Raw genomic sequence first — 56,627 nt, forward strand, 5'->3', positions numbered from 1 at the left:
TCGGGTAGCTGGACCAGATCACGTCCGGCCGGTGTTGGCGTATCAGCCGCAAGCCGGCCGGCACGGCGCTGAGCCACCACGAGATCCAGCGGTCGGGCTGCGCCAGCCAGCCGGGATAGCGGCCGCGCAAGGCCAGGTGGCGCTGAGTGTCGAGCGCAAAGCTGCGGTGCACCGGCACCCGGCCGTCGAGTTGGCCGGCGCCGACGTCCTCGTAGGCGCGCGGATGCACCGACAGCACCAGCGGCTGCCAGCCGAATTGCGGCAGATACTGGGTGAACGCCAGCGTGCGCTGGATGCCGCTGCCGCCGCACATCGGCGGGTAGTGATAGGCGATCATCAGCACGCGCTTCACCATGATGCGATCCAGTCTCTGCACAACGACGTGACATCGTCGCGCCAGGCCTTGCTGGCGAAGGTGTGGTTGGCCTGCGGGATGGTTTCCGTGCGGACGCGCGGCGCGGCAAGCAGCTTGCGCCAGTGCGCATGCCGCGCCGGCAATGCCGAAAATTCCCTGGCGCCCAGGTCGGCGCCGCTCAAGACGATCAGCAAGGGGCCGCGATAGCGCGACAAGGCCAGGTACAGGCGCTGGGGCACATTCATGTCCGACGCCGTTTGCGATTGGCGGGCGGCGGAGGCCAGCTGGACAAAGGAGCTGAACGTGCGCCCGACACCGACGGCGCCGCTGGCCAGCTTGCGCCAGAACTCCTTGTCCAGCAGCCGCTGCACATAATAGTGGCGCAGCGTGACGCGGGCGAGGCCTTGTTCGGTCCGCACCCAGGGGTTCAGCATGATCAGGCCTGCGACCCGGCGGTCGAGCGCGGCGTAGCCGGCGGCGGCGGTGGCGCCGTCGCACAATCCCCACAGCACGACGTCCTTCATCCCCGGCAGCAGGCTGAAGAAATGGCCGATGGCGGCCGAAAGGTCGTCGTCGACCGCCGTAAAGTCGCGCGGGTCGCCTTCGCTGTCGCCCATGCCGCGATAGTCGAAGCGCATGACGGGGATGCCGGCGGCGGCCAGCTGTTCCGCCAGCAGCACGAAATGGCGATGGCTGCCTACACGGTATTGCGGGCCGCCGGTGACGATCAACAGGCCGCGCGGCAGCGGCGCGTCCGGCAGGTGCAGCACGCCGACCAGCCAGCTATCGTGGCAGGTAAACTGCACCACGCGGCGCTGCCAGTTCATGAGCGTTCCGCCAGCACCGGCATGGCGTTCAGCGTGGCGGCCAGCAATCCGGGCACCTCGGTGATTTCCGGCGTGGCCCAGAACGGTTCGCCGTCCAGCGCAAATGCGTCGATGTACGCGCCGGCGCGCGACCAGCGCTCGATCAGCAGCGCCGAGGCCGGTTGCAGCGCGGGCGGGGCCGGCGGCGTCGCCAGTTCCAGCCACTGCACCGGGCAGGGCGGCGCAAAGGATGCGTCGGTTTGCTTGATCGCTTCGATCAATTCCGGCGCCAGCCGGTAGCCGGCGACTTCGGTGCCGACATCGCCGCCGTCGGCCGGCTGCGCAGGTGGGGCCGCGCCGAACATGCGCGCCGCGCTCTGCATGCGCATGAACTGGTTCAGGTGCGCGCGGCCGCTGATGACCGGCTGCCACAGCACCAGGCCGGCCGGCGCCGGTTGCGCGCGCGCGGCAAACTGCAGGGCCAGCAGCGCGCCCAGCCTCAGTCCCCACAAGTAGCGCGGCGCGCTGCCGCGCTGGGCCAGCCATTGCCAGCCCAAGGCCAGGTCGTCCAGCCAGCTGTGCCAGCGGGCGTCGGAAAAGTCGCCGCTGCTGTCGCCGCAACCGTACAAGTCCAGCTGCAGCACGCCGTAGCCGGCGCGGGCATAGGCACGGGCTTGCAGCGCCGCCATGCGACGGCTCTTGTTCAGTTCCTCGGCAAAAGGGTGGACGTACAGGATGGCGCCGCGCTCGGGGACATCCGGATCAGGCTGGTGATACAGGCAAAAGCGTTCCCCCACCGCCGCCGTCAGGAAAAACGGCAGGGCATGGGCGCGCTGCGCGTGGATCGTCATGCCAGCTTGCCTTCGACGAAAGCGGCCAGCGTGCCGACGGTGGCGAAATGGCTGGCGCTGATTTCATCGTCCTCGACGGCGATGCTGTATTGCATCTCCAGCGCCAGGATCAGGTTGGCGACCGCCATCGAATCAAGTTCCGGCAGGCTGCCGAGCAAAGGCGTGTCCGCCTTCAACGGCATGGCGCCGAGGCCGAGTGTGGTGCGCAGGATCTGGCTGACCTGGTCGATACGGGACATGGTGACTCCTATGGGGCGACGTCGGCCAGCGTGCTGGTGTCGAACATCAGTTGTGGAAAAGTGGAAGGGTGGCGGGAAAAATGAAAGCGCGGCTCCAGACTGGAGAACATCCATTGCCATTGCCCGCAGCGCAGGAAGACCGCGCCGCCGAGCCGGACCACGCCGATTTGCGCGTGGGCGCGCAGCGAAGCGGGATTGAAAGCTGAGATGCGGCTGCAACTCCAGCGCACGCCGCGCTGGCGCAGCCGCAGCCGCGCCGCTTCCCACAGACGTGGAAACACCCAGCCGAGGCGTTCTTCCGGCCGTACCCAGACGTCGAAATCCCAGGCCGCGCGCGAGGAGGCGAGCCGGTATTGCGCGCGGACCTCGTCTTCCTGATAGGCGTCGAACACCAGCCACAGGAAGCCGGCCAGCCGGCCCTTGCGCCAGGCGGCCAGGCTCTGCGCGCCTTGCGCATAGCGTTGCCACACCACGGAAGCGGGGCGCGGATAGTCGTCCGGCAAGGTTTCGCCGGCGCGCTGCTCGCGGATGTCGATATCGAGGCCGCGCTCCGCGCACAGCGGCGTGTCGCCGATGTACTGGGCGACGAAATGGTAGCGATACAGTCCGCAGCGGCCGGCGCTGACCGCCGCCAACGCGTGGCCGAGCCAGTACAGCATGGCATTCAGCCAGCCTAGTTGGGCGTAGGTATGACGCAAGCCATTAGTCATCGTGGAGATGTAAAAGTGAGCGGAAGTGAAATTAGACCCCGGCGGCGGCGACGCGGGTTTGAGCCAGCACAAGCAGCGGCCCTGCTTGACCAACATCAAGAACGGCCGGGCGATTTATCTCAATCATAGAGGGCAGTCTTTCCAAGGGATCCTCCATGACGCAGTTAATTCACCAATTTATTTTCCAGTCGGCGCAACGCGTGCCGGAGCGGCAGGCCCTGAGCTACCAGGGCGTCGGCCTGAACTACAACGCGCTGGCGCACATGATCGAAACGGCGGCGTGGGCCTGGCTCAACAACGGTCTGGGCCGCGGCGAGCGGCTGGCGGTGTTCACCGAGAAGCGCGAGGAGGCGGTGGCGGCGATGTTCGGCGCGGCCGCCGCGGGCGCGGTGTTCGTGCCGGTCAATCCGGTGCTGAAGCCGGCCCAGGTCGCCCACATCCTGGCCGATTGCGGCGTGCGTATCCTGGTCACCACGCGTGAGCGGCTGAACCTGCTGGCAGCCGACCTGGCGGGCTGCCCGGCGCTGCGCAAGGTGATCGTCATCGGATCGATGGAGACGCTGCCCGCGCTGGACGGCGTGCAGATGTTGTCCTGGCGCGAGTGCATGCGCTCGGCGCAGGCAGCGCCGCCGCATCCGTGCATCGACAGCGACGTGGCCGCCATCCTGTACACGTCCGGCAGCACCGGCAAGCCGAAGGGCGTGGTGCTGTCGCACCGCAACCTGGTGGCGGGAGCCCTGAGCGTTTCCAGCTATCTGGGCAACAATCCGGAAGACCGCATCCTGTGCGTGCTGCCGCTGAGTTTTGACTACGGCCTGAGTCAGCTGACCACCGCGTTTGCCGTCGGCGCCTGCGCCGTGCTGCTGAACCACCTGCTGCTGCGCGACGTGCTGGATGCGGTGCATCACGAGCGCATCACCGGGCTGGCGGCGGTGCCGCCGCTGTGGATGCAGCTGGCGGAACTGAACTGGCGCCACGCCCAGCGCCTGCGCTACATCACCAATTCCGGCGGCGCCATGCAGCGTCACACGCTGGCGGCGCTGCGCAAGGCGCTGCCGCACACGCAGGTCTACCTGATGTACGGCCTGACCGAGGCGTTTCGTTCGACCTATCTGGCGCCGGAGCAGCTGGACCTGCGTCCTGATTCGATCGGCAAGGCCATCCCCAACGCGGAAATACTGGTGCTGCGCCCGGACGGCACGCCCTGCGCGCCCAACGAGCCGGGCGAGCTGGTGCACCGCGGCGCGCTGGTGGCGATGGGCTACTGGAACGACGTCCAGCGCACCGCCGAACGCTTCCGCCCGCTGCCGGACCGGCTGGGAGGGCTGCCGGTCGCCGAGCTGGCGGTGTGGTCCGGCGACACGGTGCGCAGCGACGAGGAAGGCTATCTGTATTTCATCGGCCGCACCGACGAGATGATCAAGACTTCCGGCTACCGCGTCAGCCCGACCGAGGTGGAGGAGGTGGTGTATGCCACCGGCCTGGTGGCGGAGGCTGCCGCGATCGGCGTGGCGCATGCGACACTGGGACAATCGATCACGCTGATCGTCGCCCCGCCGCCCGATGGCGCGATCGATGGCGAGGCGCTGATGGCCGCTTGCCGCCTGGGTTTGCCGGCCTACATGATGCCGACGGCGATCGAAATCCGCGACTTGCCGCTGCCGCGCAATCCGAACGGCAAGATAGACCGCAAGCTGCTGGCCGATCAGATGGCTGAAGCACGGTGCGCGTCGTGATGGCGGCCGTCGCCGAATTGCCGCGCCACGCGGCGCAAACCCAGTTCCCGCTGCTGGAAGACTGCCTGCAGATCGGCGGCGTCGAGCTGACGCGGCTGGCGGAGCGGGTCGGATGCACGCCGTTCTACGCTTACGAACGCAGCCACATCGTGTCGCGCGTGGAACTGCTGCGGCGCACGCTGCCACCGGACGTGCATCTGCATTACGCGGTGAAAGCCAATCCGATGCCGGCGCTGGTGCAGATGATGGCGGCGCTGGTCGACGGCTTCGACGTGGCCTCCAGCGGCGAGATGAAGGTGGCGCTGGATGCCGGCATGGCGCCCGAGCGCATCAGCTTTGCCGGGCCGGGCAAGCGCGACGCCGAGCAGCGCTGCGCGGTGGCGGCCGGCGTGTTGCTGCACCTGGAATCCGAGATGGAAATGGAGCGGGCCGCGCGCATCGGCACCGAACTCGGCATGACGCCGCGCGTGGCGGTGCGCGTCAACCCGGACTTCGAGCTGAAACATGCGGGCATGAAAATGGGCGGCGGCGCCCGCCAGTTCGGCGTCGATGCCGCGCGCGTGCCGGCGATGCTGCGGCGGCTGGAGCAGCTTGGGCTGGATTTTCACGGCTTCCATCTGTTTTGCGGCGCGCAGAACTTGTCGGCGGCGGCGATCTGCGAGGCGCAGCGCTTGTCCGTGCAACTCGCCATCCGCCTGGCCGAACATGCGCATGCGCCGATGCGGATGCTGAATATAGGCGGTGGTTTCGGCGTGCCGTATTTCCCCGGCGAACGGGCGTTGGACTTGGCGGCGGTGGCGGACGGCCTCGACAGCGCGCTGCAGCTGCTGCGCCAGGCGTCGCCTCAAACCCAGCCGATACTGGAGCTGGGGCGCTATCTCGTGGCCGAGAGCGGCATCTATGTGTGCCGGGTGCTGGAACGCAAGCGCTCGCACGGCCAGACCTTCCTGATCACCGACGGCGGCCTGCATCACCATCTGGCCGCGTCCGGCAATTTTGGCCAGGTGATCCGCAAGAACTATCCGGTGGCGATCGGCAACCGCGTGCAGGGCGGCCCGCGCGAGACGGTCAGCATCGTCGGCCCGCTGTGCACGCCGCTGGACTTGCTGGCCGACCGCATGGAGCTGCCGAGTGCCGACGTCGGCGACCTGATCGTCATCTTCCAGTCCGGCGCCTACGGTTTGACGGCCAGCCCGACCGCGTTCCTCGGCCATCCGGCGCCGCTGGAGGTGCTGGTATGAGCGGCTTGTGCGGATATATATCGATATCGGAGGGCGCCGAGCCGGCCCGGCAACTGCTGGTGGGCATGGCGGATCCATTGTCGCGCTTTGATTCCAGCCCGCTGCGCATCGAGGCGGCCGAACGTTGCGGCGTGGCCGTCGCGGCCGCGGCCGACAGCGCCAGCCTGCACCGCGAGGGCAGCCTGCTGGTGGCGATCTGGGGCCGGCCCACGCTGAACGGCAACGCCGACAATCTGGCCGAGCGCTTCGGCGTGCTGTGGCGCCGGCAGGGCGCGCAGGCGTGCGCCGCGCTGTCCGGCGCGTTCGCGGTGTGCCTGATGGACGAGCAATCCGGGCAGGTATTGCTGGCCATCGACCGCAGCGGCGTGCACACCATGCATTACCAGCAGGTGACGCAGGGTTTGCTGTTTGCCTCGTCGGCTGCGGCGTTGCAGGCGCATCCGCTGGCGGTGAGCGCGCTGGATCCGCAGGCCATCTACAACTACCTGTACTTCCACACGATCCCGGCGCCGCGCAGCATCTATCGCGGCCAGCGGCGGCTACTGCCGGGCGAATACCTGGACTACCGGCAAGGCAAGCTGCACTGCGGCGAATACTGGAAGATGGCTTACCACGAGGACAGCCAGCTGCCATTTGCCGAACTGCGGCAGCAATTCCTGTCCACGCTGGAAAGTTCGGTGCGGCAGGCGGTCGGCACCGCCAGCACCGGCGCCTTCCTCAGCGGCGGCACCGACAGCTCGACGCTGGCGGGCATGCTGGCCAACGTCAGCGGCAGCGCGCCGCGCACCTACTCGATAGGCTTCGACGTCGCCGGCTATGACGAGATGGAATACGCCCGCATCGCCGCGCGCCACTTCGGCGCCGATCACCACGAGCTTTACGTGACGGCGAGCGACGTGACGGCCGCCATTCCGCGCATCGCGGCGGCGTCGGATCAGCCGTTCGGCAATTCCTCCGCCGTGCCCGCGTACTATTGCGCCAACATGGCGCGCATCGATGGTGTCAGCAGGCTGCTGGGCGGCGACGGCGGCGACGAGCTGTTCGGCGGCAACGAGCGCTACGCCCACCAGGCCGTGCTGTCTCGCTATGAACGGGTGCCGTCGGCGCTGCGGCAAGTCGCGCTGGAGCCCTTGCTGTTCGGACTGGCCGGCAAGGTCAACCTGGGCTTGCTGCGCAAGGCCCGCAGCTACGTCGAGCAGGCCGTGGTGCCGATGCCGGCGCGGCTGGAGACCTACAATCTGTTGCGGCGCTACGGCGCCGGCGACGTCCTCGATCCCGGCTTCCTGGCTTCGGTGGACCAGGACGGACCGATCGGCCAGTTGAACGACTGCTACTGGAAGGGCCGGGGACTGAGCCAGATCAACCGCATGCAGACGCTGGACCTGCGCTACACGCTGGCCGACAACGACCTGCGCAAGGTCAGCCTGGCGTGCGAGCTGGGCGGTGTCGATGTGGCGTTTCCATTCCTTAGCGACGACATGCTGGCGTTTTCGTCGCGCCTGTCGCCGCGCGACAAGCTGAACGGCACGCGGTTGCGGTATTTCTTCAAGCGCGCGCTGCGCGGCTATCTGCCGCCGGCCATCCTGCGCAAGAAGAAACACGGCTTCGGCCTGCCGTTCGGCCATTGGCTGCAGCAGGATGCCGGCCTGCGCGGCCTGGTGTTCGACAGCCTCAACGATTTGAAGCGGCGCCGCATCGTCCGCGCGGACTTCATCGACCGCCTGATGCGGACCCTGGTCAGCGAGCATCCCGCCTATCACGGCACCATGGTGTGGGTGCTGATGATGCTGGAGCAATGGCTGGCCCGCTCAGGCCCGCCGGTTCGCCCACAGCCGTAGCAGGAAGCGCGCGCGGTCCTGTTCCCACGGCGTGTAGCGCGGCAGTTGCAGCGGATCGCTGCCGGCATGGGCGGCGCCGGGCGCCGTGGTGACGGCGGCGGTGAAGCCCAGCCTGCCGATCATGGCGACGTGGCGCCGGTCGTAGTCGGCGTCGGGCTTGCCGTTCGGATAGGCGAACAGCGTGACGGGCGACTGGGTGATGGCCTCCAGTTTGTCTTTCCCTGCGGCGATATCGGCGGCGGCCTCGGCGTCCGGCAGGCGGCACAGGATGGGGTGGGAACTGGTGTGGGCGCCGATCTCCATGCCGGCCGCCAGCAACTGGCGGACCTGGTCGCTGCGCATCATCAACTGCCCGCCGCGCGGCGGCGCGATCTGCCTCGACAATGACAAGCGTTGCGCGTACGGCAGGTATTTCAGCGCCGCCAGCAGGCGCTCCATGGCCTGCTGCCTTTGCTGCATGGTGTGCACCGGCAGCAGGCCGCAGCCCAGGGCCGACATGTCCAGCATGCCCGGCGGCGCGTGGCGCACGCAGGCGATCACGTCGTCGTTCCACATCTGGCCGCCGTCGAGGTAGTCGCTGGCGATGAAGAAGGTGGCGCTCAGCTTGTGGCGCTGCAATACCGGCAGGGCGCATTCCGCGTTGTCGGCGTAACCGTCGTCGAAGGTGATGCAGGCCGCGCGCGGCGGCAGGTTCCCTTGCCGCAGCTGGCGCACAGCCGCGCTCAGCGGCAGCACGTTGAAGCAGCGCCTGACCAGCGCCATGTGGCGGTCGAACAGCCGCACGTCGGGCAGCTCGGGCAGCAGGGGATCGGGCTGCGCCAGCACGCGGTGGTAGATCAGGATCGACAACCTCCGGTTCATGACGCCTCCGCCGTGGCGCTCCGCGCCGCCAGGGCCGGCATGCGCGCGGGCGCGGCGGTCGCTTGCTGCTGCGCCACCAGCAGCCGGGTGGCGACGATGGCGGCCATCAAATAGTAGGGCACATCGAAATACAGCAGGCTGAGGAAGGCGCCGCCGACGGCGAAGCCGATAAAGCTGGCCTGTATCATCGTCGCCAGCTGCTCGGCCCACTCCAGGTCGGGCTGTTGGCGGGCGTGGCGGATGATCCACGACGCCGAACGCCAGGTCGCGGCCAGCAGCAGCAGGTACAGCCCGAGTCCGACAAAGCCGTGCTCGCCCAGCGCCTGGAAATAGATGCTGTGGGCGGCGTGGATATCGGCAGGATTCGGCGCGTACAGGAAGAAGGTCAGGGGCTCGGCGATCTCGAAGCCGCCGCCGAAGAAGCGGTCCTTGGCCAGGTTCCACGCCATATGCCAGGCATTGATACGGCCCAGCGCGGATTCGTCGGCCTGGTAGGTATTGATGCTGTCCATGCGCTCGCTCCAGCGATCCGGCATGAACAGGAAGGCCAGCGGCGTCAGCAGCGCGATCAGCAGTCCGCCCAGCATCTTGTGCCGGCCCTTCATCCACATGAACATCACCATGGCGCCGATGGCCAGCAGCGCGCCGCGCGAATACGAGCCCAGCGCGGCCAGCGCGCTGAGCAACATCATGGCGGTCATGCCGTGGCGCACCCAGCGCTGGGTGCTGCGCTGCTGCAGATAGCGCATCAGCGGTATGGTCATGATCAGCGCCAGTGCGATGGCGTTGTTGTCGGCGATGAAGGTGCTCTCCGGCCCCCACACGCGGTCGACGCCGCCGCTGCGGATGGTGAAGATGCCGCCCTTGACGCCGTAGTAGCCGAGCGACAGCGTCAGCACCCACATGAAGCGCTGGATGTCCTCGCGGCTGCGGATCACCATCATGGTCACCACGCTCATCAGCATGATCTTCATCACCTTGCCCCACTGCGGGTAGGCCGACACCGGGAACATGGCGAACAGCGTGGTCACATTCATCCACAAAATCAGCCCGATCAGGGCAAAGGTGATGCCCGACACCGGCAACGTCTTCGGCATGCGCGAGATGGCAAAACTGAACAGCGTTGCCACCGCGATGATGAAGGCGAACGGGAAGGTGGTGGCGAAACCCCAGCCTTGCGTGTGCGGATTCATCACGCTGATCCACACCCACATGAGGACGCCGTTGACGGGATTGCGCAAGATGAACGGGAGGCTGGAGAAAACAATCAGGGTAATCAGGATGTCGCGCATGGTTGAGGGCACTCGTTGATGTGGCTCAACGAACTATCTGAGCCTGTCATTACACTGGATTTTTGACCAGCTGCAATCATAGGACACAGGAGATGCGCCCTTGTTGACCGTTCTCATGGCCACCTGCAATGGCGCTTCGACATTGCCGAAAGTGTTGGATGCTTATTGCCGCCTGCAGGCACCCGCCGGCGGCTGGCGCGTGCTGGTGGTGGACAACGGCAGCAACGACGGCAGCGCCGCGCTGGTCAGCTCGTATGCGGAGTGCTTGCCGCTGCGCCTGCTGCACACGCCGATCGCCGGCAAGAATGCGGCACTGAACCTGGCGCTGGAATATCTGCTGCGCGAAGCCGGGCCGGCGGCCGACGAGCTGTTCGTGTTCAGCGACGACGACGCGACGCCGGCGTCCGATTGGCTGGTGCAGTGGCAGGATTGCGCCGACGCTCATCCGGAGTACGCGGTGTTCGGCGGTGCCATCGAGCCGGACTGGGCGGAACCGCCGCCGGAGTGGCTGCCGCGCCTGGTGCCGACCGGCCTGACCTATGGCTTGACATCGGCCGCGTTGCCCGACGGTCCGGTATTCCCCGGCCTCGTGTGGGGCGCCAATATGGCGATCCGGCGCTCGGTGTTCGAAGCCGGCTACCGCTACGACACGTCGATCGGCCCCAACGGCGGCGCCTATGCGATGGGCAGCGAAACCGAGCTGACCCGCAGGCTGGGCCAGGCCGGCTACCGTTCGTGGTTTTGCAAGTCGGCCCGCGTTGCCCATCATATCCGCGCGCATCAGCTGAGCATCGAGTATGTGCTGGAAAAGGCGTGGCGTTTCGGCCGCGGCAAGTATCGCCAGGACAGTCCGGGCACCTTCCCCGAATGGCTGGGCGTGCCGCGCTGGATGCAGCTGCGTTACCTGAAGGAGTGCGCCGGATACCTGCGCTCCCGTGTGCTGGGCGATGCCGACCGGCTGTTCCAGCACCGCTGGGAGCTGGCCTATCTGCGCGGCTACTTTTTCGAATCGCGGCTGGGCCGGCGCCGGCCCGGCAAGCACGTCCTGATGACCAGCTATTCCGGCGAGTTGGGCGGCATGGAGCTGCGCATGGCGCAGGAAGTGCGCTATCTGCGATCGGCCGGCGTGAGCGGCAGCCTGGCGCTGCGGCGTTTTGTCGGCTTCGACGCCTGGACCGCGCAACTGGCCGGCGAGCAGATCCCGCTGGCGGAATTCGACCCGCCCGCGTTCTTCGAGCAGTGGCAATGGCGTCGCTGGAACCTGCTGCGCTCACGGCTGTGGGCGGCGCACCGGTTGAAGGCGTTCCGGGCGGACCTGGTGCACGTGGCCCTGTGCTGGACCAATTACGGCGCGTCGGTGCTGTGGCTGGCCCGGCATTGCCGGCTGCCGGCGGTGCTCAGCGTGCACAACGCCTTCCCGCCGGCCGACATCAGCGCCTGGCACCAGCCGCTGCTGCGCCAGGCCTTTGCCGCCGTGCGCGGCGTGTACGCGGTGTCGCCGTCGGCGCTGGCGCATTTCATGGCGATCTATCGGCCCTACCTGCCGGAATCCGCGCGGCTGGCGGTGATACCGAACTCGGTCGACACCGAGCGGTTCCAGCCGTCGGCCGGGCTGCGCGACGCGGCCAGGCAGCGCCTGGGCCTGCCGCCGGACGCGCTGGTGATCGGCGCGGTCGGGCGCCTGTCGGTTCAAAAACGGCCGGCGCTGCTGCTGGAACTGTTCATCCTGCTGCGTCGCCAATATGCGCATCTATATCTGCTGATGGCCGGCAGCGGGCCGCTGGAAACGATGTTACGCGAACAGGCCAGGCTGGCGGGCGTGGCGCCTTACGTGGTGTTCACCGGCTTTGTGCCGGCGGTTGAAACCTTGCTGCCGGCGCTGGACCTGCATGTCCTGATGAGCCGCAACGAGGGTTTCGGCATCGCCACCATCGAGGCCATGGCCTGCGGCGTGCCGGTGGTTGCCACGGACGTGCCCGGCAGCGCAGACATCCTGCGCGACAGCGGCGGCGGCCTGCTGGTGCCGGCGGACGACGTGCCGGTGGCGGCGGCCATCATCGCCCGGCTGCTGGCCGACCCGGAGCGCCGCGCGAGGCTGGGGCGGCAGGGCAGGTCGGAGGCGGTGGAGCGCTACAGCACCGCCGTGGTCGGCAAGCTGGTGCACGCGTTTTACGATGGTCTGATCTGATGCGCGCCCGTCTATCCTTCGCCGTCTCGTTTGCAGAGAAATACACGCTGCTGCTGCTTAATACGGTCGGCACGATGATACTGGCGCGCCTGCTGACGCCGGCCGAGATCGGCGTCTACTCGGTCGGCGCCGTGCTGGCGGGCCTGGCGCAGGCGGTGCGCGATTTCGGCGTCGGCCCCTACGTGATCCAGGAGAAGAACCTGACCGAGGACAAGCTGCGCGCCGCGCTCGGCACCAGCATCTTCGTTGCCTGGCTGCTGGCCGCTGTGATCCTCGGCGGCAGCGGCGTGGCGGCGCGGTTCTACCACGACCCGCGCCTGAGCACGGTGTTGCAACTGCTGTCGATCAACTTCCTGCTGATACCGTTCAGTTCCGTGGCCTTGCCTTATCTGCGACGGCAGATGCGCTTCTCGTCGATTTTCACGATCAACACGTGCAGCACTTTGGCCCAGCTGGCGTGCTCGGTGGGCATGGCGCTGGCCGGCTACAGCTATCTGAGCCTGGTGTGGGGCGCGGTGGCGGGAACCGCGGCCTCGCTGCTGGCCAGCGTCTGCTGCCGGCCGCAGGGCTTGCCCTGGCTGCCGGCGCGGCGCGGCATGGGGCGCATCCTGTCGTTCGGCTCGATCACCACCGCCGGCAGCGTTGCCGACGAGCTGGGCGTGGCTGCGCCGGACCTGATCGTCGGCAAGATGATCGGCGTGGCGGAAGTCGGCATTTTCGGCAAGGCGCAGGGTGTGATCAATGTCTTCAACCAGTTGGTGACCAGCGCGATCTCGCCGGTGATCTTCCCGCTGTTTTCAGCGCAGGCGCGCTCCGGCCAGGACTTGCGGCAAGCCTACCTGACCACCATCAGCTACGTGACCGCGCTGGCCTGGCCGTTTTTCGGCTTCGTCGCGATCATGGCGCCGGCCGTGGTGCGTGTGCTGTACGGCGACCAGTGGGATGCCTGCGTGCCCTTGATACGCATCATCTGCGTCTCGAGCGCCTTGTATAGCATGTTCAGCATGTCGCGCTACCTGTTCGTGGCGATGGGCGAGGTCGGCGCGCAAGCCAGGCTGGACGCCTTGTCGGTGCCGGTGCGCGTGGTGGCTGTGCTGCTGGCGGCACCTTTCGGTTTGAAATGGGTGGCGTTCGCGGTGGTGGTCGGTGCCGTCTTCCGCAGCGGCTGGACCTGGCTGACGCTGCGCCGGCTGACCGGTCTGCAGTTGCCGGCATTGCTGGGCGCGGTGCGCCGCAGCGCGCTGGTCGCCGCCGTCAGCCTGGCGGGGCCGCTGGGCTTGATGGCCTGGCAGCCGTTTTCATTGACGCATCCGTTGCCGCAACTACTGGCCGCGGCGCTGTGCGCCTTGCTGCCGTGGCTGGCGGCGATCCTGTTCTTCCAACACGAGCTGGCCGCCGAATGCACATTGGCCGGGCGCAAGGCGCTGGCCTTGCTCGGCAAACTACCGTAAAGGATCATTTATGCGCGTGGGCATCCTCTCCTATCCGATGCTGTTCCAGCGCGAGGGCGGCTTGCAGATACAGGTAAGTTCGACCATCGCGGCGTTGCAGCGGCTGTCCGTGCCCGGCTTGCGGGTGGAACTGGTCGATCCGAACCGGCAGCGGCTGGATCAGTTCGATCTGATCCATGTGTTCTCCGCCATCAACGGCAACCACCGGCTGGTGGAGCTGGCGGCGGAGCTGGGCGTGCCGCTGGTCCTGTCGGCCGTGCTGTCTCCCGGCTGGAGCCGGCTGGACGGCATGCGTGCGCGCCTGGCCGATCGCCTGGCCGGCAGGATCACCGGCTGGAACGTGCAAACCAGCTACGCGCAGATCAAGCGCGCGCTGCAGCTGTCGCAGCTGGTGATCGCGCTGGGCGCGGCCGAGCGGGACGCCATCGTCCGCGCATTCCATACACCGAGGGAAAAGGTACGCGTGCTGCCAAATGGCATCAGCCCGCATTTCTTCGACGCCCAGCCGGACAAGTTTCGCCAGCATACCGGCCTGAGCGGCCCCTTCGTGCTGATGGTCGGGGCGATTTCCCCGTACAAGAATCAGCTGGGACTGCTGCAGGCCCTGGCCGGCACCGGCTTGCCGGTGGTGCTGATAGGGCGAGCCCAGCGCCAGCACCAGGGCTATCTGCAGCAGCTGCTGGCGACGCCGCGCGTGCGCTGGCTGGGACAGCTGGACCATGCCGATCCGCTGCTGGCCAGCGCCTATGCCGCCGCCTCGGCACTGGCGCTGCCCAGCCAGGGCGAGGTGTTTCCGCTGTCGGTGCTGGAGGCGCTGGCGGCCGGCACGCCGGTCGTCATGACCGACGAAAGCGCGCTCAGCCTGCCCGACAGCGCTTTTGCACTGAAGCAGCTGCACTGGAAGGACAGCGCCGGCATGCGGCTGGCGCTGACGCAGCTGGCCGAGCGTCCGCCCGAGCGCGCAGCCGTGCGGGCGCTGGTCGAGCGCTACAGCTGGCAACGGGTGGCCGAGCAGATCGTCGCCTGCTACACCGAGGTGCAACAGCAGGAGGCTTGCCGTGTTGTTTAATTCCTTCAGCTTCCTGTTCCTGTACCTGCCGCTGGTGCTGGCCGGGTATGCGGTGTTGGCGCGCTGGCGGCCGCGCTGGGCGACCGGCTGGCTGGCGCTGGCCTCGCTGTTCTTCTACGGCTATTGGGACGTGCGCTATCTGCCCTTGCTGATGGCGTCCATCGTCTTCAATTACCTGGCGGCGCGGCGCATCGTCGCGGCGACGCCCGCCAACCGCAAGCGCTGGCTGGTGCTTGCTCTGACGGCCAACCTGCTGCTGCTGGGCTACTACAAGTACGCCAATTTCTTCCTCGACAGCGTCAACGCGCTGGCGCACACGCATCTGCATGGCTGGGCGGTGGTGCTGCCGATCGGCATATCCTTCTTCACCTTCACGCAGATCGCATTCCTGGTCGATTGCTATCGCGGCCTGGCCGGCGAATACAGGTTTTGGCATTACACTTTGTTCGTCAGCTATTTCCCGCACCTGATCGCGGGGCCGGTGTTGCACCACAAGGAGATGATGCCGCAATTCGAGCAGCGTCCCGGCCTGCATGCGGCAGACTTTGCCGTCGGCCTGTCGATTTTCGTCATGGGGCTGGCCAAGAAGGTGCTGTTGGCCGATCCGCTGTCGACGCTGGTCGCGCCGGTGTTCGCGGCGGGCGCGCATCCGCAGCTGGTGGAGGCGTGGATAGGCGCGCTGGCCTATGCGTTCCAGCTATATTTCGATTTTTCCGGCTATTCCGACATGGCGATCGGCCTGTCGCGGCTGTTCGGCGTGAAGCTGCCGCTGAACTTCAATTCGCCGTACCAGGCGGCCAACATCGCCGAGTTCTGGCGGCGCTGGCACATGACGCTGTCGCGTTTCCTGCGCGACTATTTATACGTGCCGCTGGGCGGCAACCGCCATGGCGCCGCGCGCCGCGTCCGCAACCTGATGCTGACCATGCTGCTGGGCGGCCTGTGGCACGGCGCCGGCTGGTCGTTCGTCGTCTGGGGCGGCTTGCACGGCCTGTATCTGGTCGCGCACCAGGGCTGGACCGCACTCGTCGGCCAGCGGGCGCCGCGCCTGTGGGGCAGGGCACTGACCTTCCTGGCGGTGCTGGCCGCGTGGGTGGTGTTCCGCGCGCCCGACCTGGAAACGGCCGGCGGCGTCCTGAGCGGCATGGTGGGTGCCAATGGGCTGGCCTTGCCGCACGGCCTGGCCGCCTACGCGGCGTATCTGCCGGCGCACGCCAGTTTCACCGGCATACGCTGGATCGATTTCAGCGGCGCCGGCATTCCGGTATTGCTGCTGGCGATGTTGCTGGCGTTCGTCGCGCCGAATACGCAAGAAATTTTCCGCCATTACGCGCCCTGCGTCGAACAGATCTTTCATCGCAAGGGCAGCCTGCTGTGGGCTTGGCGTCCGCGCATGGCGTGGAGCCTGGCGTTCTCGTTGCTGTTCCTGGGCTGCGTGTTCAGCATGAACCGGGTCAGCGAATTCCTATACTTTCAATTCTGATCATGAGCACACACTCGAACGCGGAATGGCGTAGCTACGTGACGATCCTGGTCGCCTGCAGCGCGGCGGTGATCGGCACGGTGGCGGCGCTCAACTATCAACTGGATCCCTATCTGATCCATCAATGGAACACGCCGGAGCTGCAGCGCATGCAGCCGGGCCGGGAGCGGCTCAGCGCCTGGGGCAAGACTTATGCGCTGGCGCGATTCAAGCCCGCGATCGTCTATGTCGGCAATTCCCGCACCGAGCTGGGCCTGCCGACCGGGATCGCCGCCTTTGCCGGACAAGAGGTGTTCAACGGCGCCCTGTCCGGCGCCTCCCTCAGCGACGCCATGGCGATGGTGCGCCATGCGGCGACCGTGGGCAACTTGAAAGCCGTGGCGTGGGGCATCGACGCGCCGTCGTTCTCGATGGAGATCGGCAATACCGACTTCGACCGCGAGCTGGTGGCCAAGGGGCCGCTGTATCTGTGGCGGCGCGTCTTGCTCAATATCAAGCGGGCGGTCACGCTGGACATGACGGCCGATTCGATCCGCCTGCTGAAGGGCACGTTCAGCGGCAATTGCCGCTCCAGCCTGGCCCTGCAAGGCCAGCGCGACGACGTCTGCATGCGCGAACGTATCGATGGCTGGGGCGGGACCAAGACCGCCATCGTGCCGCGCGTGCGGGAATACATCCGCGGCACCGGCCCGACGGCCGAGGCCATGCGGGCGCTTGACGACAGCGTGGCCGGGCTATGCCGTGGAGGGACCAGCGTGCGGCTGTACGTCAACCCCACCCATGCGATGACCAGCGACGCCTTGTATTGGGCCGGCAAGTGGCCGGAACTGGAAAATTGGCAGACGCAACTGGCCGATCTCGGCGCCCGGCACCGCGCGCGCGGCTGCGACGTAAGAATTTATGATTTTTCAGGGTTCAACAGCGTGACCACGGAGTCGATACCGCAGGTTAGCAGCAGGCCGGACATGGTGTATTACTGGGAACCATCGCACTACCGCAAGAATGTCGGCCAGATGATATTGAGCCGCATGTTCGGCGACGGCGCCGGCGTGCCGGACGACTTTGGCGTGGAGCTGACGCCAGCCACCATCGCCGCCCACCTCGCGCAGGGACACACGGGACGCGACCGCTACCAGCTGCACCATCCGGAAGAAACCCGGATGGTGCGGGCGATCGTGGCCGAACATTAAGATTTGCGCAGCACCGCGCAGCCTTTCTCGCAGCTGCTGGCCGATTGCGCCAGCGCTGGGAATTCTTCTTGCCACCGCCGCAAAATCGACTGTTCATCGCGACGCGCCGAGTCGTCCAGGTAGACGGCGGCGCCGGCGTTCAGCTTCGGGAACAGCAAGGGGCCGGCCGGATAGCGCGCCAGCGTGCGCGTGGCCAGCGGCGGGCCGTCGATGACCAGCAGGTCGATATTCAGCTGGGTAGGCAATCCGGACAGGTCATACCAGGGCCACGACTGCCCATCCAGATTGTAAGGCTGCAAGGGCGCGTCGACCACCTGCGCCCATTCCTGCAGGCCGAGCCGGCGCAACTGGGCGCGGGTTTGCGCGGCGAAATGAGCGTCGTGCTCCAGGCTGTAGACCTTGCCGGCGCCGTTCAGCTGCATGCACCGGGCCAGCACCAGCGTCGACGTGCCGCTGCTGCATTCAACCACGGTTGCGCCGGGCATGGTGCGCGCCTGGCGCGCCACTTCCAGCAGGAAGTCCGGCGACGCCGCCCAGCCGCGCGTCGGCGGCAGGCTTTTCTTCATGTCCAGCTCGATGTACAGGCCTTGCAGCGCCTCCAGTTGCCGGAACATGCCGACCTGGTCGTTGCGGCTTTGGTCGCGGAAATCGTGCAGCAGGATGTGCACGCGCCGCAGCTTGTGCAGCGTGTAGAGCGTGATCGCCAGCAACAAAGTCACGACGGCATAGGCAAGTATAGGCATGTTGGTATCTCTTTATTTGGCGGCGATTTTACTGACGACATAACGATGTTTTCCGGACGCTTCCGCCGGAATCTCCGCTACTTCCTCGATCGATATGCTTACCGTCGCGCCCAGGCGCGCGCGGAACTGACTGACGATGCTCAGGTGCACGGCCTGCGGCAAACCGTCCACGCTCACCAGCAGCACGCGGGTGAGCTCCAGGCTTTCCTGGATGATCTTGAAGGCGCGTACCTGCGGCAGGTCGCGCAGCACGTAGATCAGCGCCAGGCCGTGCATGACGGTGCCGTCGAGCGCGACGACGAAATCGGTGACCCGGCCCTCGACCCGTTTCAGCAAGGGCAGGCCGCGTCCGCATGGGCACTGGCGGGTGTCAAGCGCGCCCACGTCGCCGGTGGCGTAGCGGATGAACGGGAAATCCGCGCTGGCCAGGTGGGTGACGACGATGGCGCCGCTGTCGCCCGGCGCCACCGACGCGCCTTGCGCATCGACGATTTCAATGATCACGTCTTCGGCCGTGATGTGCAGCCCGCCTTCCGGACACTCGTGGGCGAGAAAACCGGCGTCGCGGCCGCCGTAGCCGTTGGCGACCGGCGCGGCGAACGCATTCTCCAGCAGGCTGCGCTGCTCGTCGTACAGGCGCTCGGCGGTGACGAACACGACTTTGACGCCCAGTCCGTCCAGCTTGACGCCGCGCGTCTGCGCGTGCCGCACCAGCACGCACATGGCAGACGGATAGCCGAACAGCATGGCCGGACGCTGGCGCCGCAACTTGTCCAGATAGTCGTCCAGCCGCGCGGCGGACAGATCGAACGCCGGCAACAGCAGGCTGCGCAGCAGCCGGTCGCGGCGGCTGCGCCAGCGGTCCTGCGCGTTGAGCTCGATCGGCGAGCCCCACATCAGGGCTTCGGGATCGCCGATGTCGACGCCCCACCAGCGCGTGGCGCGCCACTTGGCGGCGACGTCATGGCTGACGCGCTCCTTGCCCTGGTAGAAGATCAGTGGCTCGCCGCTGGAGCCGCCCGTGTTGAAGCGCTGCAGCGGACCGGCGTTGTCGGCGATGAAGTCGTCGCGGCCGCCGTTGATGTCGGCCTTGTTCAGGATGGGCAGGCGGCGCAGCGCGCTCAAGTCCCTGACCTGGCTGGCGTCGAAATCGATGCGTGCATACAGCTGGCGGAAATACGGCACGTGCTCGGAGGCATGCAGCAGCAGGGCGCGCAGGCGCTGCAGCTGCAATTCCTGCAATTGCGCCTGCGGCCACCACTGGGTGTGCTCCATGCGCCGCCGCAGGGCGACGCTGCGGTGCCGCTTGAGCAGCTCGTGCACGGGAAACAGCAGCGAGGACACCAGCGCCGTGTAGCCGAAGGCCGGCGGACGCTTCAGCACGCGGCGGTATTGCGCCATCAGCAAAGGCGCGACATTGTTCCATGTGTAGCGGCGGGCTTCGTCGAGGCCGGCCGACGATAGTGCTTTGGCCAGCTCCCGGTCGCGCAGCACGGTCAGCATCGCCTGCGCCATGGCGGCATGGTCGCCGGGCGGCACCAGCAGGCCGGTGACCTGGTCGCTGATCAGATGCGGAATGCCGCCGACATTGGTGCTGACCACCGGCACGCCGCTGGCCCAGGCTTCCAGCACGGAATTGGGCATGTTGTCGGCCAGGCTGGGATTGAGCATCAGGTCGCTGCGCCGGTAGATCCCGGCCATCGCGGCGTGGCCGGTCTTGCCGGCGAAGTGCACGGCGTCGTCCAGCCGCAGTTCCCGCGACAGCTGTTTCAAGCGTTCAAGCTCGGGGCCTTCGCCGCAAATGGTCAGCCGGGCTCGCGGCAGTTCGCGCCGCACCAGCGCGAAGGCGCGCAGCGCCGTGGCATGGTCGTACAGCACTTCCAGATGACGGGCGATCAGGATTTCACCCCGCCCCGGCATATTTCGGGCCGGCCCAAAACGCTGCAGGTCGACGATGTTGGGCACGATTTGCGTGGCCATGTCGTGCCGCCCGAACACGCCGGACAGGAAGGCCGACGGCACGACGACCGCGTGCGCGCGGCGGATGCTGAAGCCGACCAGGCCGGCACTGCGGGCCAGGAAGGCCTCGGCCTCGCCGCCGCGATAGTTGACCACCACGCCTTTGCCACGCAGACGGCCGATCCAGATCGCCGGCGCCGCGTACAGATGCCACGACCAGCCGGAATTGGCCATCACGTGCAGCAGTTGCGCCTGTCCGGCGGCTTGCCAAAGCCGCCACAGGTAGGGCGGCAGGCGCAGTGCGGCGCGCAGGCCGCGGATGCCGGCAACCCAGTGCGGCGCCCACGGTGGATTGACGCGCACCAGCTCGACCTCGGCGCCGGCCGCGCGCAGCAGGGCGTGCAGCTGGACCGTCTGGTTGGCCATGCCGCCGGCCGGCGGCGGCAGCGGGCCGATCAGCGCGATGCGCAGCCCGGCCATGGCGACGGTGCTGCTGTCATTGCAAGGCGGACGGCTCATGATGCTTGCGCCGTGAGGCGCTGGTAGATCGGGCCGTAGCGCGCGACGCTGGCGGCCCAGTTGCGCTCGCTCTCGACGTAGGCGCGCGCTTGCCGGCGCAGCAAGGGCCAGGTATCGGCCTGGCGCACCAGCTGTATCACTTGTTCCGCCAACGCTTCGGCGTCGCCGGCCTTGAACAGGATGCCGGTCTTGCCGTGCTGGACCAGTTCCCGGTGGCCGCCGACATCGGAGGCCACGACCAGCAGCCCCTGCGCCATCGCTTCCAGCGGCTTGAGCGGTGTGACCAGTTCGGTGAGCCGCATCGGCAGGCGCGGATAGACCAGGATGTCGGTCAACCCATAATAATCGGCGACCTTGTCGTGCGCCACGCGGCCGCTGAAGATGACCTTGCCGTGCAGGCCCAGCTTGGCCACCAGCGTGCGCAGCGCCAGGTCCTGCGGGCCGCCGCCGACCAGCAGCAGTTGCAGTCCCGGCAACACGGCCAGCATACGCGGCATGGCGCCGATCAGCAACGCCAAGCCCTCGTAGGCATAGAACGAGCCGAGAAAACCCAGCACCGGACCGCCGCCCAGACCCAGCGAACGGGCCAACGCTCCGTCCGGTGGGCGGGCCTGCGGAAATAGCACGCCGTCGACAGAATTCGGAATAACGGTGACCTTGGCCGCCGCGATGCCGCGCGCGACGATGTCGGTGCGCAAGCCTTCGCAGATGGTGGTGACGGCGTCGGCGCGGCGCAGCACGTGGCTTTCCAGCGCGCGCGAGATGCGGTAGCGCAGGCCGCCGGCACGGCTGGTGCCGTGGTCGACGGCGGCGTCTTCCCAGAATGCGCGGATTTCGTAGACTACCGGGATGCCCAGCTTGCGGCCGACCCGCAACGCGGCCAGGGCGTTCAGCGCCGGCGAGTGGGCGTGCAGGATATGCGGCTTGGTCGTCGCCGCAACTTGCAGCAGGCGCCGGTACAGTCCGATGACCACGCCCAGCTGGCCCAGCACCGGCAGCGCCGTCCACCAGGCCCGCAGCGGCGGCGTGCGCAGGAAGTGCCAGCCATCGACTTCCTGCGCCGCCGCGTCGCCTTGCTTGGCGCTGGTCAGGTGAGTGGTGCGCCAGCCCAGCGCGCGCTGCTGGCGCAGGATCGCCAGCGTGCGGAAGGTGTAGCCGCTGTGCAGCGGCAGCGAGTGGTCGAGGATGTGCAGTACGTGCAATGGCTGTTTCATGCGGCCTGCCTGATCAGGTTGCGCGGCGCCGCGGCGGGCAATTGGCGCAGGAACGATTCGAACATCAACAACGACCACAGCGCAGCGCTGTGATCGCGCCGGCCGGACAGGTGTTGCGCCACCAGCTCGCGCACGTAGCCGAGGTTGAACATGCCGCAGTCGGCCAGCACCGGGCTGCCGAGGCTGCGCTCCAGATGCGCCCGCAGCGGACCGCGGAACCATTCGGCCAGCGGCACCGAGAAGCCCATCTTGTTGCGGTACAGCAGTTCGCGCGGCAGCAATTGCTCGAGGCCGCGCTTGAACAGGTATTTGCCGACGCCGCCGCGCAGCTTGAGCGTCGGCGGCAGGCTGGACATCCATTCGACCAGTTGATGATCGAGCAGCGGCACACGCACCTCCAGGCCGTGGGCCATGCTGGCGCGGTCGACCTTGGTCAGGATGTCGCCGGGCAGGTAGGTCTTCAGGTCCAGGTACTGCACGCGCGACAGCGGATGGTCGCTGGGGCAGTTGGCGGCGTGGCGGCGCAGCACCTCGACCGCCTGGTAGCCGCCCAGCTGCCGCTTCAGTTCCGGGCTGAACAGCGCGCCGCGCATGGTGTCGCTCATCAGCGAGATGCCGTGGAAATAGGCCGCCACCGAATCGCGCGCCAGCCCTTCGAAGGTGGTTTTGGCGCGCAGCGGACGCGGCGCCCAGTCGGCCTTGGGATAGAGCCGTCCCAGCGTGCCGAACAGCGGCTTGCGCACGCCCAGCGGCAGCATGCTGCGCAAGCGCTCTTCGTGCACGTGGTAGCGATAGCGGCGGTAGCCGGCCAGGTTCTCGTCGCCGCCGTCGCCGGACAAGGCCACCGTCACCCGCTGGCGCGCCAGTCCGCACACGCGGTAGGTCGGCAAGGCCGAGCTGTCGGCATACGGCTCGTCGTACAGGCCGGCCAGGCGGTCGACCAGGCTGATCTCGTGCTGCTCCACGCGCTGGCTGTGGTGGCGGGTGCGGTAGCGCTCGGCCACCATGTTGGCGTACGGCGTTTCATCGTATTGCGGGTCGCCGAAGGAGATCGAGCAGGTGTTGACCGGCTCGGCCGACTCGCGCGCCATCATCGCCACGACGGCGCTGGAGTCGACGCCGCCGGAGAGGAAGGCGCCCAGCGGCACCTCGGCCACCAGCCGGATGCGCACCGCTTCGCGCAGGCGCTCCAGCATCTCGTCGGCGGCTTGTTCCTCGCTGACCGGCTGCCGCACGGCGAAGGGAATGTCCCAGTAGCGGCGCGGTGCGGCCAGCGTGGCGCCCTTGCGCAGCAGCAGCGTGTGGCCGGGTTCCAGCTTGCGGATCTGGCGGAAAATGGTGCGCGGCTCGGGGATGTAGCCGTAGGCGAAATACTCTTCCACGGCCAGCGGGTCGAGCTCGCGGCGCAGCCCCGGATGCAGCAGCAGCGCCTTCATCTCGGAGGCGAACAGCAGTTGCCCGTCGTCCAGCAGCGCGTAGTGCAGCGGCTTGACGCCGAGCCGGTCGCGCGCGAGGAACAGCGCCTGCTGCCGGCGGTCCCACAGCGCGAAGGCAAACATGCCGCGGAAGTGCTCGACGCAGCGCTCGCCCCATTGTTCCCATGCGTGCACGATGACCTCGGTGTCGCTGTGGGTGCGGAAGATGTGGCCGAACTGCTGCAGCTCGCGCGCCAGCGCCTGGAAGTTGTAGATCTCGCCGTTGTAGACCACCACCACGCTGTGGTCTTCGTTGAACAGCGGCTGCTGGCCGCCGCCCAGGTCGATGATGGACAAGCGCCGGTGGCCCAGGCCGATGCCGGCTTCGAGGTGCGTGCCGCCCTGGTCGGGGCCGCGATGGGTCTGGCTGTCGGTCATCGCCAGCAGCAGGCTGGCGTCGATATCCGGGTGGCGGAGGAGGTCATAAATTCCGGCGATGGCGCACATGGCTGTCCTTTCATCGATCAGGTGGCGGTGGAGCGGCGAGGGCGTCGTAGACGGCAAGATAAGCATCGGCCATCGCCACCAGGCTGTATTCGGCCAGCACACGGCGTCGGCCGCGCTGGCCGTGGCTGGCGGCGAGGGCCGGCATATGGAAATAGTCGAGAATGGCGTCGGCCAGCAGCTCCGGCGATTGCGGCGGCACCAGCGAGCCGGTCCAGCCGCCATGGACCAGGTCGGAATTACCGCCGACCTCGGTGGCGACCACCGGCAAGCCGGTGGCCATCGCTTCCAGGATGGTGTTGGACATGCCCTCGGCCAGCGACGGCAGCACGAACACGTCCATGGCGCGCAGCATTTGCGGGATATCGTCGCGCGCGCCCGGCAGCCAGGCCAGCTCGCTCATGCCGGCCTGGCGCAGCAGATCCAGGCAGGCTTGTCTGCACGGGCCGTCGCCGACGATCAGCAGCCGCAGCTGGTCGCGTGGCAGCGCGTGCCGGGCGATCAGCAGTACGAAGGCCTGCACCAGCGACAGGTGATCCTTGACCTCGACCATGCGGCCCACGCTGCCGATGACGAAGGCGTCCTCGCACAGGAAGCCCGGCGGGCCGATGGCGGCCGGCGGGCCCAGGCGCGGATGGAACTGCAGGCTGTCGACGCCGTTGCAGATATGGGTCACGCGCTGCGGCCGGGCGCCGATGGTGCCGATCAGCCATGCTTCCAGGTCCTTGCTGACGGCGATGAAGTGGCCGATCAGCGGGCGCAGCAGCTTGCGCAGCAAACGGTATTTGCGGCTCAGGCCGTGCAGGTCGTTCATGTCGCGTCCATGCTCGCCGTGCACGCGCAGCCGCACGCCGGCCGCCGCCGCCAGCAACTGGCCCTCGATGCCGGACAGGTTGCGGGTATGTACCAGCAGCGGCCGCAAGCGCTTCAGGGTCTGGAACAGGCGCAGGTAATGGCCCCAGTCCTTGCCGTCGCGCTTGTTGATGCTGATGATTTCTACGCCCGGCCGCCGGATGCGCAGATGGTAGTCGGTGTAATCCTGCAGGCAGACGATGGCGTGGCGGTAGCGGTCGGGTGGCAGGTTGTTGATCAGGTTGATCAGGCCGTTTTCCAGGCCGCCCACGTCCAGCCTGTGGATCAGGTGGACGATCAGTGGCGCAACAGGTGGATTTTCGGTGTCAGCGGCCGGCGACATGGTCGAGTCCCTGGTCGATCGCGGGCAGCATGGCTGTCAGCAGGTTGTGCATGGCTGCGGCGGCCTGGGCCGGCTGTTCGTCGTAGCCGGCTGCGAGGGCGATTTCGGCGGCGCCGTCGGCACCGCCCAGCAGCTTGCTGCGCGCCAGCAAGAGCTTGAGCAGCAAGGGGCTGTCGGTGTCGACGCCGGCCTGGCGATACCAGCGCCACACCAGCAGCTTGACAGCACCGGCCTGGACGATGGTTTGCTCCACCGTGAAGCTGCGGCTGCCGACGCGCACCGTGCGCGGTTCGCTGGCGAGTTCCTTCCATTGGGGGCCGTCAAGCGGCAGCGCGTTCCACACGCGGGCCAGCAATTCATCGCCCTTGGACTGGTGGCGATACCAGGTCAGCTGCAGCGATACCTTGCTGGCGCCATTGAGGTAGTTGGCCTGCCAGCGCTGCGGCTGGCCGCGGTGCAGCACATGCCAGTCGTTGGGCGCCATGTCGGCGGTGCGCCACGGCGGAGGCGGCGGCAGCAGCGACAAGCGGGCCTCCGGTGCATGGTCCGGTGGCGCCGCTTGCAAGGCGGTGCCGGCCAGCGGCGGCCAGACGGCGGCCACCAGCACTGCCGCCAGCGCCATCGCGGCGAAGGCGGCCGGCGTGGCCGAGGGCGCCGTCGCCGCGGGCGACTCGGCAGGCGGCGGCAGCGCGGCTTCGCGCCAGCGGGCGCCGGTCCAGAACATCAGCATCGACACCAGGCCGAAAAACACCCAGCCGTAGATCAGGTGGTCGATGCCGACCGCCAGCGTCATGTTGCTGAGGTGGCCGACCAGCACGATGGTGAAGGCGCGCACGCCGTTGGCCAGCACCGGCAACACCACGGCGACCACCATGAATGCCGCGCGCCGCACCGGGCTGCGGTAGGTCAGGTAGGCATACAGCGTGCCCAGCGCGACCGAGGCGATCAGGTAGCGCAGGCCGCTGCAGGCCTCGACCACCGACCAGTTGCCGCTGGGCAGAGCCAGATAATTGTTTTCCTGGAAAACGGGTATGCCCACCATTTGCAGCGCGCCCACCGTGAAGCGGGTGGTGAATTCGATCAGCGGTGGAATGAAGACCTCGCCGAACGGCACCGCCAGCAGCAGATAGGCTAGCGGAAAAGCGATCGCGGCGGCATAGCGCCAGCCCAGCACGGCGGCGACCGTCACGGCAAGCATCGACACCAGCATATATTGCTGCAGCACCTGCACGTTGGCGACGGCGGCCAGCATCCACGTGGCGCCCAACGCCGCCAGCACCAGCAGCATCGGCGGCGACGGCCGACAGGGGACGGCGGCCAGCTGGTCGCGCTGGCGCCAGACCAGCCACAGGCACACCGGCAGTATCAGAAAACCGTGGGCAAAGGTTTGCGAACGCCACCAGATCTCGGCCATGGCGGCCGCCGTCGGCAGATACATGCCCAACAGTGCACACAGCGCGGCGATCAGCAGGCCGTAGCGCCAGCGCGTGGCCGAAGGTGGCGGCAGCGGCTGTTGAGCCGGCTCCGTCTGCTCCGGTTCAGCCGCCGGCAGCAATGTCGTGGCGACGCTCATGGTGCCGACTCCGCCGGGGAGGACGCCGGGGATGGCGAGGGCGATGGCATCTCCACGCCCAGCACCGCGCCCAGCCGTTGCAGATTGCGCTCCCATTGATAATCCAGCAGCACGCGCCGCCGCGCGGCCACGCCCAGCTCGTCGGGCGACAGCAGTTGCCGGCTGATGTGCCGGATGAATTCGCCTTCGCCGGAGGCGCTGATGACTTCGCTTCCCGGCTTAGCCGAAATGCCTTCCAGTGCCTGCGGCGTGGCGACCACGGTGCGTTCCATCGCCATGGCTTCCAGTATCTTGTTCTGCACGCCGCGCGCGATCTGCAGCGGCGCCACGGCCAGCGCCGCGTGCTGCAGGTAGGGCCGCACGTCCGGCACGGTGCCGCTGACGTGTATGCCGGGCCGCTTCGCCAGCGCCTGCACCGCCGCGGTCGGGCGCGAGCCGACGATATGGAATTGCAGCGAGGGAAACTGCAACCGCAGCGCGGGCATGATGCGTTCGGCCATCCAGCTGGCCGCTTCTATATTAGGCGGGTAGTCCATGGCGCCGGTGAACACCAGCGCCCGCGCGCCGCCGTACGGATCCGGCAACGACGGCTGCGGCGAGAAATACACGCTGTCGACGCCATTATTGAAGTGGCCGGTCTTGTGGGCGGACTCCGGCGCGCGCAGCCTGAACAGCGCGGCCTCGGCGCGCGACACCAGCAGCACCTGTTCCGCGCCGCGCGCCATTGCGCGTTCAAATTCCAGCAGGCAGCGGCCTTCGCGCCGGTACAGCGACGACAACGGCCATTGCCGCTTGTCCGCGTAGTTCTGCCATTTTTCGGAGTCGACATCGACCAGGTCCAGCACCCGCGCCAGCGGCCCGTGCGCGGTGCGGACCGGCAGATACTGCGCCATCGGCCCGGAGAACGCCATCGCCGTGGCGATACGGTATTGCGACAGCGTCTGGCCGACCCAGCGCTGCAGACCGGCATGGCGGTAATAAGGCAGGCTGAGCGCTTCGCCACGCCACAGCGCCGGCAGGCTGGCTAGCCGGGCCCTGCGCGGATGCAGGCGGATGAAGCAACTGCTGGCGCACTCGGCGGCCAGGCCTTCCACGTACGCGAGGTCGGCGGCGTCGTCGACGAAGCAGCCGAGGTGGACGCGGAAGTGCTGCCGCAGGTAACGCAGCGTGTGATAGGCGCGGATCTTGTCGCCCTTGTTCGGAGGAAAAGGGATGCGGTGGGCCAAAAACAGCAGGTCGCGCATGGCGCTATCCCAGCTGGCGCACGATGTGCGGACCAATGGCGTTGGCCAGCGACAAGGGCATCAAACGCCACGCCTTGATCAGCACTTGCAGGCGCGGATTGAGCGGCTGCACGTCTTTCAGCCGCTTGCCGCGGTGCAGCTGGTAGTCGTAGCGCAGGGGCTGCGGCTCGAAGCCCCAGTTCTTCTTGAAGGCGAAGGCGCCGGTGCCGTATTTGCTGCGGCCGAAGTCAAACAGCGTGCAGCCCCGTTCGGCGGCGCGGCGCATCACCTCCCAGTACATGAAGTCGTTGCCGGCCAGTACACGCGCGGCATCGCCGCCGCCGCCGTAGTAGGGCAGCACTTCTTCGCGGAAATGGAAGCTCAGCACCGAGCAGACGGGCTTGCCGGCATGGCGTACCGTCAGCACTTCGCAGTCCTGGCCGAACTGCTCTTGCAGCAGGCGGAAATAGCGGCGGCTGAAGACCGGCGTGCCCAGCCGGTGGACGCTGGTGGCGTAATTGTTGAAGAAGTCTTCGGTGCCGTTGTCGATCACGCTGGTGAGACCGGCGGCGATGCCTTTGCGCACCATCGCCCGCTGCTTGCGCGGGATGGCCAGCATGTTGCGTTCGTTGTCGGCCAGCAGCGGCTTGCGGAACGTGGCGTACAGGTCCTTGTGCAGCCAGTCGGCGTGCGTCGATTGCAGCTGGCGGTATTCGAGATGGTCCACCCGCAGCCGCGCCGCCAGCTGCTGGGCGGCCTGGTCCACCGCGGCGGCGGCGCCGTCGTCCAGCGCGGCGATCCCGCCGTAGACGCAGAACGGCAGCGAGCACAGGGTGTTGCCGAACAGGCGGCTGTTGACCTGCGCCAGCGGCAGGATCGCGCCGATCCGGCCTTCGGACTCGGCCACCAAATACCAGGTGGGATGGCCGAAGGCCTCCTCGATCACGCGCTGCCAGCCGGCGCGGTGGAAGAAGGTGGCGCTCGGGCAGCGCTGGACAAAGGCATCCCACCGCGCGCGATCCTGCGGCCCCATCGTGCCGACACTCCATTGCTTCATGCTGTCCCCAGAAAGATGTGATCGACGCGGCCCCAGTGGAAGTCGGTCAGCAGGCGGGCCACGCGTGCCTCCATCCGGTGCAGATTGAGGTAGTGGCGGAACCTGGTCTTGAGCGCGATGCCGCGCTGCCTGGGCTGTCCGGGATCGAGTTCCCACGGGTGAAAGTAAAATATGCCAGCTTGGCCGTCGGCCGAATTGATGCGCCGCAAGGCCCAGCGCGAGGCCGCGTACGGCAACAGCCGGAAGTAGCCGCCGCCGCCGGCCGGCCAGTTGCGGCCCAGCATGCGCACGGTGCTGACCGGCAGCTCCAGCACGCCCTGGTCGCCGCGCGGGCGCCAGGCGAAGCGGCTGCCGCCGGGCATGCCGTAGTGGTCGTGCTGGATCGGATAGATGCTGGAACTGTAGCGGTAGCCCGCCTCGCGCAGGCTGTCCAGCGCCCACAGGTTGTCTTCCATGATGGAGAAGCTGGGCGCGCGGTAGCCGAGCACGGCCAGGCCACACAGCTGCTCCAGCAAATGCTTGCTGCGGACGATGTCGTCGGCGAACTGGGCCGGCGTCTGCTCGCTGGCGCGCAGGTGGGCGTAGCCGTGGCTGGCCAGCTCGTGGCCGCCGGCGACGATGCGGCGCACCAGCGCCGGGTAGCGTTCGGCGATCCATCCCAGCGTGAAAAAAGTGGCGTGGGTGTGGTGCTGGTCCAGCAGGCCGAGGATGCGGTCGACGTTGTGCTCGACGCGGCACGGCAGCCGGTCCCAGTCGGCGCGGTCGATGTGGCCGGCAAAGGCGGAGACCTGGAAATAGTCTTCGACGTCGATGGACAGGGCGTTGCGCATCAGCCGCGCTCCCGCTCGTTTGCCAGCCAGCCGGCGATGTGGCCGGCGATGCGTTCGGCCGCATGGCCATCCCAGAATTGCGGAATGCGGCCGGCCTTGCCGCCGTAGCGCAGGATGTCGCGGCTCAGCGCCAGGATCACGGCCGGGTCGCGGCCGGCGATGGCGTTGCTGCCCTCGGTGACGGTGACCGGCCGTTCGGTGTTTTCGCGCAAGGTCAGGCAGGGCACGCCCAGCGCCGTGGTTTCCTCCTGCACGCCGCCGGAATCGGTGAGCACCACCCGCGCATGCTTCATCAGGCCCAGCATGTCCAGGTAGGATTGCGGCGGCAGGCAGGCGATGCGCGGCGTCTGCAGCAGGCCGGTCAGCTCGTGGCGCTTGAGCATGTCGCGCGTGCGCGGGTGCAGCGGGAACAGCACCGGCAGGTCGGCGCTGAGCCTGACCATGGTTTCCATCAGCGCGCGCAGGCGGCGCGGATCGTCGACGTTGGATGGCCGGTGCAGGGTCAGCAGCGCGTATTGTGCGTCGTCCTCCAGGAAACCGGCCAGGTGCGCCTGGCGCAGCACGTCGGCTACCGAGGTGGCGCGCGGCAGCTGTTGTTGCAGCGTGTCGATCATGACGTTGCCGACAAAATGGATGCGCGCCGGGTCCACGCCTTCGCGCAGCAGGTTGCTCATGCCGCTGGACTCGCTGGTGAACAGCAGCGTCGACAACTGATCGGTCAGGATGCGGTTGATTTCCTCCGGCATCGCGCGGTCGTAGCTGCGCAGGCCGGCCTCCACGTGCAGTACCGGGATATTCATCTTGGCCGCCGTCAGTGCGCAGGCCAGCGTCGAGTTGACGTCGCCGACCACCAGCACTGCGGCCGGATCGGACTGTTCCAGCACCGGCTCGAAGCGGCGCATCACCTCGGCGGTCTGCACCGCGTGGCTGGCCGAGCCTACCTTGAGCTCGTAATCCGGCGCGGCCATGCCCAGCGCGGCAAAGAACTGGCCGTCCATGTCGCTGTCGTAGTGCTGGCCGGTGTGCACCAGCACCGCCTGCAGATGATGCTCGGGTTGCTTCAGCGCGCGCAGGATGGGCGCCATCTTCATCAGGTTGGGGCGGGCGGCGACGACACAGACGATGCGGGCAGGGGCGGACATGGTGGACTCCATTTAAAACGCCATCGAGACGGAGGCGCCGATGCCGTTTTCACGGTAGTTGCCGCCGGTGTTGCTGGTGTGGCGGATATGGCGCAGGTCGACGCTGGCGCTGACCTTGGACGCCAGTTGCTGGGTCAGCGCCACGGTCACGGCGGCGTTGCGGTCGGAGCGGCCGGTGCTCAGCGATTCCACGCGGCTCAGGCTGGCGCCCACGGTGACGTTGCTGCGCGGTGACATGCGCCAGTTCCAGCCGGCCTGGGCGGCGCTCTGGCGGGTGTGGTCTTCCAAGGCCAGTTCGTCCGGGCCCAGCAGCGGGCTGTCGATGGCGCTGCTGGTCTGGGCGGTGCGGCGGGTGTTCGACAGCGTCAGAGCCAGCGCGCTGCGCGGCGTGCTGTAGACGGTGCCCAGCTTCAAGTCCTTCTGCAGATAGTAGCGGTGGCTGAAGAAATTGACGTTGCCGTTAGGTCCCAGCATCTGCGAGACCAGCAGGAACAATTTGATGGTCTGCAGGCGCGTCTGTGGATCCGGGATGCGGGTGGCCCACAACTGGTACAGGAAATCGCTGAGCCCGGTTGGCGGGATGCTAAGGAACTCGCCGTGGGTGGTGGTGATGTCTTCGTTGTAGCTGACGGTCCAGTACATGCTGCGCATGCGGTAGTCGGCATCCAGGCTGTAGGTGTTGCCGAAGAAGCGGCGGCCGACGCTGGCGGCGATCTTGGTGCGCGGCGACGGTGTCCAGTTGGCGCCGACCGACCAGTGGCGTCCCTCCGGTTGGGTGCCGTTGGTGTGGTAATCGTTTTTTTCGTAGCCGCCGGTGACGAAGCCGGACAGCCGGCTGTTGAACGGATAGCTCAGCGTCAGCGTGGTGTCGCTCATGGTGACCTTGGGCAGCGCCGCGTCGTCGATGTTCTGGCGGTCGGCCGACAGCGACCAGTTCCAGCCCTGGCCGCCGTTGTCGCCGGTCAGCTGCAGGTTGGTGCGGTCGCTGCGCACGCTGAGCAGCCTGCCGCTGGTCACGCGATCGTAGTCGTAGCGCAGCCGGGCGGTGGCCAGGCCGTGAAAATAGTGCTGCAGATACGGGCTGATATTGGTGGCGCGCACCGTGTTGCTGTTGCCGGTCACCTGCAGCGTATCGATCTGCTGCGGGCCGAAGGCCGAGATGTTCTGCTGGCTGATACTGGCGCGGGCGTCGAGATACAGCCAGTCTTGCAGCACCTGGGCGTGGCCGCCGGCATCGAGCTGCTGGGTGCGGCGGTCGGCCTCGCGCGTGTAGAACGCCTGGCGCAGCGAGTAGTCAAGCGCCAGGTTCAGCCGCGGGCCGTTGGTGCTGATCGCGATGCCGGGCGTGATTTCCGTGCTGAATTCGCTGCGCGCCTGGCCCGCCGGCGCCAGGTTCATATTGTCGCTGTAGGTTTCACGCAGGCGCAGCGATGGAATGACGGTCCACTCGGACGGAATCGCCGCTGCTGGCAAACTCAACAGTACTAATATGCTCAGCTGGTAAGGAGCGCCGCGCGGAGCCAGGTTAATCATAATAACCATAGTATTCGCCGCCCGGGAACGACTTGCTCTTGTTGTAGATCAGGCTGACGTTCGGACATTGCTCGATCTGCCGCAACGCTTCCTTGACCGCGTGCTGGGTGGTGGTCTCGGACTCGACCACCATGACGATCTGGCCCATCTGCGCGGCCAGCACGCTGGCCTCGGTGGTCATCAGCAGCGGCGGCGAATCGAAGATGACGATGCGGTCGGCGTAGCGCTCGGCGATCTCGGTCAGCAGCCGGCTCATGCTGCGGCTGGCGAGCAACTCGGTGGCGTGCTTGTTGGCGCGGCCGGCCGGCAGGATGCTCAGCGTGGCCACGTTGGTCTTCAGGATCACGTCCGACAGCTCGGTCTGCTCGCGCAGCAGGATGTCCATCAGGCCCGGCTCGGCGGGCAGGCCCAGCACCTTGAGCACCGACGGCCGGGCCACGTCGGCGTCGACCAGCAGCACGGTGATGTCCATTTCCATCGCGATGCTCATCGCCAGGTTGACCGCGCAATACGTCTTGCCTTCGCCGGGCAGCGCGCTGGTGACGACGATCAGGTTGCCATGCCGCAGCGGCGCGACATCGTGGTCGCCGCGCGCGTTGCGCAGCAGAGGCCGCTTGATGATGCGGAAATCCTCGGCCACCGCCGTGCGGCCGCCGTCGTGCGTCACCATGCCCAGCTTGTTGAGCCGCTCCAGGTTGATATCGACATAGCGCGCCGCGCCGTTGCGCAGCACTAACTGATCGTTGGCTTGATCCATCCGTTTCTCCTAGTATCGCAGCAAGGTCATCGCCAGCACGCCGCCATAGGCCACGAACAGGCAGGACAGGGCACCGCCGAACAGGTACTGGCCGCGCTTGCGCTTGACTTTCTCGGCCTCGGTCCAGTTCATCGAGACCGTGCCCAGCACCGGCAGGGCGGTGCGCTCGCGCAACTCGCTGGGGCTGAGGAAAGTCGGCCTGACCTGGCTGATCAGCAGGGCCGTGGCCACGCCGGTCAGCAGCGCGCCGCCCAGCACCAGGCTGTACAGCAGAGGCCGGTTGGGTCCGATCGGCGTCAGCGGCACGGTCGGCGGGTCGATGATCTTGAAGCTCATCATGTCGGTGGTCGAGCTGAGATCGCCCGACAGCTTGGCGGCCTCGCGCCGGCCGATCAGTTTTTCGTAGTTGTCCTTGTTGATCAGGTAATCGCGGTTCAGCTGCGACAGCTCCGATTCGATCTCCGGCACCGCGTTGGCCTGGGCCAGCAGGCGCTGGTGGCGCGCCGCGTATTCCTGCACGCGGGCGCTGATCGCCGCCACCTTGGCGTCGGCCTCGGTCTGCGCCACCTTCAGCTGCTGCAGCATCGGGCTGTAGTTCTTGCCGGGATCGCCGGACGGCTTGAGCTTGCTCTCCTCGACCTTGCGCGCCTCCAGCTGGGCGATCAGGCGCTTGGCGGCGACGATGTCCGGATGCAGCTCGGTATATTGCATGCGCAGCGCGTCGAGGTTCTTGTTCAGCGCGGAAATGCGGCCGTCGATCTCGGGATTGTCGATGCTGGCCGGATTCAGGTCGGCGCCCAGCACCGGCTCGTCGCCGCTGATCTGGCTGCGGATGGCGTTGCGCGCCTGCTCGGCTTCCACCAGCTCCAGCCGCGCGGTGTTGAGCGTGTCCGACGACTGCATCAGCTGGTTGCTGTAGTCGACGCCCTGGCGCGGCAGCACGCCATTATTTTTAAGCTTGAATTCCTTGACCAGGTTTTCGGCGGTGATCAATTTATCCTCGTAGGCCTTGATCTGGTCGTCGATAAATTGGACGGCTTTTTTCTGCTCGCCGTTTTTTCCCTTGAAACTGCCCTCGACGAATATCGTCAGCAGCGACTGCACGACGTCGCGCACCAGCCTGGGATTACGGTTGTTATATGTGATGGTATAAATGTCGTAATTACCGGTGCCGCCGATTTTTATCTTGCTCATTAATTCGTCCAGTTGCTGTTCGTGATCGCGCGGGGTCTTGGCGTTAATATCCAGGTCCACCATGCGCATGACCCGTTCGACATTCGGCCGGCTCAGCAGCGTGCGGCTCATGATCGACACCTGCTGTTCGACGTTGGGCACACTGGTCATCCCCGACAGCAGCGGTTTTAATATGCTCTGGGTGTCGACAAATACCCGCGCCGAGGTTTGATAATCGTCGGGCAGCATCGCCACTTTGGCAAAGCCCAATATCGCCACCAGCCACATGACGGCGATCGCCTGCCAGCGATATTTCCATATCCCCTGCAAGCTGATTAACAGCTGGTTAATCATCTGTTCCATGGTCCGATTGCTCCAGTTGTAAGGCTGCGGAAGTCAAATTATATGACCGACAAAATTGGATTTTTTATTAACTGTGCAGTGCTTGAGCCAGATCAAGCAGAGGTGGGCGGGTTTTCTGAATCATGGAATCCTGCCTATTCCAGCGAGATCCCCCATGTATTCATTTACCCGCCCATTCACTTCCTCCCTGCTGACGCTGCTGCTGTTGTGCGGCTGCGCGCACCAACCGCTACCGCCGCAAGACGAGCCGCCGCCCGTGCAGCGGGACTACCTGATCGGCGCCGGCGACGTCGTCAACATCAATGTCTGGCGCAATCCCGAGGTCTCGGTCAGCGTGCCGGTGCGGCCGGACGGCAAGATCACCACGCCGCTGGTGGAAGACCTGCAGGCTGCCGGCAAGACCTCGACCGAGCTGGCGCGCGACATCGAGAAGGCGCTGGAAAAATACATCCAGCAGCCGATGGCCACCGTCATCGTCACCAGCTTCGTCGGTCCGTACAACCAGCAGATCCGCGTCATCGGCCAGGCCGCCAAGCCGCAGGCGCTGGCCTACCGCCAGGGGATGTCGCTGATGGACGTGCTGATCGCCGTCGGCGGCATCACCGACTTCGCCGCCGGCAACAAAGCCAGTCTCATCCGTACGGTGAACGGGGCCCAGCAAAAGGTGCCGGTGCGCCTGCAGGACTTGCTGCGCGACGGCGATATTTCCGCCAACGTCAATGTGTTGCCCGGCGACGTGCTGGTGATCCCGGAGAGCTGGTTCTGACCGGCAAAAAAATATTTCAATTTTCGGGGAACTTTCTGTCTCAGCAGCAGGTCTGAAGAGCATGAGCCCAGTTTGTCCTTTGCCGACAGCTGGCCGACAGACCTGACAGGATGCCAATTGTGCAACATGACGACGCCATAGTTTCATTCGAAGCGAGTCCAGGCCTGCGCGACCTAGTGGTCGGCGAGGGCAAGAAAGAGGTGGAATTGGACCACACCATAGATCAGCAAATTTTTCATATTCGTATGGCCAACTCGCAGGGACGGCGCGAAGCCGCCAGCCTGCTACTGAAGAAAATGTACGGCTGGCGCGGCTATTCGGTCGATCCGAATGCCGTCCATGCCCTGAACAAGATCACGCTGTTTGCCGAAACCGGTGGACAGACCGTAGGCACCATGTCGTTGTGTCTGGACAACGAGGAAGTCGGCCTGCCGGCCGACGAAAATTTCCGCGACAAGCTCGACGAACTGCGAAGCCAGAACCGGCGCCTGTGCGAGCCTTCGCGGCTGGCCATCGACAAGGGCGTATCCAAGCGGGTGTTTGCCGCGCTGATACACATTTCCTACATCTACGCCCACAACATCCATGGTTATACCGATTACGTGATCGAGGTAAATCCCCGTCACGTGATGTTCTACAAGCGCATGCTGGGCTTCCGCGATTTTGGCGGCGAACGGCCTTGCACGCGGGTCGGCGCGCCGGCTGTGCTGCTGCGCCTGGAACTGGATTACATGGGCGAGCAGATCCGCAAGTTCGGCGGGCTGATGGAGCAGGACAGCACCGAGCGTTCGTTCTATCCATATTTCTTCCCGACGTGGGACGAGCCGGGTATTACCGGCCGTCTGCTGGCGGGCAAGACTTGACATGGCTTACCGGCCCATCTCGCCGATGAACTGCGCGGGAATCGCATAGGTGATGCCGCTGGGCGCGGTGATCGCCGTCTCCTTGACACCCTTGACGAACACCATGTTGACGATGCCGATCACCTTGCCGTTGTCCGGGTCGAACAACGGGCTGCCGCTGCTGCCGGGATAAGCCGTGCCGTCGAGCTGGAAGACGGCGTAGGTCGGCTTGGCCAGCTGGCTCAGCTGTTTGACGTCCAGCTGGCGCGAGCTGAGCGCGGGCATGACCACCGGCGTAATGGCCGACACCGTCGCCCGATGGGTGACGTGGCGCAGGCCGAGCACCATGCCCAGCGGGAAGCCCATGAAGGCCAGCGATTTTCCTTCCTGTACCTTGGTCGAATCGCCCAGCTGCAGCGCGGGGATGGGCGTGCCGCGCACCTGCAGGCGCGCGAGATCGTGTTCCCTGTCGATCATGCTGACGGTGGCGGAGCGGAACTGCGCGCCATCGCCCTGGCGCAGCAGGATGCCCAGCGTATCGCCCTGGCCGGTTTGCAGCAGGTCGTTGACCACGTGGGCGGCGGTGATGACCGTCAACCCGTCGCCGATGACGAAGCCGGAGCCGACAAACGACAGCGCCGGGCTGCGGGTCTTGACGAAGCTGCCGATGCCGACCACCGAAGGCTTGACGACTTCGATGGTATGGCTGAGCTCGTCTGCATGGGCGGCAGGGGGCGCGCACAATCCCAACCACAACAACGGCAGCAAGGGCAAAAGTTTCATGATCGTACACTCCGTGGCGGCGTGGCGGGACTCAGGGCGGCGGCAAACAGCACCAGCATGAACAGCAGCGTGATGCGCGGCACGTCGAACAGGCTGTCAAACAGGCCGACCGCCTGGAACGCCAGCAGCGAAGCCAGCCAGACCGCCGGCGGCACGCCGTGGCCGGCCGGCCGGCTACGGCGCAGCAGCGCGGCGCAGGCGCTGCCCAGCATGCCGGCGTAGGCCAGCAGTCCTGGCCAGCCCATTTCGAAATACAGGTTCAGGCCCAGGTTCTTGACGTGCCAGGGCAGGTGGTGGTGGTCGCTGCTGAAGAACCACCAGGTGTTCGCTTCGGAAAAGTCGCCGTTGCGGACCAGCTCACGATGGTCCACCGCGCTGCGCAAGCTGACGTTGTCGATATCCAGCGCCGCGTGCTCGCCTTCGGTGGAGATCTCCAACTGCACCGGCGCGCCATCGCGGCCGAGCTCGCTTGGCGCGATGGCGAATTGCAGGCGCTGCCAGGCCGGCGCGCCGCCGATCTGGCGCAGGGGCATGGCGACGCAGCCCTGCGGATACAGTAATTGGCGTTCGCACAGATTGACGTGCAGGAAGGCGGGCGCCCCGCCGTTGCGCACGTCCACGGCCAGCAGGTAGGGTGTGGCGGGCTGGACCTTGACGATCTGCAGCATGCGCAGCATCTCGCCGTAGCCGGCGGGATAGTCGGCGGTGGCCAGGCGCAGGTAGCGATTGCCGGCCTGATCCAGGTAGCGGTAGGCGGGCGGCACTTCGTGCACCGGATTACGCCAGAAATACAGCGACGGAAATTTCCCCAGGCCGGCGCCCAGCAGGACGGTGGCCGGGTCGTCGTCCATGACGGCCAGCACGCTGTTCCAGTGCCGCATGCGGGTGGCCAGGTCGCCGCTGGTGGTGGCGAAGCGTTCGCCGACGTAGTAGCCATTTACGATCGGCACCACCGCCGCCAGCACCAGCGCGCCGGCCAGCGCGTGGGACAGCAGGCGCCGGGTCGGACGCCACAAGGGCTTGCGCCGGGCCAGATTCAAGGCCACCGGCGACACCGCCATCAGCAGCAAGCCCGCGCTCGGCATCAGCGTCGGTTCGCCGGCGTGGTGGTAGGCGATCCAGGCGGCGTTGAACAGCAGGCCGGCAAAGGCGATCGCCGCCAGCGGCAGCATGACGCGCGCGCGCAGCAGGGCGGCGGCAAACGCCAGCGCCGAGCAGATGAACAGCAGATAGGGCGGCTTCAGCAACGCCAGCGGCGGGTCGACCACGGGCAGCAGCCAGGCCAGCAAACCGGCCAGCGCCAGTCCGCAGACCAGGCCGCAGATCAGCACCGCCGGCCGCAACGCCTGTGCCGACAGCAGCAGCGTGGCGGCCAGCAGCGCCAGCGCGGCGCCGAAACCGCGGTAGCCGCTGCTGCGGAACACCAGGTCCAGCATCCATCCAAGCAGCAGCACGACGAGCAACAGCGCCAGCGCGGTCCGCCAGTAGCGGCGGGCGAAACGCACCGCGCCGACCTCGCGCAGCCTGGCGCTCAACGGCACGCCCAGCAGGATCGCGAAGGCCAGCGCGTAGGCCAGGTACAGGCCGCGCGAAAACGTGGCCAGACCCGCGTACAAGGCCAGCGGCAGCAGGACCATCGCCGCCATCTGGCGCGCGGGCGACTGCCGGCCCAGCAGCCAGGCGGCCAGCAGGGGAAAGCTGAGCGCCAGATAGCCGTCCAGCGCGGCGCCGCCCGTGTGCATGGCGGAGAAGGGCGCGGTGATGCGGTAGTCGCTGGCGAAATTGAGCAGGCCGGGGAACAGCATGCGCTCATGGATCGCGGCGCAGCTGACCAGCAGCAAGCCGGCCAGCATGCCGGGCACCAGCAGCCGCTGCAATCCTTCCAGGCCGGGGCCGGCGGCGCGCTTCAACGGCGGCAGCAATATCAGTGCCCACAGCCAGGCCTTGCCGACGCGTAGCGCATTGTAGGGACTGAGATAGTTGTTGAAGGCGTTGGCGTCGATGGCCGGCAGCGGTTGCAGCCCGCGCCACAGGCCGATGCCGCAGGCCGCCACCAGCAGCGCCAGGCTGACGGTGAACAGCGGTGGAAAGCGCGGCAGGCGCGCCGGCGTCAGGTGCCAATAGCAAAAGCCCGCCGTCAGCAACAGCAGCAGATCGATTTCCTCGAGAAAGAACCAGCCGGTATGCGGCGCCAGGTCGACCGCCGGCAACAATGCCGGCAAGGCCAGCAGCCACAGCGCGGGACGCCAGCACAGCAGCGCGCCATAAGCCAGCAATATCGCCGGCAGCCAGCTGTCCCGCAACGGGTACACGCCCGCCGCCAACACGAAGCCGGCGAAGAACACCAGCGACATCGTCCTGGTCAGTTGCAGACGCAAGGGCATAAGGCGGCTACCGCGCCGACCGCACTGCTACGAACAAGACACGCGACATGAAGCTCTCCCTGGCCTGTGGAATGCATAGAGTAGGAACTCTGACGCTCCACCTCGTTGATACGCCGCAAACGGCATCGCCTTGCCGCGCAATCGGTACGCGTTTGTGCCATCTCAACAGCCGCCTCCCGTGCGCTCCGTAGAATCGGCAAAGACTTAATTTAATGCTCACATGCGAGGTGTCAAATGGAAGTGGTTGCCGTGGTTGGATTGGGGTACGTCGGCTTGTCGCTGGCGGTGTCGTTTGGAACCCGGCGCCGCACCATCGGCGTGGACTTGTCGGCGCGCAAAGTAGCCAACTACCGGCGTGGTATCGATCCTAGCGGCGAGGTGGACGCCGCGCAGTTCGCCGCGTCGCGCTGGCTGGAAATGGGCTGCGACCCGGCCGCGCTCAGCGAGGCCGACTACATCATCGTCGCCGTGCCGACGCCGGTCGACAGCGCGCACAATCCGGATTTTTCGGCGCTGGTCAGCGCCAGCCAGTCGGTGGGACGGCATATGAAAGCAGGCGCCGTGGTCATCTACGAATCCACCGTGTATCCGGGCGCGACCGAGGAAATCTGCATCCCCGTGCTGGAGCAATGTTCCGGCCTGCAATGGCTGCGCGATTTCCACGTCGGTTTCTCGCCCGAGCGCATCAATCCCGGCGACAAGGAACACACGCTGGCGTCGATCCGCAAAATCGTTTCCGGCGACGACGCCGAGACGCTGGAGCGGGTGGCGGTGCTGTACGAGCAGGTGGTCGACGCCGGCGTGCACCGCGCCTCGAGCATCAAGGTGGCGGAGGCGGCCAAGGTCATTGAAAACACCCAGCGCGACCTGAACATCGCGCTGATGAACGAGCTGGCCATCATCTTCGACCGGCTCGACATCGACACGCTGGAAGTGCTGCAGGCGGCCGGCACCAAGTGGAACTTCCTGCCGTTCCGCCCCGGCCTGGTCGGCGGCCACTGCATCGGCGTCGATCCATATTATTTGACGCACAAGGCCGAGATGCTGGGCTACCATCCGCACGTGATCCTGGCGGGGCGCCGCATCAACGACGACATGGCCAAGTTCGTGGCGGAGAAAACCGTCAAGCAGATGGTGCGGGCGGGCTTCAAGCTCAAGGGCTGCCGCGTCAACGTGCTGGGCCTGACGTTCAAGGAAAACTGCCCGGACCTGCGCAACTCCAAGGTGGCCGACATGATACGCGAGCTGGAATCCTACGGGCTGCAGGTGCATGTGCACGATCCGGTGGCCGACGCCGACGAGGCCATGCACGAATACGGCGTCAAGCTGGAAAGCTGGGACGAGCTGCCGTGCGCCGAAGCGATGATCAGCGCCGTGGCGCACCGCGAACTGGCCGAACGGCCGCTGCAGCAGATGCAGGACAAGATCGTGGCGGCCGGCTGCTTCATCGATCTCAAATCGCAATTCGACGAGCGGGCGCTGCGCGAAAGCGGCCTCAGCGTATGGAGGCTGTGATGTCCGACTATGAAAACGGCACGCCGGCCGCCAGCAGCTACCAGACCGCGCGCGAACATCTGGAACAGGAGCAGTACCGCTGGGTGATCACCGGCGTGGCCGGCTTCATCGGCTCGAACCTGCTGCAAGCCTTGCTGGAACTGGGGCAGCGCGTGGTCGGGGTGGACAATTTCCTGACCGGCTACCGCCACAACCTGGACCAGGTCAGGGACGCCGTCGGCGTCGTCGCCTGGCGCCGCTTCGAGATGATCGAGGGCGACATCCGCGACCCGGCGGCCTGCCGCCAGGCCTGCGACGGCGCCCACTTCGTGCTGCACCAGGCCGCACTGGGCTCGGTCGCGCGCTCGATCGACGATCCGCTGCTGAGCAACGACATCAACATCGGCGGCTACCTCAATGTGCTGGACGCGGCGCGGCTGGCCGGCGTGCGGCGCCTGGTGTACGCCGCCTCCAGCGCGGCCTACGGCGACCATCCGGCGCTGCCCAAGCAGGAGCAGCACGTCGGCAACGCGCTGTCGCCGTACGCGCTGACCAAATACGTCAACGAGCTGTACGCCGGCGTCTACGCGCGCTGCTATGGCACCGAGACGATAGGCCTGCGCTACTTCAATGTGTTCGGTCCGCGCCAGGATCCGGCCGGCGCCTATGCCGCCGTGATCCCGCAATGGATCGCGGCGATGATAGAGCGGCGTCCGCTGGTGATCAACGGCGACGGCGAGAGCAGCCGGGACTTTTGCTACGTCGCCAACGCGGTGCAGGCCAATCTGCTGGCGGCGCTGGCCGAGCACCCGGCCGCCGTCAACCAGGTCTACAACGTCGCGCTGAACGCGCGCACCAGCCTGAACGAGCTGTATTTGATGCTGCAGGGTTTGCTGGTCGACGAGTATCCGCATTTGCGCGACTACCAGCCGCAGTACGGCGAGTTCCGCGCCGGCGACGTGCGCCATTCGCAGGCCGACATCTCGAAGGCCCGCGACCTGCTGGGCTACGCGCCCACCCACGACCTGCGCCGGGGCCTCAAGCAGGCTTTGCGCTGGTATGTTGAGCAGCTGGATGGGTGATCGTCAGGACCCGTCCCACGCCGCGAAAATCCACCGTGTGCAGGCTGACCGGCCTGCGCCAGATCCGCGCCACGTAGTCCAGCACCTGCTCGGCCTGCGCCAGGTCCAGGCCGCGGCCGTCGCTGGCATGGTCGTGGCGCAGGATCAGGCTGCCGTCGTCCTGCACCCGCTCGGCGGCGATGCGCGGCGCGCCGTAGTTGTACTTCGGCGCCAGGATCGCTTCCTTGACGTCATGCAGGTCGCGGCTTAGCACGCGGGTTTCGCCATCCTTGCGCACCTGGTAGGTGAACAGGTCCAGCTGCCCGGCCAGCTCGGCGTCCAGGTAGTTGCGGATGAAGCCGAAGTCGTCCTCCTCGGCGCAGATGCGGCGCGCCTCCTCCAGTCCCCGCTTTTCGACGATGCGGTCCCACATGCAAAAGCCCAGGTGATAGGGATTGACCGCCAACGCCAGCTGCTGCTCGCCGGCATACGGCCGCACCACGTCCGAATGGGCCGCCAGCGCCTGCAGGTACAACGCGTGCGGCAGGAACTCCGCCTCGCGCAGCAGGCGCGCGTGCCAGTACGAGGCCCAGCCTTCGTTCATGATCTGGCAAGCGTGCACCGGGTAGAAGTAAAACGATTCCTCGCGCACGGCCAGGAAGATGTCGCGCTCCCAGTCCTGCATCTCCGGCGCGTAGCGGGCGATGAACCACAGCAGGTCATGCTCGGCATGCGGCGGCAGGGTGGGGCGGCCGCCCGTTCTCGGCGGCGGCGGCGATTCGCCGGGCAGCGACTGATAGCGGCGCTGGAACGCGCCGGGCTCCGGCGGCGCCGGCGCCGCCGCGTCCGCATCGGGGTAGGGCGCGCGGTACAGTTCCTGGTTGATATCGATGTGCGGCTCCAGCGCCAGCGCCGCGTCCAGCACGGCCTCGACCTTGCGCTGGCCGTGCCGCGCCAGCGCCTCTTCCAGCCGGTGCGCGCGCGCCGCGCTTTGCTCCAGGATGTGTCCGCCCGCCATCTTCATGAAGCGCTCGAACAGGGCGTTCCTGCGCACGAAGTCGGCGTGGCCGATGACGTGGGCGGTGACCAGTGTATTTTCCGCCAGGCTGTTGTTGTTCATCAGGTAGGCGCGGCACGGGTCGCCGGGGAACATCACCTCGAAGATGCGCGAATGGCCCATGTTCTGGTGCAGCAGCTGGTGGATGTAGCGCAGGCCGAACGACCAGTGGTGCATGCGCACCGGCACGCCGTAGACGGCGATCTCCAGCATGAAATTCTGCGGCACCAGCTCGAAATCGACCGGGTAATATTCCAGGCCCAGCTCGCCGGCCAGCTGTTCGATCTGCGGCGCGTAGTCTTGCAGCGTGCTCATGCCTGAGCCTCGGCGCCGGCCTGCCGCGTCAGGAACTGCCGCAGCGCGGCGATCACGTCCTCGCCGCCGGTCAGCACCACGCTGGACAGCGGCAAGCCCTGGCGCTCGCGCTCCTTCCACATCCGTCCCATCTCGGTTTCCAGCATGCGCGGCATGCCGGGCAGGGTTTCGACATAGCCCATGTAGTTCATGCATTTCGCCAGCTGGCCGAGCAGCTGGCTGGCCGCCACGCGGTCCTCGGAAAAATTGTCGCCGTCGGACGCGTAGAACAGATAGCTGTTGTAGCTGGCCGTGTCATAGTGCGCCTGCAGCAGCGACTGCGCCAGACGGAAGCCGGTCGACGCCATCGTCCCGCCCATGCCGCTGACCTCGAAGAAATCGCGCTCGTTGAATTCCCACGCGCGCGCCGCGTGCGCCAGGAAACGCAGTTCCACGTGGCGGTAGCGGCGCCGCAAGCCCTGCAGCGCGAGGAAGAAAAAAGTCTTGGCCAGCCGCCGTTCGGCCTGCGTCATGCTGGTCGACACGTCGAGCATGAAGAACACCACCGCGTTGCTCGACGGTCGCGGCAATTCCACCAGCTGGCGGAAGCGCAGGTCGTCGTTGGTGAACGGCGCCGGCGTCCGCTGCACGGCGCGCCGCTTGATCGCCTCCTTGACGGTGCGCCGCCGGTCCAGCCGCGAGCGGGCGCCGCGCTTGTCCCAGCCGCGATGCCGCACCTCGGGCTGGTCCAGCGCCGCCGTGCTGCGCGGCTGCAGTTGCGGCAGCTGGAATTCCTCCCACAGCCAGTCCAAAATATCGTCGACGGCGAACTCCATCATCAGCGTCACCGCACCTTCGGCATTGCCGGCGCCGCCTTCGCCGAATTCGTCTTCCGGCGGCAGCAGCAGGTCGCCCGGCTGGCCCGGCCCCTGGCCGGCGGCGGTGCGGCTGTTGCCCTCGGACAGGCGGAAATGTGCGTGCTCAAGCAGACGCAGCGGTACCTGCACGCTGCGCGCTCCGGTGCCGCTCATCAGGTCCGACGAGGAGACAATCTCCGGCAAGTGGCTGCGCACCGCCTCGCGCACCTTGTCGTTGTGCCGCAGCCAGTCGCGCGCGCCGCGTGAAAAGAGTTCGTACCAGTCGCCTTGGCCTTGCAGCATGGTCGGTCCTCATTCCTGCGCCAGCAGCGTTGTGACGTAATTCAGCGCCTCGCGCGCGCAATGGCTGTCGTAACCGTATTCGTCGACCAGGCGCCGCTCCACCGCCGAGATCTTGGCCCGCACGTCGTCGTCGGGCCGCTTGGCCGAGCTGACCAGCCGCAGCACATCGCGCCGCTGCTCGAACAGGTATTGCTGCAGGGCGTCGCGCAGCTGCGCATGGCTGCCCAGGCCGAAACGCTGGCCGCGCTTGTACGCGCTCATCGCCTTGCGCACCACCTCCTGCCGGAACGACTGCTTGCCGGAATCGGAAATCTGGATTTTCTCCTCCACCGCGCGCAGGAAGCGCTCGTCCGGCCGCCGCTCCTCGCTGGTGATCGGGTCCTTGACCTGGCGGTTGTCCAGCATGGCCTCGACCTCGTCCAGGTACTTGCCCAGCAATTCCTCGACCTCCTGCTCGAACGACACGAACAAGGCCTTGTGCACGTCCTCCTTGACCCAGCGGTTGTAGAAATCCTTGCGCGTCAACACCAGATAGTCGACCCACTTGCGCTTGCGCGCCGGCTCGATGCGGGCGTCGCTTTCTATGCCGTCCTTCAGGGCCAGCAGCAGGTCCATCGTGGTCAGGCTGCTGCGCGGCGACTGGATGATGGCGTTCGACAGCGCGTTGATGACGAAGCGGGGCGAGACGCCGGACAGGCCTTCGTCGGGCGCTTTCTCCTTGCTGCGCACGCGCTGCGCCTCCGCCTGGTGCACGCCGTCCACATCCTCGCCGGCATGGATGCGCACCCGCCTGGCCAGCTCGCCGTCGCGGTCCTCGCCCTCGTGCAGCCGGCTAAGCACCGCGAACACGGCGGCCGAATGCAGCACATGCGGATCCAGGTGCACGCTGCGGAAGGCCGGCGCCGCCGCCAGGATCAGCTTGTGATAGATGCGCGCCTCCTCGCGGTAATTCAGCGTGTAGGGCACCTGCACGATCACCATCCGGTCCAGCAGGCCCTCGTTCTCGCTTTCCTGCAAAAACTTGCGGAACTCGGCCAGGTTGGTGTGGGCCAGGATGGTCTCGTCCAGATAGATCAGCGGGAAGCGCGCGACCTTGACGTTCTTCTCCTGCGTCAAGGTCAGCAGTAGATAGAGGAACTCGCGCTTGACCTTGAGGATTTCGATCATCTCCAGCATGCCGCGGCTGGCCGCGTACACCGCGCCCGACCACGACCAGGCGCGCGGATCGCCCTCGTCGCCGTACTCGGCCACCTTGGACAGGTCGACCGAACCGACCAGGTCGGCGATGTCGGCCGTGTTCGGATCGTGCGGCGCGTAGGTGCCGATGCCGCTGCGGCCGGCCTCGGAAATGAAGATGCGCTCGACCGGCATGCGCAGGAAGTCGCCGCCGTATTCCTGCTCCAGCCGCACGCGGCAATGCGGACACAGCTCGCCCGACAGGTCGACGCCGTAGCCTTCGCGAAAGCCCGGGCGCATCGTGTGCGGCACCAGGTGCAGCGGCGACTCGTGCACCGGACAGCCGGCGATGCCGTACAAGGCGCCGGCGTCGGTGTAACTGTATTCCTCCAGCCCGCGCTTGAGCCGTATCACCAGCGTCGACTTGCCGCCCGACGGCGGCCCCAGCAGCAACAGCAGGCGCCGCCCGACCTCCGAGCCGGCCGCCGCCGCCTTGAAATAGTCGGCCACCCGCGCCAGCGCGTCGTCGATGCCGAACAGCTCGTCGGCGAACAGGCTGAAGCGCAGCTTGCCGTCCTCGCCTTGCTGGCCGCTCCAGCACAACATGTCCCACAGGTATTGGTGCGAACTGCGCGCGAACTGGCAGGGCGCCGCCGGCAGCAATTGCTCCATGAACTGGGCAAAGCTGCCGCTCCAGTGACCCGCCCGGTGCTGTCGTGTATAGGCCAGCAGTTGCTCCCTGTACTGCTCCCGGTATTGCTCGCCATCATCCATCTTCACAGTTCCTCCAGTGCGGTCAGCACTTTTGAGTATCTGCGTTACAGATGGCAGGTCGTCTGATCTGCGTCAATTGAAAAAACGGATTTATAAGTAGGGAAATCAGTCGACTCGGTCCCACGGCGGAATGCCGGAAAATTCTTCCACGAGGAAATCGATCATCACCCGCACCTTGGCGCTCAGGTGGCGGCGGCTGGGATAGACCGCCAGCACGTCGATATCGGGCATGTGGTAGTCGGGCAGCACGCGCACCAGGCGGCCGGCGCGCAGGTCGGCGCCGACCAGGAAGCTCGGCTGCCAGATCACGCCCAGCCCGCCGATCGCGGCCGCGCGCGCGGTGTCGCCGTTATTGCTGTGCATTACGCACTGCACCTTGACCGATTGCGGCTGGCCGTTCGCATCGAGGATCTGCCATTCGTCGGCCGTGGCCGAATAGCTGTAGCCGATGCAGGTGTGCTGCAGCAGGTCGGCCGGCTGCATCGGCATGCCGCAGCGCTGGACGTACTCCGGCGCCGCGCACAGGATGTTGTGCGACGTGGCCAGCTTGCGCGCCACATGGGAGGTCGAGCCGGCGCGCGAAATGCGGATCGCCATGTCGTAACCTTCCTCGACGATGTCGACCACGCGGTCGATCAGCGCGACGTCGAGCTGCATGTCGGGATATTGCCGCATGAATTTGGCCCACAGCGGCGCCAGGTGCAGCACGCCGAAGCTGAGCGGGGCGTTGATGCGCAGCAGGCCGTGCGGCTGCATGGTGGCCGAGGAAACGATGGCCTCGGCCTCGGCCACGTCGTCGAGGATGGACTTGGCGCGCTCGAACAGCGCCTCGCCGCTGGACGTCAGCGACATCTTGCGCGAGCTGCGGTTCAGCAGCCGTGTTTGCAGGTGCGCCTCCAGGTCGCTGATGTAGCGGGTAACGTTCGCCGGCGAGGTGTCCAGCGCCTCCGCCGCGCGGGCGAAGCCATCCCTGCGTACCACTTCAACGAACACTTCCAGTGCACGCAACCTGTCCATTCCGGCCTCCCATTCAGTATTTGTAAATTATAAAGCAGGCGGGCAACAAAAAAGCCGCAACACCCGGAGGTATTACGGCTCTATGCTGGAGCTCGCTGAGCTTAATGCGGCGCGATGTAATTCACGTTGGCGGCTTCCTTGATCAAGCGGCTGGTGCTGATACTGCCGGCGGTGGTGTCCATGCCGGTGGCGCCACCGTGGTACATGCCGACCAGGCCGACAGCGGCCTGCGCATCGCCGGCGCTGGCGGCGCGTTCGAACAGCTGGCGCGCTTCGCTGCGCTTGGCGGGATTGGATAAGTAGCGCAGCGCCAGTTCGCGCTGGGCGACCGGCGAACCCTGGTCGGCCCATTCCTGCAAGCGGCGCTCGGCGGCCGCCTGGCCTTGCGGCCCCAGTTGCATCGCGGCGGCCTCGATCACCGTCGGCGAAGGGATCGCGTCTTCCTGTGCCTGGCAGGCGATCAACGCTCCGACCAGCACCAGGACAGACGATACCAGTACGCCAGACTTGTTGAATAATTCCATATGTTAGTTACCCTTGGTTAAATCAGTGCCACTACGGTAAGGAAAGTCTTCCTGCAATTCACTCCAAGGAGACGCTTGTGGCCATCTTTCGCAGCACTTCAAGCTCGTAACGACAAAAATCCAGCGACGCATTGCAGCATTATACTTGCACACGGGCAAATTGTCTAATACGCAATACGCGAAACGTAGTAAATCGTTATTTCCATTCTACAAAATTGTCCAAAATCACGACGCACGCTTGATGCAGCCTCGCTTCCGCCTTGCTATCCAGGACCATGCTGCAGAATGATGGCGATATTAACACGAACAATTTCCTACTCTTGTAGGCAGCGCGTTAATCAGGGTAACAATTGTAACCATTCGTTAGCACCCTTGGCGCAGTCTGCAGGTTGCAATGCAGCAGGCTCATCCATTCATAATTAATGAATGGAACATGCTTGTTTTGCCGATTGTTGATAGTACGACTGAATCATATAGTGGAGTCCATGGCAGCCAACCCGGCGCTGCAACTTAACCCAACTTCAGGAGTCCATCATGAATCGCTTCGCAAACAAAACTGTACTGGTGACCGGTGGTAACAGTGGTATTGGCCTGGCCACCGCCCAACAATTCGCCAGGGAAGGCGCCCGCGTGGTCATCACCGGCCGCGACCAGGCCAAGCTGGATGAAGCGCGCGAACAACTGGGCGGCGGCGCCATCGCCATCGTCAGCGATGCCGCCGACAGCCAATCCGCAGCCGCGCTGGGCGCCCGGCTCAGCGCGCTGGGCCTGACGCTGGATGCCGTGTTCATCAATGCAGGCGTGGCCAAGTTCTCGCCGCTGGGCAATGTTGACGACGCTTTCTGGGACCACATCTTCAATACCAACGTCAAGGGCGCCTATTTCACCATCCAGGCCGTCACGCCGCTGCTGAACCCGGGCGCCGCCGTGATCCTGAACGGTTCGATCAATGCCCACATCGGCATGGAAAATTCCAGCGTCTACGCCGCCAGCAAGGCGGCCCTGATTTCACTGGCCAAGACGCTGTCGGCCGAGCTGATCGGCCGTGGCGCCCGCGTCAACGTGGTCAGCCCCGGCCCGGTCGCCACGCCGCTGTACGGCAAGCTGGGCATGGAGGCGGAACAATTGAACGAAGTGGCGGCCGGCATCCAGGCCATGATCCCGCTGAAACGCTTCGGCACGCCGGATGAGGTGGCAAGTGCGGTGGTTTATCTGTCGAGCCCGGAAGCCGCGTTTATCGTCGGCACCGAGCTGATCGTTGATGGCGGCATGAGCCAGCTGTAGGCGCAACGGCCCGGGTTCAAGCCTGGGCCGTTTTTCCGTCTTGCGGGGCGTTGCGCTGCAGCCATTCGTTGGCCGATCGCAAGACCAGCATGTACTCCGCCTCGAGCGCGGCGAACAGGGCGGGGATCTGGTCGAGCTGGCGCTCGGCGATCGCCTGTTCCACCTTCAGCGACGATGCCACCAGGCGTTTGGCGCCCAGCGTGCCGATCGAGCCGCGCAGGCTGTGCAGGAGCTTGCCGGCCTCCGGCAGGCGCTCTTCGCGCAGCGCGGCGCCGGCCTGCTGGATGGGCGCCAGGCCCGGCGCGCAGGCGTCGCGGACGATTTTCGACACGATGGCCAGCGCCTTGTCGTCGTTGCCCATGTATTTCAGTAAGGTATCGACCGAAAAAATCGTTTCCTCGCCCTTCGGCGGTGAGGCGTCAGACATGCGGCACTCCAAAGCAGTGAAAGTTGAATGTTGCTGCCATCATACTCTTTCCGGGCAGGAGGCCGCCTGCCGTTTTATTGTTGCCCGTCATGAAACTGTTGTGCCAGCGTCTGCAGCGGCGCGGTGGACATTGCCGGGGCGGCCACATTGGCCGGCGGCGCCACCCGCACCGGCTTGCCGCCGCTGCGCGTCGAATGCAGGACGTTGCTGGTGGCCTCGGGCGCGGCGTTCCAGACCGGGTTGTCCAGCCCCTCGAACACGCTCTTGAGCTGGTCGCCCCAGGTGCTGCGTATCATCTGGAAATACTGATTGCGCTCGTCGATGGTGACGAAATGGGTCACGGCCAGCGCGCCGCTGTCGTAGACCAGCAGATCCAGCGGCAGGCCGACCGAAACATTCGAGCGCAAGGTCGAATCCATCGAGATCAGCGCACACTTGGCGGCATCGTCCAGGCTGGTGGCCGGCGTCACCACGCGGTCGATGATGGGCTTGCCGTACTTGGCCTCGCCGATCTGGAAATACGTGTTTTCGTCGTGCGACTCGATGAAGTTACCGGCCGAGTAGATCTGGAACAGACGGCAGCGCTCGCCTTTGATCTGGCCGCCGAAGATGATGCTGACGTTGAACTCGATGCCGAACTCGGCCAGCGACTTGGCGTCGCGCTCGTGCACCTGGCGCACGGCGTCGCCGAGGATGCGGGCCGCCTCGTGCATGGTCGGCGCGTTCCAGATGCTGCGCCCGTCGGCGCCGACCTGCTCGGACACCAGCTGGCGTATCGACTGGGAAATCGACAGGTTACCGGCGGTCATCATCACCATCATCCGCTCGCCGGGTATTTCAAACACGCTCATCTTGCGGAAAGTACCGACCTGGTCCACGCCCGCGTTGGTGCGCGAATCGGACAGGAACACCAGCCCTGCGTTCAGGCGCATGCCTACACAATATGTCATCTTCGTAGCAAATTATTGATTTCTGGAACGATTATTGTACACCCTCACTGGGGCACGATCTGTACGTCCACGCTCATCGACTCCACGCCGCCGCCGCGCCGCACGCCGCGCACCGGCGCCGCCGCATCGTAATCGCGGCCGATGGCCAGGCGGCAATACGCGTCCGTCATCAGCCGCGCATGGGTGACGTCGATGCTGACCCAGCCGCTGTAATCCTTGTCCTCGGCCCAGGCGTCGACCCAGGCGTGGCTGGCCGCATGGTCGCTGGTTTCCGGATCGATGTAGCCGGACACGTAGCGGGCCGGAATGCCGTGCGCATGGCAGCAGGCCAGGAACAGGTGCGCATGGTCCTGGCACACGCCCTGGCCCAGTTCCAGCGCGTCGCTGGCGCTGGTGGTGACGGCGGTCGCACCGCTTTGATACCGGACCGCACCAAAGATGTGCTCAGCCAGGCACATCAGATCCTTGGTCTGGGCCTTGCCGTCCGGCAGGCACGAGGCCGCCAGTTCCAGGATGCCCGGGGTTTGCTCGGTCAGCCGGGTGGAGACGGTGAAGATCAGCGGCGACACCGTGTCGCCGTTGGGAATCCTGCCGTTGACCGGGCTGGTGGTCTCCACCACGCCGGAGGCGACAATGGCCAGGCCCTGGTGCGGCACGTTCATCGTCATCATGTGCGACAGGTTGCCGTAGGCGTCCGTGTACGCGTGCACGTGGCCGGGCATGGCGATATTCCACGATAAAGCGTGTTGCTGCGCCTCCGCGCGCGGCGTCAGGTGCAGCTGCTGGATGGTGTACGCCAGCGGGGTGGTGTAGGTGTAGCGTGTCTCGTGTCGTATATTGAGTTGCATGGAATAGTCTCGGTCATGCCGCCAGCGGCACCAGGAAATCGCGGCTGACGCGGTTGCCCAACTGATAGATGTCCGCCAGGAAGCGCGTCAGCGTGTCGTGCAGGCCGTTGGCCAGGATGTCGTCGAGCTTGGCGAATCGCAGGTCGGCGTGCAGCTTGCCGGCGAAGCGCTCGGTATCGGCCGACACGTCGTTGCGCACCTCGCGCAGGTTTTGCACCACCTCGTCCATGCACGCCAGCAGCGAGCGCGGCATGTCTCCGCGCAACATCAGCAGCTCGGCGATGCGGGCCGGGGTGATCACGTCGCGATACACCTTGCGGTAGATCTCGAAGCCGGAAACGGAGCGCAGCAGCGCGCCCCAGTAATAAAAGTCGCGCTGGCTCATGGTGCCGCTTTCGGCGCCGCCGCCGTGGAATTTGACGTCCAGGATACGCGCCGTGTTGTCGGCCCGCTCGAGGAAGGTGCCCAGGCGGATGAAATGCACGGCCTCGTCGCGCAGCATGGTGCCGACCGTCACGCCGCGCGACAGGTGCGAGCGGAACTTGACCCACTCGAAAAACTTGCTCGGATCGTTTTCCAGCAAGTCGCTGTCCAGGCGTTTTTGCATGTCCAGCCAGGTCTGGTTCTGGATTTCCCACACTTCGGTGGTCAGCGTGCCGCGCACGGCGCGGGCATTCTCGCGCGCCTCGGTCAGGCAGGCCACGATGGACGAGGGATTGTCCGGATCGCGCACCATGAAATCGATGACGGCGCGCGCTTCCAGCGTATCGTACTTGAGGTCGAACGCCGATTGCAGCTCGGAAATGCCGAGCATGGCGCGCCAGCCGCGGGCGTTTTCCGCGTCGGACTGCGGCAGCATCGAGGTCTGCACATTCACATCCAGCATGCGCGCGGTGTTTTCGGCGCGCTCGGTGTAGCGGGCCATCCAGAACAGGTGATCTGCGGTGCGGCTTAACATTGTTGTCTCCTTAGCGTTCCAGTATCCAGGTATCCTTGGTGCCGCCGCCTTGCGACGAGTTCACCACCAGCGAGCCCTCCTGCAGGGCGACGCGGGTCAGGCCGCCGGGCACCATCGAAATGGTCTTGCCGGACAGCACAAACGGACGCAGATCGATGTGGCGCGGCGCGATGCCGTTTTCCACATAGGTCGGGCAGGCCGACAGGGCCAGCGTCGGCTGGGCGATGTAGCCGTCCGGCCGGGCCAGCAGGCGCTGGCGGAAATCCTCGATCTGCTGCTTGGTCGAGGCCGGACCGACCAGCATGCCGTAGCCGCCGGCGCCGTGCACTTCCTTGACCACCAGCTCCGGCAGGTTGGCCAGCGTGTACTGCAAATCCTCCTGCTTCCTGCACTGGTAGGTCGGCACATTGTTCAGCACCGGTTCCTCCGACAGGTAGAACTTGATCATGTCGGGCACGAACGGGTAGATCGACTTGTCGTCGGCCACGCCGGTGCCGATGGCGTTGGCCAAGGTCACGCGGCCGGCGCGGTAGACCGACAGCAGGCCCGGCACGCCCAGCGACGAATCCGGGCGGAAGGCCAGCGGATCGAGGAAATCGTCGTCGAGCCGGCGGTAGATCACGTCGACCCGCTTCGGTCCGCGCGTGGTGCGCATGAACACGGTATTGTCGCTGACGAACAAATCCTTGCCCTCGACCAGCTCCACGCCCATCTGCTGGGCCAGGAAGGCGTGCTCGAAATAGGCCGAGTTGTACATGCCCGGCGTCATCACGACCACCGTCGGGTCGTTGACGCCCATGGGCGCGACCGAACGCAGGTTATCGAGCAGCAAGTCGGGATAGTGGTCGACCGGCGCGATCTTGTTGCGGGCGAACAGCTCGGGGAACAGCCGCATCATCATCTTGCGGTCTTCCAGCATGTAGGACACGCCGGACGGCACCCGCAGGTTGTCTTCCAGCACGTAGAACTCGCCCTGGCCGGCACGCACGATGTCGACCCCGGCGATGTGGGCGTAAATGTCGGATACCACGTTGATGCCCTGCATCTCCGGCCGGTACTGCGCGTTCTTGTAGATCTGCTCGGCGGGGATGATGCCGGCCTTGATGATGTTCTGGTCGTGATAGATATCGTGTATGAACATGTTCAGCGCCTTGACGCGCTGGACCAGCCCGGTCTGCAGCTGCGTCCATTCGGCCGCCGGGATGATGCGCGGAATGGTGTCGAATGGAATCAGCCGTTCAGTGCCGGCATCGTCGCCGTAGACGGCGAAGGTGATGCCGACCCGGCGGAAGGTCAGGTCGGCCTCGGCGCGCTTGCGCTCGATGGTTTCGGCGGACTGGCGCTGCAGCCAGCCGCAGAACTCGCGGTAGTGTTCACGGACCTCGGAACTGGCATGGTGCGCCAGGCCATCAGCGGTCATTTCGTTAAAGAATTTTGCCATATCGAACATTCCCTGGTGAGTACGTTTACCTTCTATCAAGAAGCGTGCCAGAGCAAATGCCCGGTTTTGGTGCAATTAACTCATTTTGCCAGGTCGATCTGCCAGAAGCCGTTGCTGGCCTCGGTCTTGCGGTCCGCCAGCGCGGAGGGGAGGGTGATGTGCAGCGCCGCCATGCGCGCCGGATCGACCAGCACGGTCGGGTTTTGCTGGCGCAGGATGGGCAGCACGTCCGGCTTGGTGTGGCGCTGCAGGATCTTGGCGGCCTGGTTGCCGGCCAGGCGGCCGACCTGCGTGAAGTCGGCGCCGATGTACAGCGCCGCGCCCGGCACGCGCACCATCGCCAGCGTCACCACCGGCACCTGGTTTTCCATGCCGAAATCGCCCAGGTCCATCGCCGCCTCGTAGCGATGCAGGCCGTAGTAGGTGTCCAGCGGCACGGCGAACATGTCGACGCCGTGCCCGCCGTTGTACAGTTCCTTGAGCGTGGGCGCGATGTGGTCGGTCTTGTTGACCAGCCGCGCGCTGACCTCCAGCCCCAGCGGCTTGCCGCTGCCGGTGGCGGCCGCCACGTTGGCGACGCCGTTTTCATCGTCGGTGTGGACCATGCCGATCCGGTGCACATTGGGGAACACGTCCCTGACCAGCTTCAGCGAGTCGGACATGTCGGTGTACAGGGTGGAGCCGGTGGTGCCTTCGCCGCCGTCGACCAGCGACACGCAGCCGGCATCCTCGGGATGGGCCACGGCCGTGAACACCAGCGGAATGTGGGCCTCGGCCAGCATGCCGCGCGCGTACTTGGTGGCCGGCGTGCCGATGGTCAGCACCATGTCCGGCTTGGCGTTGACGATGCGGCCGGCCTCCTGGCGGATGCGCAGCAGCACGCCGAGCTTGCTCCAGAAGCCGCCTTTTTCCACGTCGAAGTCGATCGCCACGCGGTTGACGCTCAGGTTCTTGCCGGCCACCAGTCCGCTCGCCTGCAGCGACGCGATGAAGCCGTTGTAGGCTTCCTGGTAGGGCTCGATGTCGGTGACTTGCAGCACTTCCACCTTGAACACGCGGGTGTCGTCCATGGTTTCCGGCGGCAGCGGTTCAAAGGCAAAGGCGGGGAGAAGGATGGCGCTCAGCGCCAGTACCAGAGGAAGGGTTGGAAGGGTTTTGCGCATGGGGCGGTCTAGTGGCTGTCGATGCAGCGATTAGACCAGAGAAGCCCGCCAGGCATGCGTGCTATCGCATGCCTTGACGAGCCAATGTGTGCGCCCTGTGGGCCAGATTACAGGTCGCCGCTGCGGCTGCCAGGAGTGGTGGTGCCGCCGCTGTAGCCCGGATCGCTCTGCAGGCTGCCGCTGCTGCTGCCCATCACGCTGCCGCTGGCGGTGCGGGCGCCCGGCATGTTCTGCTGGGTGCCATAGAAATTGTGCATCTGGGTGCTGAATTCCGCGCTGGCCATGTCGGGCCAGTTGTCCTTGTCGAAGCCCGGCGCGTTTTTCAGGTGCTCCTTGGTCACGTCCAGCAGGAAGCGCTTGTTGACGGTGTCGAGCTGCAGTGCCTGCCAAGGCACGGCGAACAGCTTGTCGCCCATGCCCAGCCAGCCGCCGAAGGACAGCACGGCATAGGCCACCTGGCCCTGGCGCATGTCGAGCATGATTTCCTTGATGTCGCCCAGGTCTTCGTCCTGGCGGTTGTAGACGTCCTCGCCGATCAGCGTGTCGGCGCCCATCAGGCGTGGGCCGGGGCCGCTGTCGGTGTCGCTGTCGTTACTGTAGATGCCATATGTGTCGCGGTCTAGGTAGCTCATTTTGGTCTCCAGATGGTTGGTAAAGTCCCTGCGTCAGTGACGTGGTGACAATGCTCATCATGCTAGGACCGCGACAGTACAGGTATAGGTGCGCGTGTGGTGTCGGTGTAGGACAGGGATTAGTTCCTGGGGAACCAAGTCAGGCGGACCGCAGCACCACGCGGTTGCGGCCGTCGCGCTTGGCCTCGTACAGCGCATGGTCGCTGCGTTCGATCCACCGCTGATGGCTCTGCTCGGCCGCATCGAACAGGGCGATGCCGAGGCTGATGGTGATGTGCAGCGTGCCGCCTGCGCAGGCCACCGGCAGCTCGGCCACGCGCTGGCGCAGGCGTTCGGCAAACGCATGGGCGCCTTCGGCATCGACCTGCGGCAGGATGATCAGGAATTCCTCGCCGCCGTAGCGGCAGGCGCTGTCGATGTCGCGCGTCATGGCGCGGATTTCCGCCGCCAGCATGCGGATCGCCTCGTCGCCGACCGGATGGCCGTGGCCGTCGTTGATGCGCTTGAAATGATCGATGTCTATCATCAACAGCGCCGCGCCATGGCCCAGGCGGCGCGCGCGCTGCCATTCGGCGGCGATGCGCTCGTCCGCCACGCGGCGGTTGTGCAGGCCGGTCAGGCTGTCGGTGCCGGCCAGCGTGTACAGCCGCTGGTTGGCCACGCGCAGCTCGTCCAGCAGCTGGTTGGTCAGGCTCTGCCAGTGCACGAACATCTGGTAGCCGAAAAACGCGATGAAGGCGACGATCAACGCCATCACCCAGTAGAACGCCCAGGTGGTATCCCTGGCCACCGCCATCACCGCCGCCAGCCCCGGCGAGATGCCGCCCGACTGCGCCAGCAGCAGGCGGTCGGCCAGCTGCAGCGTGGCATAACCGTACAGCAGCACGCCGCCGGACACGCAGCCCAGCAGCCGCAGCACCGAGCGGCGCGGATCGGCGCCCGGCTTGACCAGCAAGTATCGCCGCGCCGACTGCCATCGCTCGATATGCGGCCACAGCACCGCCAGCAGCGGCGCCACGATGACCACGCTCTGCAGGAAGGCGCCCAGCCACCAGCCCTGCCAGATCGGCAGCAGCGCGTTG

The 56,627-nt window shown here is 66.3% G+C and carries 48 protein-coding genes (2 of these 48 running past the window's edge); 13 read left to right on the forward strand and 35 right to left on the reverse strand.

Annotation, left to right across the window (positions count from 1 at the left end):
- The 5 genes in view from ABWW33_RS03160 to ABWW33_RS03180 are tightly spaced (at most 8 nt apart) and all read right to left on the reverse strand, a layout consistent with a single transcriptional unit that may run on beyond the window.
- Positions 1–355: the 5' end (the start) of a glycosyltransferase gene (locus ABWW33_RS03160; RefSeq protein WP_353398759.1), read on the reverse strand. 896 nt of this gene lie to the left of the window's left edge; only the first 355 of its 1,251 coding nucleotides appear in the window; the start codon lies at positions 353–355; its stop codon lies off the left edge, out of view.
- Positions 349–1,182 carry a hydrolase 1, exosortase A system-associated gene (locus ABWW33_RS03165; RefSeq protein WP_176650832.1) on the reverse strand — a complete coding sequence of 278 codons (834 nt, stop codon included), beginning with the start codon at positions 1,180–1,182 and terminating at the stop codon, positions 349–351. The genes ABWW33_RS03160 and ABWW33_RS03165 overlap by 7 nt, the downstream gene beginning before the upstream one ends.
- Complete coding sequence (locus ABWW33_RS03170) at positions 1,179–2,012, reverse strand: hydrolase 2, exosortase A system-associated (protein ID WP_176650833.1); 834 nt, start codon at positions 2,010–2,012, stop codon at positions 1,179–1,181. Before ABWW33_RS03170 ends, ABWW33_RS03165 begins: the two co-directional genes overlap by 4 nt.
- Positions 2,009–2,251, reverse strand: coding sequence for an acyl carrier protein (locus ABWW33_RS03175; RefSeq protein WP_176650834.1), 243 nt, complete (start codon positions 2,249–2,251; stop codon positions 2,009–2,011). The genes ABWW33_RS03170 and ABWW33_RS03175 overlap by 4 nt, the downstream gene beginning before the upstream one ends.
- Before the next feature lie 8 nt (positions 2,252–2,259).
- Positions 2,260–2,961: a GNAT family N-acetyltransferase gene (locus tag ABWW33_RS03180; protein WP_353398763.1), complete on the reverse strand. Its 702-nt coding sequence runs from the start codon at positions 2,959–2,961 to the stop codon at positions 2,260–2,262.
- 155 nt (positions 2,962–3,116) lie between these two features.
- On the opposite strand from ABWW33_RS03180, the gene ABWW33_RS03185 reads away from it, so the two are divergent.
- The 3 genes from ABWW33_RS03185 to ABWW33_RS03195 are packed head-to-tail and all read left to right on the forward strand — an operon-like array spanning position 3,117 to position 7,776.
- Positions 3,117–4,697, forward strand: a complete 1,581-nt coding sequence (locus tag ABWW33_RS03185; protein WP_353398766.1) for an acyl-CoA ligase (AMP-forming), exosortase A system-associated — start codon at positions 3,117–3,119, stop codon at positions 4,695–4,697.
- Positions 4,697–5,938, forward strand: a complete 1,242-nt coding sequence (locus tag ABWW33_RS03190; RefSeq protein WP_353399246.1) for a pyridoxal-dependent decarboxylase, exosortase A system-associated — start codon at positions 4,697–4,699, stop codon at positions 5,936–5,938. Before ABWW33_RS03185 ends, ABWW33_RS03190 begins: the two co-directional genes overlap by 1 nt.
- The gene (locus ABWW33_RS03195) at positions 5,935–7,776 is read left to right on the forward strand and encodes an asparagine synthetase B family protein (RefSeq protein ID WP_353398769.1); all 1,842 of its coding nucleotides are present in this window, start codon (positions 5,935–5,937) and stop codon (positions 7,774–7,776) included. The genes ABWW33_RS03190 and ABWW33_RS03195 overlap by 4 nt, the downstream gene beginning before the upstream one ends.
- Here ABWW33_RS03195 and ABWW33_RS03200 read toward each other — a convergent pair.
- A complete protein-coding gene (locus ABWW33_RS03200; RefSeq protein ID WP_353398771.1) occupies positions 7,747–8,637 on the reverse strand; it encodes a polysaccharide deacetylase family protein in 891 nt (296 codons plus the stop codon). The two genes, ABWW33_RS03195 and ABWW33_RS03200, sit on opposite strands and share 30 nt — an antisense overlap.
- Entirely contained in the window at positions 8,634–9,929 is a 1,296-nt protein-coding gene (locus tag ABWW33_RS03205) for a putative O-glycosylation ligase, exosortase A system-associated (RefSeq protein WP_353398774.1), read from the reverse strand. Before ABWW33_RS03205 ends, ABWW33_RS03200 begins: the two co-directional genes overlap by 4 nt.
- Before the next feature lie 100 nt (positions 9,930–10,029).
- On the opposite strand from ABWW33_RS03205, the gene ABWW33_RS03210 reads away from it, so the two are divergent.
- The 5 genes from ABWW33_RS03210 to ABWW33_RS03230 are packed head-to-tail and all read left to right on the forward strand — an operon-like array spanning position 10,030 to position 17,310.
- Positions 10,030–12,117, forward strand: coding sequence for a glycosyltransferase (locus ABWW33_RS03210; protein ID WP_353398776.1), 2,088 nt, complete (start codon positions 10,030–10,032; stop codon positions 12,115–12,117).
- Positions 12,117–13,568 (forward strand): lipopolysaccharide biosynthesis protein, encoded by a 1,452-nt coding sequence (locus ABWW33_RS03215; RefSeq protein WP_353398779.1) that lies wholly within the window; start codon positions 12,117–12,119, stop codon positions 13,566–13,568. Before ABWW33_RS03210 ends, ABWW33_RS03215 begins: the two co-directional genes overlap by 1 nt.
- A 10-nt stretch (positions 13,569–13,578) precedes the next feature.
- A complete protein-coding gene (locus tag ABWW33_RS03220; protein WP_353398781.1) occupies positions 13,579–14,637 on the forward strand; it encodes a glycosyltransferase in 1,059 nt (352 codons plus the stop codon).
- The gene (locus tag ABWW33_RS03225) at positions 14,627–16,120 is read left to right on the forward strand and encodes an MBOAT family O-acyltransferase (protein ID WP_353398784.1); all 1,494 of its coding nucleotides are present in this window, start codon (positions 14,627–14,629) and stop codon (positions 16,118–16,120) included. The genes ABWW33_RS03220 and ABWW33_RS03225 overlap by 11 nt, the downstream gene beginning before the upstream one ends.
- A gap of 2 nt (positions 16,121–16,122) precedes the next feature.
- Positions 16,123–17,310, forward strand: coding sequence for a hypothetical protein (locus ABWW33_RS03230; RefSeq protein WP_353398787.1), 1,188 nt, complete (start codon positions 16,123–16,125; stop codon positions 17,308–17,310).
- Here ABWW33_RS03230 and ABWW33_RS03235 read toward each other — a convergent pair.
- From ABWW33_RS03235 to ABWW33_RS03295, 13 genes are read right to left on the reverse strand one after another with little or no spacing between them, the layout of a single operon-like run.
- Positions 17,307–18,053: a class I SAM-dependent methyltransferase gene (locus tag ABWW33_RS03235; RefSeq protein ID WP_176650843.1), complete on the reverse strand. Its 747-nt coding sequence runs from the start codon at positions 18,051–18,053 to the stop codon at positions 17,307–17,309. The genes ABWW33_RS03230 and ABWW33_RS03235 overlap by 4 nt on opposite strands.
- A 12-nt stretch (positions 18,054–18,065) precedes the next feature.
- Positions 18,066–20,531 (reverse strand): glycosyltransferase, encoded by a 2,466-nt coding sequence (locus ABWW33_RS03240; protein WP_353398790.1) that lies wholly within the window; start codon positions 20,529–20,531, stop codon positions 18,066–18,068.
- On the reverse strand, positions 20,528–21,733 hold the full coding sequence (locus tag ABWW33_RS03245) for a TIGR04063 family PEP-CTERM/XrtA system glycosyltransferase (protein WP_353399249.1): 1,206 nt from the start codon (positions 21,731–21,733) through the stop codon (positions 20,528–20,530). Before ABWW33_RS03245 ends, ABWW33_RS03240 begins: the two co-directional genes overlap by 4 nt.
- An 8-nt stretch (positions 21,734–21,741) precedes the next feature.
- A complete protein-coding gene (locus tag ABWW33_RS03250) occupies positions 21,742–23,667 on the reverse strand; it encodes an XrtA/PEP-CTERM system amidotransferase (RefSeq protein ID WP_353398793.1) in 1,926 nt (641 codons plus the stop codon).
- Between the two features lie 10 nt (positions 23,668–23,677).
- Positions 23,678–24,859: a TIGR03088 family PEP-CTERM/XrtA system glycosyltransferase gene (locus ABWW33_RS03255; protein WP_353398796.1), complete on the reverse strand. Its 1,182-nt coding sequence runs from the start codon at positions 24,857–24,859 to the stop codon at positions 23,678–23,680.
- A complete protein-coding gene (gene xrtA / locus ABWW33_RS03260) occupies positions 24,843–26,432 on the reverse strand; it encodes an exosortase A (protein WP_353398799.1) in 1,590 nt (529 codons plus the stop codon). The genes ABWW33_RS03255 and xrtA overlap by 17 nt, the downstream gene beginning before the upstream one ends.
- A complete protein-coding gene (locus tag ABWW33_RS03265) occupies positions 26,429–27,676 on the reverse strand; it encodes a TIGR03087 family PEP-CTERM/XrtA system glycosyltransferase (RefSeq protein WP_353398802.1) in 1,248 nt (415 codons plus the stop codon). The genes xrtA and ABWW33_RS03265 overlap by 4 nt, the downstream gene beginning before the upstream one ends.
- Positions 27,677–27,680: 4 nt before the next feature.
- Complete coding sequence (locus ABWW33_RS03270; protein WP_353398805.1) at positions 27,681–28,712, reverse strand: FemAB family XrtA/PEP-CTERM system-associated protein; 1,032 nt, start codon at positions 28,710–28,712, stop codon at positions 27,681–27,683.
- Positions 28,709–29,542: an XrtA system polysaccharide deacetylase gene (locus ABWW33_RS03275; RefSeq protein WP_176650850.1), complete on the reverse strand. Its 834-nt coding sequence runs from the start codon at positions 29,540–29,542 to the stop codon at positions 28,709–28,711. The genes ABWW33_RS03270 and ABWW33_RS03275 overlap by 4 nt, the downstream gene beginning before the upstream one ends.
- The gene (wecB, locus tag ABWW33_RS03280; protein ID WP_353398808.1) at positions 29,542–30,684 is read right to left on the reverse strand and encodes a non-hydrolyzing UDP-N-acetylglucosamine 2-epimerase; all 1,143 of its coding nucleotides are present in this window, start codon (positions 30,682–30,684) and stop codon (positions 29,542–29,544) included. Before wecB ends, ABWW33_RS03275 begins: the two co-directional genes overlap by 1 nt.
- A gap of 12 nt (positions 30,685–30,696) precedes the next feature.
- Positions 30,697–32,226 carry a TIGR03016 family PEP-CTERM system-associated outer membrane protein gene (locus tag ABWW33_RS03285; RefSeq protein WP_353398811.1) on the reverse strand — a complete coding sequence of 510 codons (1,530 nt, stop codon included), beginning with the start codon at positions 32,224–32,226 and terminating at the stop codon, positions 30,697–30,699.
- Positions 32,210–32,974, reverse strand: a complete 765-nt coding sequence (locus ABWW33_RS03290; protein ID WP_176650853.1) for an XrtA-associated tyrosine autokinase — start codon at positions 32,972–32,974, stop codon at positions 32,210–32,212. Before ABWW33_RS03290 ends, ABWW33_RS03285 begins: the two co-directional genes overlap by 17 nt.
- A gap of 9 nt (positions 32,975–32,983) precedes the next feature.
- A complete protein-coding gene (locus ABWW33_RS03295) occupies positions 32,984–34,510 on the reverse strand; it encodes an XrtA system polysaccharide chain length determinant (protein WP_353398814.1) in 1,527 nt (508 codons plus the stop codon).
- Positions 34,511–34,664: 154 nt separating this feature from the next.
- On the opposite strand from ABWW33_RS03295, the gene ABWW33_RS03300 reads away from it, so the two are divergent.
- The gene (locus ABWW33_RS03300) at positions 34,665–35,276 is read left to right on the forward strand and encodes an XrtA/PEP-CTERM system exopolysaccharide export protein (RefSeq protein WP_353398817.1); all 612 of its coding nucleotides are present in this window, start codon (positions 34,665–34,667) and stop codon (positions 35,274–35,276) included.
- Between the two features lie 245 nt (positions 35,277–35,521).
- Positions 35,522–36,139 (forward strand): N-acyl amino acid synthase FeeM domain-containing protein, encoded by a 618-nt coding sequence (locus ABWW33_RS03305; protein WP_353398820.1) that lies wholly within the window; start codon positions 35,522–35,524, stop codon positions 36,137–36,139.
- A gap of 6 nt (positions 36,140–36,145) precedes the next feature.
- Here ABWW33_RS03305 and ABWW33_RS03310 read toward each other — a convergent pair whose 3' ends face one another.
- Together ABWW33_RS03310 and ABWW33_RS03315 are read right to left on the reverse strand one after the other, a co-directional pair.
- On the reverse strand, positions 36,146–36,901 hold the full coding sequence (locus tag ABWW33_RS03310) for a S1 family peptidase (RefSeq protein ID WP_353398823.1): 756 nt from the start codon (positions 36,899–36,901) through the stop codon (positions 36,146–36,148).
- Positions 36,898–39,285 (reverse strand): O-antigen ligase family protein, encoded by a 2,388-nt coding sequence (locus ABWW33_RS03315; RefSeq protein WP_353398826.1) that lies wholly within the window; start codon positions 39,283–39,285, stop codon positions 36,898–36,900. Before ABWW33_RS03315 ends, ABWW33_RS03310 begins: the two co-directional genes overlap by 4 nt.
- 234 nt (positions 39,286–39,519) lie before the next feature.
- Here ABWW33_RS03315 and ABWW33_RS03320 point away from each other — a divergent pair, with 234 nt between their 5' ends.
- Entirely contained in the window at positions 39,520–40,800 is a 1,281-nt protein-coding gene (locus ABWW33_RS03320) for a nucleotide sugar dehydrogenase (RefSeq protein WP_353398829.1), read from the forward strand.
- Positions 40,800–41,861 carry an SDR family oxidoreductase gene (locus ABWW33_RS03325; RefSeq protein WP_353398832.1) on the forward strand — a complete coding sequence of 354 codons (1,062 nt, stop codon included), beginning with the start codon at positions 40,800–40,802 and terminating at the stop codon, positions 41,859–41,861. The genes ABWW33_RS03320 and ABWW33_RS03325 overlap by 1 nt, the downstream gene beginning before the upstream one ends.
- Here the strand turns inward: ABWW33_RS03325 and ABWW33_RS03330 are convergent.
- The 5 genes from ABWW33_RS03330 to ABWW33_RS03350 form a co-directional block, all read right to left on the reverse strand.
- The gene (locus ABWW33_RS03330; RefSeq protein WP_353398835.1) at positions 41,818–43,212 is read right to left on the reverse strand and encodes a SpoVR family protein; all 1,395 of its coding nucleotides are present in this window, start codon (positions 43,210–43,212) and stop codon (positions 41,818–41,820) included. The genes ABWW33_RS03325 and ABWW33_RS03330 overlap by 44 nt on opposite strands.
- Positions 43,209–44,351, reverse strand: coding sequence for a DUF444 family protein (locus ABWW33_RS03335; protein ID WP_353398838.1), 1,143 nt, complete (start codon positions 44,349–44,351; stop codon positions 43,209–43,211). Before ABWW33_RS03335 ends, ABWW33_RS03330 begins: the two co-directional genes overlap by 4 nt.
- A 9-nt stretch (positions 44,352–44,360) precedes the next feature.
- Complete coding sequence (locus tag ABWW33_RS03340; RefSeq protein ID WP_176651261.1) at positions 44,361–46,301, reverse strand: serine protein kinase; 1,941 nt, start codon at positions 46,299–46,301, stop codon at positions 44,361–44,363.
- A gap of 105 nt (positions 46,302–46,406) precedes the next feature.
- Positions 46,407–47,318, reverse strand: coding sequence for a LysR family transcriptional regulator (locus ABWW33_RS03345; RefSeq protein WP_353398840.1), 912 nt, complete (start codon positions 47,316–47,318; stop codon positions 46,407–46,409).
- 101 nt (positions 47,319–47,419) lie between these two features.
- A complete protein-coding gene (locus ABWW33_RS03350; RefSeq protein WP_176650864.1) occupies positions 47,420–47,842 on the reverse strand; it encodes a hypothetical protein in 423 nt (140 codons plus the stop codon).
- A gap of 534 nt (positions 47,843–48,376) precedes the next feature.
- On the opposite strand from ABWW33_RS03350, the gene ABWW33_RS03355 reads away from it, so the two are divergent.
- Entirely contained in the window at positions 48,377–49,126 is a 750-nt protein-coding gene (locus ABWW33_RS03355; protein WP_176650865.1) for an SDR family oxidoreductase, read from the forward strand.
- Between the two features lie 16 nt (positions 49,127–49,142).
- Here the strand turns inward: ABWW33_RS03355 and ABWW33_RS03360 are convergent, their stop codons facing one another.
- The 8 genes from ABWW33_RS03360 to ABWW33_RS03395 form a co-directional block, all read right to left on the reverse strand.
- Positions 49,143–49,553, reverse strand: a complete 411-nt coding sequence (locus ABWW33_RS03360) for an Hpt domain-containing protein (RefSeq protein ID WP_176650866.1) — start codon at positions 49,551–49,553, stop codon at positions 49,143–49,145.
- Between the two features lie 74 nt (positions 49,554–49,627).
- Entirely contained in the window at positions 49,628–50,503 is an 876-nt protein-coding gene (locus ABWW33_RS03365; RefSeq protein ID WP_176650867.1) for a proteasome-type protease, read from the reverse strand.
- A 44-nt stretch (positions 50,504–50,547) separates the two neighbouring features.
- Complete coding sequence (locus ABWW33_RS03370) at positions 50,548–51,351, reverse strand: transglutaminase family protein (RefSeq protein ID WP_353398845.1); 804 nt, start codon at positions 51,349–51,351, stop codon at positions 50,548–50,550.
- Positions 51,352–51,364: 13 nt separating this feature from the next.
- Positions 51,365–52,309 carry an alpha-E domain-containing protein gene (locus ABWW33_RS03375; protein WP_176650869.1) on the reverse strand — a complete coding sequence of 315 codons (945 nt, stop codon included), beginning with the start codon at positions 52,307–52,309 and terminating at the stop codon, positions 51,365–51,367.
- A 10-nt stretch (positions 52,310–52,319) separates the two neighbouring features.
- A complete protein-coding gene (locus ABWW33_RS03380; protein WP_176650870.1) occupies positions 52,320–53,750 on the reverse strand; it encodes a circularly permuted type 2 ATP-grasp protein in 1,431 nt (476 codons plus the stop codon).
- An 80-nt stretch (positions 53,751–53,830) separates the two neighbouring features.
- Positions 53,831–54,913, reverse strand: a complete 1,083-nt coding sequence (locus tag ABWW33_RS03385; protein ID WP_353398849.1) for an ABC transporter substrate-binding protein — start codon at positions 54,911–54,913, stop codon at positions 53,831–53,833.
- A gap of 107 nt (positions 54,914–55,020) precedes the next feature.
- Positions 55,021–55,545, reverse strand: a complete 525-nt coding sequence (locus ABWW33_RS03390) for a PRC-barrel domain-containing protein (protein ID WP_176650872.1) — start codon at positions 55,543–55,545, stop codon at positions 55,021–55,023.
- A 139-nt stretch (positions 55,546–55,684) separates the two neighbouring features.
- Positions 55,685–56,627, reverse strand: partial view of a sensor domain-containing diguanylate cyclase gene (locus ABWW33_RS03395; protein ID WP_353398851.1) — the 3' portion only. Its footprint extends 527 nt past the window's final position; the window shows 943 of its 1,470 coding nt (coding positions 528–1,470); its start codon lies beyond the right edge, outside the window; the stop codon is at positions 55,685–55,687.

Source organism: Duganella hordei, assembly GCF_040369125.1.
GTDB lineage: Bacteria > Pseudomonadota > Gammaproteobacteria > Burkholderiales > Burkholderiaceae_D > Rugamonas > Rugamonas hordei.

What these genes read in the sequence shown, in the direction of transcription:
- ABWW33_RS03165 (WP_176650832.1), bottom strand. Translation starts at nt 1,182, where the DNA reads ATGAACTGGCAGCGCCGCGTGGTGCAGTTTACCTGCCACGATAGCTGG.
- ABWW33_RS03170 (WP_176650833.1), bottom strand. Translation starts at nt 2,012, where the DNA reads ATGACGATCCACGCGCAGCGCGCCCATGCCCTGCCGTTTTTCCTGACG.
- ABWW33_RS03175 (WP_176650834.1), bottom strand. Translation starts at nt 2,251, where the DNA reads ATGTCCCGTATCGACCAGGTCAGCCAGATCCTGCGCACCACACTCGGC.
- ABWW33_RS03180 (WP_353398763.1), bottom strand. Translation starts at nt 2,961, where the DNA reads ATGACTAATGGCTTGCGTCATACCTACGCCCAACTAGGCTGGCTGAAT.
- ABWW33_RS03185 (WP_353398766.1), top strand. Translation starts at nt 3,117, where the DNA reads ATGACGCAGTTAATTCACCAATTTATTTTCCAGTCGGCGCAACGCGTG.
- ABWW33_RS03190 (WP_353399246.1), top strand. Translation starts at nt 4,697, where the DNA reads ATGGCGGCCGTCGCCGAATTGCCGCGCCACGCGGCGCAAACCCAGTTC.
- ABWW33_RS03195 (WP_353398769.1), top strand. Translation starts at nt 5,935, where the DNA reads ATGAGCGGCTTGTGCGGATATATATCGATATCGGAGGGCGCCGAGCCG.
- ABWW33_RS03200 (WP_353398771.1), bottom strand. Translation starts at nt 8,637, where the DNA reads ATGAACCGGAGGTTGTCGATCCTGATCTACCACCGCGTGCTGGCGCAG.
- ABWW33_RS03205 (WP_353398774.1), bottom strand. Translation starts at nt 9,929, where the DNA reads ATGCGCGACATCCTGATTACCCTGATTGTTTTCTCCAGCCTCCCGTTC.
- ABWW33_RS03215 (WP_353398779.1), top strand. Translation starts at nt 12,117, where the DNA reads ATGCGCGCCCGTCTATCCTTCGCCGTCTCGTTTGCAGAGAAATACACG.
- ABWW33_RS03220 (WP_353398781.1), top strand. Translation starts at nt 13,579, where the DNA reads ATGCGCGTGGGCATCCTCTCCTATCCGATGCTGTTCCAGCGCGAGGGC.
- ABWW33_RS03230 (WP_353398787.1), top strand. Translation starts at nt 16,123, where the DNA reads ATGAGCACACACTCGAACGCGGAATGGCGTAGCTACGTGACGATCCTG.
- ABWW33_RS03235 (WP_176650843.1), bottom strand. Translation starts at nt 18,053, where the DNA reads ATGCCTATACTTGCCTATGCCGTCGTGACTTTGTTGCTGGCGATCACG.
- ABWW33_RS03240 (WP_353398790.1), bottom strand. Translation starts at nt 20,531, where the DNA reads ATGAGCCGTCCGCCTTGCAATGACAGCAGCACCGTCGCCATGGCCGGG.
- ABWW33_RS03250 (WP_353398793.1), bottom strand. Translation starts at nt 23,667, where the DNA reads ATGTGCGCCATCGCCGGAATTTATGACCTCCTCCGCCACCCGGATATC.
- ABWW33_RS03255 (WP_353398796.1), bottom strand. Translation starts at nt 24,859, where the DNA reads ATGTCGCCGGCCGCTGACACCGAAAATCCACCTGTTGCGCCACTGATC.
- xrtA (WP_353398799.1), bottom strand. Translation starts at nt 26,432, where the DNA reads ATGAGCGTCGCCACGACATTGCTGCCGGCGGCTGAACCGGAGCAGACG.
- ABWW33_RS03265 (WP_353398802.1), bottom strand. Translation starts at nt 27,676, where the DNA reads ATGCGCGACCTGCTGTTTTTGGCCCACCGCATCCCTTTTCCTCCGAAC.
- ABWW33_RS03270 (WP_353398805.1), bottom strand. Translation starts at nt 28,712, where the DNA reads ATGAAGCAATGGAGTGTCGGCACGATGGGGCCGCAGGATCGCGCGCGG.
- ABWW33_RS03275 (WP_176650850.1), bottom strand. Translation starts at nt 29,542, where the DNA reads ATGCGCAACGCCCTGTCCATCGACGTCGAAGACTATTTCCAGGTCTCC.
- wecB (WP_353398808.1), bottom strand. Translation starts at nt 30,684, where the DNA reads ATGTCCGCCCCTGCCCGCATCGTCTGTGTCGTCGCCGCCCGCCCCAAC.
- ABWW33_RS03285 (WP_353398811.1), bottom strand. Translation starts at nt 32,226, where the DNA reads ATGGTTATTATGATTAACCTGGCTCCGCGCGGCGCTCCTTACCAGCTG.
- ABWW33_RS03290 (WP_176650853.1), bottom strand. Translation starts at nt 32,974, where the DNA reads ATGGATCAAGCCAACGATCAGTTAGTGCTGCGCAACGGCGCGGCGCGC.
- ABWW33_RS03295 (WP_353398814.1), bottom strand. Translation starts at nt 34,510, where the DNA reads ATGGAACAGATGATTAACCAGCTGTTAATCAGCTTGCAGGGGATATGG.
- ABWW33_RS03300 (WP_353398817.1), top strand. Translation starts at nt 34,665, where the DNA reads ATGTATTCATTTACCCGCCCATTCACTTCCTCCCTGCTGACGCTGCTG.
- ABWW33_RS03305 (WP_353398820.1), top strand. Translation starts at nt 35,522, where the DNA reads ATGGCCAACTCGCAGGGACGGCGCGAAGCCGCCAGCCTGCTACTGAAG.
- ABWW33_RS03310 (WP_353398823.1), bottom strand. Translation starts at nt 36,901, where the DNA reads ATGAAACTTTTGCCCTTGCTGCCGTTGTTGTGGTTGGGATTGTGCGCG.
- ABWW33_RS03315 (WP_353398826.1), bottom strand. Translation starts at nt 39,285, where the DNA reads ATGCCCTTGCGTCTGCAACTGACCAGGACGATGTCGCTGGTGTTCTTC.
- ABWW33_RS03320 (WP_353398829.1), top strand. Translation starts at nt 39,520, where the DNA reads ATGGAAGTGGTTGCCGTGGTTGGATTGGGGTACGTCGGCTTGTCGCTG.
- ABWW33_RS03325 (WP_353398832.1), top strand. Translation starts at nt 40,800, where the DNA reads ATGTCCGACTATGAAAACGGCACGCCGGCCGCCAGCAGCTACCAGACC.
- ABWW33_RS03330 (WP_353398835.1), bottom strand. Translation starts at nt 43,212, where the DNA reads ATGAGCACGCTGCAAGACTACGCGCCGCAGATCGAACAGCTGGCCGGC.
- ABWW33_RS03335 (WP_353398838.1), bottom strand. Translation starts at nt 44,351, where the DNA reads ATGCTGCAAGGCCAAGGCGACTGGTACGAACTCTTTTCACGCGGCGCG.
- ABWW33_RS03340 (WP_176651261.1), bottom strand. Translation starts at nt 46,301, where the DNA reads ATGGATGATGGCGAGCAATACCGGGAGCAGTACAGGGAGCAACTGCTG.
- ABWW33_RS03345 (WP_353398840.1), bottom strand. Translation starts at nt 47,318, where the DNA reads ATGGACAGGTTGCGTGCACTGGAAGTGTTCGTTGAAGTGGTACGCAGG.
- ABWW33_RS03350 (WP_176650864.1), bottom strand. Translation starts at nt 47,842, where the DNA reads ATGGAATTATTCAACAAGTCTGGCGTACTGGTATCGTCTGTCCTGGTG.
- ABWW33_RS03355 (WP_176650865.1), top strand. Translation starts at nt 48,377, where the DNA reads ATGAATCGCTTCGCAAACAAAACTGTACTGGTGACCGGTGGTAACAGT.
- ABWW33_RS03360 (WP_176650866.1), bottom strand. Translation starts at nt 49,553, where the DNA reads ATGTCTGACGCCTCACCGCCGAAGGGCGAGGAAACGATTTTTTCGGTC.
- ABWW33_RS03365 (WP_176650867.1), bottom strand. Translation starts at nt 50,503, where the DNA reads ATGACATATTGTGTAGGCATGCGCCTGAACGCAGGGCTGGTGTTCCTG.
- ABWW33_RS03370 (WP_353398845.1), bottom strand. Translation starts at nt 51,351, where the DNA reads ATGCAACTCAATATACGACACGAGACACGCTACACCTACACCACCCCG.
- ABWW33_RS03375 (WP_176650869.1), bottom strand. Translation starts at nt 52,309, where the DNA reads ATGTTAAGCCGCACCGCAGATCACCTGTTCTGGATGGCCCGCTACACC.
- ABWW33_RS03380 (WP_176650870.1), bottom strand. Translation starts at nt 53,750, where the DNA reads ATGGCAAAATTCTTTAACGAAATGACCGCTGATGGCCTGGCGCACCAT.
- ABWW33_RS03385 (WP_353398849.1), bottom strand. Translation starts at nt 54,913, where the DNA reads ATGCGCAAAACCCTTCCAACCCTTCCTCTGGTACTGGCGCTGAGCGCC.
- ABWW33_RS03390 (WP_176650872.1), bottom strand. Translation starts at nt 55,545, where the DNA reads ATGAGCTACCTAGACCGCGACACATATGGCATCTACAGTAACGACAGC.